Raw genomic sequence first — 57,671 nt, forward strand, 5'->3', positions numbered from 1 at the left:
AAAAGATCGGCGAGTTCGATACCGAACTGGTCGAAGATTTCTGGCAGGCACTAGCCGCTAACGCCTTGTGCAACTTCCACGTGAACATCCACTATGGTCGCAACAATCACCATATCAGCGAGGCGATCTTTAAGTGCGCCGCGCGAAGCCTACGCATGGCCGTGGAATTGGACCCGCGCAGTCCCGGCGTGCCGAGCACCAAGGGAACACTGAACTCGTAGGTTGCAGTTAGCTTCACTTTCTCGCCTCTTTCATCATCGGCGAATCCCACGTCGGAAGCGGCTTCACTTCATCTAGGGCCGCATCGTTGACCTGCACGCCCCACTCGGTGAAGTAAGGCCCCAAGTTATGATTGGTCGCACGGGACATACGGACGAGAAAATCGCTGGCTCGGTCGACATCTGACTTAGGATGCTCGTCAAGCGGCAGTTGACGGTACTCGCGATAAACCTGCTTAAACGGCTCCCAACCGAACTCGTGGGAAAGCATCGTGTAGAAAGCCAGGCGTTCGAAGAGCGCGCCGTTGACCGTCATCCAATTCCGCTCTTCGATAGGGCGGCTTAGGTAGCGTTGGGCGTTTTCGATTACCGCTTCGCGAGTGGCTCGTTGGTGAGGGCGTCCGTTAATTTTTTCGAGCGCATACGCTGCAAAGATATTCACAGTTACTTCACCCGTTCGTTGATAAGTCCATGCACGGTGCTGATGTAGATGTCCCAGTTCGTGGGCATGACCCCACTCCGGTTCACCGCGAACGATAGCTTCGGCCCAACCGTGCGGGGCGTTGATCGGATATCCAGCAAAGGCCGCGCCCCAATTCACATGGGCATCGATCAAAAAGCGATGCGGAAAGGGCTTTGTTTCTGGACGGCCAGAAAGCTCGCTCATGGCGTCAATCAACGCATCCCACTTTTCCATCGCCAGGTCCGGCGTGTCTAGACGACGGATAAACTTCGATGGCAACGTGAAGATCACCTTGTCACTGCCGATCTCTGCGTAAGGGGCCGGATAGCTGCGTACGGCGGCTCGCCACTCTTGCACGTTGGTTTCGCCATGCACGTAGCGAGGAGCTTGCACCACGTTAGCGAAACGCAACTTCACCAACCTCTTGGGCGGCGCGTCGTAGTGATCGACCAGGTCGTAGATGTCGCTATTCTTGGTCAGAAATGTCTTGGATTTCGGCGTGGGCAATTCGATGTACAGCAAACCACCAAAGGAACAAGCCACCTCAGTCGTTCGCTTCTTGAGCTCGTAGACACGATCGATCTTCGGAAAGCGATTCAGCTTCTTGTGTCGAGGAATGTCGATGGTTGTGCTATTGGCACCAATACGCAATTTCCACCCGGCATCGACATACTCTTCCGGAATCATGACATGAACGACTTCGCCCGGAGGCGCGTAGAGCCCGGTGCTTTGCCAACGATAAGCATTGGCATCGATCTCACAAAACTGCACCTCCGGCTTGATTGCCCGATGGATGGCTCCCGGAAAGTTATCGGCTGAAGGATGCTTCTTCAATTGATCCGGCGGCAGCACGCTTCCAGCCAGTTCCGCTTCGACGATCATTCGAAACGCGCTCATGGGATGATCGAGAACTCGAAACTGGTTCTCTTTCTCCGGACCGATTTCAACCGCCGGCACTTCCTTCAGCTTAGAGATGAGTTGCCGCATCGCACCTGAGGACCGAAATCCGGAGCGGGCCTCCTTAGCAACGGCCTTCTTCACCGAGACAAACTCGTCCTCGGTAAGCTTCTCGCCTTGGATAGCCTTTTCAATTTCCACCTCAGTCGCGGCGAAACTAAAGGAGACGAAAAAAAGGATGATCGGCAAACCCAACAGAACGCGTTTGCCTTTCAAACAAATACGACAGCAATCGTGTATCAACAAAATACTCGCCTTAATTTCCCGGGATATCTATTCCGCACAAAAGAAGCTATATGAGGGGCGTATATGATTATGGCTTGGCGGTTTGATTCTGACAAGCGAAACGAAGTAATCGCATGCATATCGCCCGACAAGTTCGTTGCACCAAAACATTGCACGCAATTCTCCCCCTCGGCTAGGATGACACGATACCCCTTTCGCTTCTGGTCGATTCTCGAGGAAGAGCAAGTCACATCCGGTGCCATCCCGCTGAGGCTGACAACATTCCCACACGCAATCAATCAGGCGGAATCTTCTAAAAGAAGATGGAAAGTCAAATGTCACCAACGCCCGTCTTTGCACGATGGTTCCCTTGTTACGCTTTGGCTGTTTGCCTGATCGGTCTATTGCCAAGCAGTGCTGCGCTGGCTCAGTTCGGCGGCCCTCCGCGCGCGGACGCGAATGCGTTGGATCCACCCCAGACCAGTTCGGCCGAGTACCAACAGATCGAGGCGTTGGAGAAACGGGTTCAGGCCGCGCGGTTGGGACTGCAGGTCGTTGACATGCCGCTGGATCAAGTTGCGAAGTTGTTTACGCAGAGGACGGGTATTCCGATGCGCATTGACGAGCGGGCTTTAGAAGATGTCGGGCATAGTATCGAAACGCCTGTCACATTCAATCTTCCTGAGATCGCTACGGAAACCCTCTTGTACTTGATGCTTAAAGAGTTGGATCTGGTCTACGTGATGGATACCGGCAGCATCGTCATTACGACGCCTGAGGAAGAAGAATCGAACCTGCGAACCAAGTTTTACGCAGTCGAAGACATCTTCAACGATCCCAATCCCAACTACGACATCTTGATCGAAATGCTCACCACATGCATCGAGCCAGAGTCGTGGGAAGAGCTTGGCGGCCCTGGAAGCATCGCACCACTGCGAAATGGTGTGATCATTTCTCAGACCTATCAAATCCATCGGCGAATCCAGGGACTGTTCGCGGCTTTACGACGTGTGCAGAAGTCTCCCCGCCAAAGCAATCTACCGGCGATGATTTCGATTGCTGCTTATGCTCAAGAGGCCGAGCAAATCGAGAAACGACTGCGTCTGGTCCGCACCTCCATCACGCTTACCGATGCCCCGCTCGAGCGTGCGACGGCGGCCATATCGGACTTTGGCCGTATTCCGATTCACATTGACAACCGAGGACTCGAAGACGTTGGCCTGTCGACCGATTCACGGGTGACCATGCAACTGAACGACGCCAGCTTAGATTACATGCTCGATGTTCTCGGCAAGCAGTTAGAACTAACAACAGTAACCATCGGTGAAGTGGTGATGGTCACCACACCGGAAGAAGCGGAGAGCGAACTGGGGACGCATGTTTACCCCGTGAAAGACATGGTGCGGTATCGTCTTGGGACAGAAACACCTTTAAGCAAACGTGCCGTTTCAGGACAGTTCGACCGTTTGATTGAGGGGATTACCACCACCGTCGAGCCGGAATCGTGGGAAGAGCTAGGTGGTCCAGGCTCACTCGCTCCCTTCCCTTACGCCGACTGCTTAGTTGTTTCGCAGATTGGTGACGTTCATCGTAAAGTGGCTGAACTGCTGGAGCAAATTCGTAAGGCTAAGCCGAAGGCAAGCATGACCACGCCACCCAGGGTCGTTCAGCCACGAATGTCAGCCCCTGCCACCCGCCACTCCGCCGCACCATCACGTGGCCCTGTCGAAAGCGACATTGTCGTGTCGTATACCCCAGCGAAGTCCCACGTCGGCGAGTTCTCGCGAGAAGACTTAGCCCGCATCGCCGAACGCTTGAAACAGGTCGTCGCCCCGCAAAGCTGGGATAATGAAGAGCACTTCGCCGATGCCACCCATCGCGGCGTGTTTGTCCGGCAAAGTCGCGAGGTGCAGCGCACGGTCGCCAATTACCTGGCAAAGCAAGGACTGAGTGCGCCGTCGCTGGAAGATGAAGACGCTTCGCCGCTCGAGACGCTCAAAACCAATCGCCAAGGCCCGCCAACGTTGGACTCCCAAGGTGGCGGGGGCGGCTTCTTCTAAGTGACGCAGTTTAGTAACGACGCGTCAGCAGGATGGCAATTTCGCTGTCGAACAGTTGATTCTCGCCATCCTTCAGCGGTGCCACGGCAGCGGCCGTCAGCAAGTAATTGTCGCCCAACTGAAACCGCAGACCCGCCGTCGCATTGACTACGTCGATACGATTGAATGGGTTGGTCACGACGTCGGAAGCCGCTGGGCCGGCGTTAGCCAAGTCGGTATCGTTGATGGTAGTCGAGTAGTGAATTTCACCGATGACTGCTGCTCGTCGGATGAAACTTGTTCCACAGCAATCTTCGTAGAACCAGTGCCCCACCGAGTAGTCGAGGTACAAGAAGTTTTGTTCCTGGTAGCGACCGAAATCAACGCGATTTCCACCACCATCATCGCTAAAGAACGTCGTTCCGTTCACATCGAAATCGAGCTGCATAATGGCCGTCGACCAGGTTCGCGACGAGTGTTGACGATAGTATGCAACGAAGGGGAGCAAGTGGACCGACTCGTTATCGATACTGGCGATCGTGCCGCCGCTGCCATCCATTAATTGGCCATCTTTGGCGGTCGGCAAGTTTAGCGTCAAACCGGCGGTCAAGGCCGACTGATCTCCGCACTGCAACAGGATACTCTTGAATACCAAGTTGATGTTGCCGAATTCGACACCCGTTTGATCGCCTGCTCCGCCCAACGTCTGAGATGAATCGAGACCACCTACGATAGGCAGACGGAATTCGATCGAGGACGAACCATTGAGGATGGTCTTTTCCAAACCGAGCGTGACGCGATCGACGTCGACCCCTTCGCGGTTGATGTTGCGAACCGGCAAGCTGAAGTGGTTGTAATTCACGAACCAGCGATCGACAGGTATCGGGCTCACATTCTCGGAAATCTTGTAGCGTCGATCCCCACCGCCAACAGCAATATTGAACCCTTCTTCCGGGAGCGTATTGCCATAACTGGCACCGGCAATGCGTGCTGTGCTGCCGAAGAAGTCACCAATGGTCGCGTCGCGAAAACCCACCCCTTCCGATGCGGAAGCAAACTGGGTCGAGGTGGCAAAAGTGCTCGCCGGCGACGGCATCGGCGGAAGATTGTCGGCCGGCTGCATCAAGTCGTCCGCCATGGGCATGTCGTCCATGGGTACCATCGGCGCCTGCGGATCGGCGTCGCTGGGCGCTTGATAGTAAGGGCTCGGCTGAGACGGCGAAGGACAACAAGGACTAACGCATTGGCAATTCTTCGGAGCGCAAGCGCAATCGGCTGCCAGACTCGATGAAGTCCAGTCTACGGGAGCCATTAGGGCAGCCAGCGCCACCATCCAAGAGCGGCAATCCATGAGTTCGTCCTTGATTCGATTCGGGCGATCGGGGTGTTCGCTACGTCGCTGCGCAAACGCAGCCGTTGTAGTCATTTCTCGGCATCCCCCACAGTGACTCTCCATGCTTGCACAGAGAGATTTGCGAGAGAAACTTGAATTTCCCGACTTCTTGATCATGCCAATCGGTAAACCTTATCCAGTGTTCTCAGTCGCAACGTTTCTGCTAGCAAGGATGTAACCGAACCCATCGCAAGTCACTGTTACCAGCGGTAACCCGCAACCCAAGATTAGCGAAATATTACCCGCTCGATCTGGCCTCTGCCCCTAATCCCAGGAGGTGGGGGTCGAGGCTGTTTAAAAGCTTCCTTTGCGTGGTCTTTTCTCGGCAGTAAATCCATACTTTCGCTGGATAATGCTACCGCAACAAGTTCTACTTTCGAGAAACAGTCTCCCTTAGTCACTGCCGTTTGCAGTTAACTTCCACGCTACGCAACCGAGAAAATCTCTTTCGCAAACTAGAGAATCTCGCCTGCTTCACCACCTGATATCAGGGCAACTTTTTTTACTTCTGATACACAAAAATGTCTTCACAGTCACACCCGAACTGGCTTCACTTTTCCTTCATGGGTCGCCGCTAGTCTTCCTTGCTTCGCGAGCCAATTCCGAGGAACGGACCTCGAGAAGCGCGGCTTGGCTTGCACAAGTTTCACGGTCGCGATTTGCCGTATTGCTTCTTACATCGAACGGCTTGCCTGCCAGCACGGACGTCCCACCGACTTGGCCTGGCAATCGCGAAAGTACAGGAATAGATGAAATCCATGTCTCACATCCCTAAACGGCGAACTTCCCCTCGAACCGGTTTCACGCTAGTCGAATTGCTGGTGGTGATCGCCATCATCGGCATCTTGATTGCCCTTTTGCTGCCTGCGGTACAACAAGCGCGCGAAGCCGCACGCCGCATGCAATGCACCAATAATCTTAAGCAACTCGGACTTGCATTTCACAACTTCCAAGACACCTTCGGGCACCTCCCTTTCGGTGGGGCTGACAAGACAAGTGCGACTGCGTTAGGTAGCGACTGCTGCTCGGCCGAGCAGTTGGACTACTTGAACTGGACTTACCACATTATGCCGTTCATGGAACAGCAAAACCTGCACGACTTGGGCGATCCCGACGATGTCGCAAATTCGTCGAACCTCATCGCGCGGAATCCGGTAGCCGGACTTTACTGCCCTTCACGTCGCGCCCCAACCGCGTACAGCGGATACTATCGAACCGACTACGCCGGCAACGGTGGTGAATGGCATGACGATGGAGTCACCAAAGGAACGAGCCCTGGCAGCAAGGGGGTTGTCGTCAACAACAAGCTGGGCACGAAGATGGTTGTCGAACGCATCCAAGACGGTTCGTCCAACACGATTATGGTCGGAGAAAAAGCTCTGCACCCCGATGCCCATGGCACCGAAGGCGGCGACAACGAGCGATACGTCAACGCCGGTTGGGATCAATGCGTGATCCGCTGGGGCGCGTTCTACGACAAAGACGACGCGGTTTCATATGGTCTACCTCCAATCCCAGACTTGAAATCGGTGCATCAGGATGATTCGGGAACTTGGGTTTTCGGTGACGACGATCTGAGCTACGACGGAGAGTTCGGTGCCTGGCACGCCTACTATGGCTCGTCGCACAATGGCGTTACCAACTTCTGCCTAGCCGATGGTTCGGTTCGCTCGGTTCCCTTTACGGTCGATCAAGAAGTCTTCCGTCGTGCGGCTCTGTCCAACGATCACGAAGTCTTTGAATGGCCGTAAGCGAAGTCGCCATTCAGTTCTGCTTACTCTTTCGCCTCCTCGCGAAGTATCGATGCCGCGAGGAGGACCTCCCCGTTCAATGATTGAAAGATGTGTTGTCCGATGAAACTGTTGAAGATCTCTTTGCTTTTGGTTGGCTCGTGGACGATGGTTGGTTGCGGATCAAACGCTCCGACCGAGATGGTGACCGAAGTTACGCCAGAAGAAGAAGCGGCTATGAAGGCTCATATTGAAGCGGTCGAAGCGGATGAAGCCGCTCAACGGCAGCCGGCGAAAAAATCTCGCTAGAACAACTCAAAAGAGGCCCGTCGACAGATTATCGCCGGGCTTCTTTTATGCGCGGCCAAGCAATTCATTGCTTACTGGTCGGCCGCGCCCCGGGAAACTCGCACAGAGGTATGCTGGTTGTTGGTTCGGCAATCACCTCGGCCAAGGTCGTGTCACGAAACGCCTCTTCCACCCCTGCCATCGCATTATCTAGACGGCGATGCAGTGGGCACAGGTTCTTACCGTGCGCCTTCAAGCCCAACGGACACGACGCGATCCGTACGATCGGGTCGACCGCGTTAACCACTTCCAGAATCGTCAACTCTTCCGGCGACTTGACCAGCGAGATCCCTCCGCCAACCCCCCGTTGCGACTTAACAACCCCTTCACGCACGAGCCCCTGCAGCACTTTCGATAGATAGGCCATGGGGACCTTGGTGCTATTAGCAATCTGTTCGGTCGTGGAACTTCCCGGAGCCGTGTAGGCAAGATGACAAACAGCTCGCAGCGCGTATTCAACGGTTTGTGAAAACATAGATATCCCACACGAGAAGCCAAACGAAACGTTGACATCGAATTATTCGAATCGTAGATTGCTAAAACAAACAGGACCAAGTCATCCTGAATTAAGTCCGCCTCTTCAGTTTAGCTTAAGATCGCCACATACTCGATTGGGTAAACGATGAAACACATCGACGAAGCTCGCTTGGAATCCGATTTAGCCTATCGTTTCAGCTATTTGCTCGAATTCGTGGGCTTTGGCGGAGACGATATTGAAGCCGTCCATGGGGCCGCAGGTGCACTTGCCCCTCTGGTTCCGTCGTTGGTCGACGCCGTCTACGACAAACTTCATGCCTACGATGCAACCTGGCGACACTTTGTTCCTCGCCAGCATGGCTACGCAGGCGAAGTCCCCACTTCAGTTGAAGAGCTTTCCATCGATCACGAACAGATCACGTTTCGCAAACAACACCTGGCCCGCTACTTGGAAACCTTGGTCACTAAGCCGTACGACGAAAAGATGCTGATGTATCTCGACATGGTCGGCAAAATGCACACTCCAGCCGCCGGCAGCAAAGACCTGGACGTGCCGCTGGTTCAGATGAATGCCCTGATGGGGTTTGTTGCCGACGCTTTAATCGCCACGATCACCGGCCTGGGGTTAGACCGGGAAACGGAAGTCAAGACGCTGCGTGCTTTCAATAAACTGCTCTGGCTGCAGAACGACCTGATCAGCAAACATTACGTGCCAGCTCGCGAAGCCGTGACCTAGAGTAGCTAATTCGCGCAGAAACAAGATCGTCCCTGCTATTGCCTGGGCACCAAATGCAAAGGGGTTACCGACACCAGTTCGGTAACCCCTTTTTTGTTTCTTGTGGTGGCCCACCGCCTATCAACCGGCCGTGGGCCAGGGCAATCGGGCGTTACTTCGCGTCCTTGGTAACACCGTCCCAGTCGTCAGTACGAAACGGGGTAACCGGCAGGCCCTGCTTATTCTGCAGGTTAGCCACGGGGTTGTCTCCCCAAGCGTAACGTACAGCAACCGGAGCTTTCACTTCGGGACTGGAAACACGAACATGAGTTCCATCAACGATCACGGCCTTGGCGTTGACGAACTTCTTATCTTCGCCGGCAATCGTGAAGCCCTGGAGTGCACGCGTGTCGAACGAATCGAGTTGGCTACCGTAGGTATCAAGTTCGAGCACGATATCGCTGCCGTCGACCTTCATCGACTTGTAGCGAGGGCTCTGGCTGACAATGTCGTAGCCATAATCATTGGCCAGGGCCAAGCGAGCCAGGCGTTTGGCCACGTCTTGCTTATTCTTAGGATGGATGTCTTCGGCTTCACCCAGGTCGATAATCACGGCCTGACCTGTTTGAGGAAGCTTATCGAGGGTCATCGTCTGCGCTTCACGCAACTCGGCCCATGCACTGTCGTCTGGCTGATCACGTTCTTCCCGGAAGTCGGCCAATTGAACCCAATAGAAAGGGAAGTCTTCTTGTCCCCACTTGTCGCGCCAGTTCTGAATCAACAGTGGAAACAAGTCGCGGTATTGATACGCACGACCGGCATTGGATTCACCTTGGTACCAGATAGCGCCCCGCACGCCGTAACCGATGATCGGGTTCAGCACCCCGTTATAAAGGTTTGCCGGACGATGCTGACGGGTCAGCGGGTTAAGCGGAGGTCGTGGTTGGCCGCCAGGCTGTGGCTTGCCATCCTTTTTGGCCTGGACAACTTTCTCTTTCCAAGCGTCCAGGTTCTTTTTGTATTGAGCGAGTGCATTCTCGTGGTCGTAGGTCTCTTCAGTCTTTTCCCAGCGAGCCAACAGTTCGTCGAACTTGCCACTGCTCTTAAGCAGGTCCCGCTCGACCCAAGCTTCCGCAGAAGAACCGCCCCAAGCGTTGTCGATCAATCCCACGGGGACATCCAACGTTTGATGGATTTGGCGACCAAAGAAATAGCCGACGGCCGAGAATTCGTTAACGGTTTCCGGCGTGCAAAGCTGCCACTTATCATCGAAGTCGTCTTGGGGCTCTTGCGTGCCGATCCGTGGAACAGTGATCAGGCGAATTTCCGGGTACTTTGCCGTCAGCTTTTCCATGTCAGCATCATTCGACGACAGCACATTCCACTGCATGTTCGATTGGCCGCTACATACCCAGACTTCGCCAACCAGCACGTCGGTGATGACCTTTTCGGCTTCGCCACTACGGACAGCCACTTCGTGCGGACCACCAGCGGGCAACGGCTTGAGTTCGGCCTTCCACTTACCAATATCGTTCGCGGTGATGGTCGTTTTCTGCTCACCTAGGGTGACGGTAACTTTCGCGCCTTTATCGGCGGTGCCCCAAATAAAGATGGGCTTATCACGCTGCAGCACCATGTGATCGGTAAACAAAGCAGGCATCGTCAGTTCCGCTTGCAAGGAACCAACCAAGAGCACAGCGAACAGCGTGGCAAGCGTGCCACTTTTCAACCAACGTAAATTCATGCGGGTATCTCCAGGTAGGAAATTAGAAACAGTCGTAGCGGCAAGACTGGTCACTATAGCACAGCCGGAATCGACAAACAGCCAGTTGTTGGCCGCCGACGAGTCCTTTAGGTTGATGTTCCCAGCCTATTAAATCGCTCGCCAAAATTCCCCAATGGTCGGTCACATGGACGATAATCCACAGGATCAAGACTATTACTTAATGTGGAAGACCAGCCGCCCCATTCGGCGACTGATCTATCCGCTTGAGGGCCTTATATCCGACGCGGCTTGGGGTGGGGTCTTGCTGATGATCTGCACCGTCATCGCACTGTACCTGGCCAACAGTCCTTGGGCGCATGATTATCACGAGATCCTGAACGCCCCGCTCGACATTGGGCTGGGCAATTCGCACTTGGTATTGGACGTGCATCATTTCATCAACGATGCACTCATGGCGATCTTCTTCTTCGTCGTAGGATTAGAAATCAAGCGTGAATTACTGGTCGGAGAACTCTCTAAGGTTCGCGAAGCCACGCTTCCGGCCGTTGCGGCGCTGGGCGGCATGATTGTTCCGGCGATATTCTTTCTGGCACTTAATTGGGGCGGAGAAGGCAAACATGGCTGGGGCATTCCCATGGCAACCGACATTGCTTTCAGCCTGGGCATCCTCTCGCTGCTGGGGAAACGGGTCCCTCTCTCGGCGAAAGTGTTTCTCACCGCGTTTGCCATTGTCGACGACATCGGCGCGTCGATGGTAATCGCCTTTTTCTATACCGAGTCGATCTCGTGGCCCATGCTCGGACTGGCTGGCATCTTTTTCGGACTGTTGGCCCTTTGTAATTACACCGGCGTACGTCGCTCGGCACCTTATATTTTTCTTTCGATCTTCCTGTGGTTCTGCTTCCTCAAGTCAGGCGTCCATCCGACGATCGCCGGCATATTGGCTGCCCTCACCATTCCTGCCCGACCACGACTTCAATCGGACGAGTTTCTTATCTCGACGCGGATGCTGCTCAATCGCATCGAAGAGAAACGCGAGGAAGAAGAAAACGTTCTGAAGAATAAAGAAAAGCACTCACTGATCACCGACGTCGAACTGGCTAGCCGCTTGACGCAAACGCCAATCAAGCGATTTGAAAACGCGCTACACCACTGGATCACCTTCTTCATCATGCCGGTCTTTGCATTGGCCAACGCCGGCATCGCGTTCGATGGCGACATCGCGAGCAAACTGACCCACAACGTCACCATCGGCGTGATGCTAGGGCTCTTGTTGGGCAAACAGGTCGGGGTGACCTTGTTCTGTTGGATCGCTGTGAAACTAGGTTGGGCCCAGCTTCCTCGAAGCGTTTCATGGGGAATGCTTTATGGATTAACTTGGCTCGGGGGGATTGGTTTCACGATGTCGCTTTTCATTACCAACCTAGCCTACGGACGCGAGGCAGAATTCCGCGACGACGCCAAACTAGGGATCCTGGTTGCCTCGGCCATCGCCGGCATCGGTGGATGCATCGTGGTCTCGCTTTTCCTCCCCAAGAACGAAGTCGAGGAGAGTCTCGACCTAGATACCGATTCGGACCTCTGAGATCGCCCAATAGCACCAATAGCAAAGGGATAGACATTGCTCAGAAACTCAACTATTCTGAATTCCGTTAGCATCCCCTTAGTACGTACAGCCCCCCCACAAGCTTAGCAAGGATATTTCCCTTATGAACCGACTTTGGATCACCCTCCCCTGCCTGACCCTGATGCTTTTCGCCGCCGGTACTGCACATGCCGAGAAGGATGAAAAGTTCGTCCCGCTATTCAACGGCGAGAACCTGGATGGCTGGGTGCAAAATGGCGGCAAGGCCGAGTACACCGTGGAAGACGGTGTGATCATTGGCACTTCCATCCCCAAGACCCCCAACAGCTTCCTCTGTACCGAAAAGAAGTACGGCGACTTCATTCTGGAAGTGGAATACCTGGTCGATCCGCTACTTAACTCCGGAATCCAGATCCGCAGTAACGTTTACGACGAGCCGAAGACCTATAAGACCGACGAAGGCAAAGAAGTTAAAGTAGCTGCCGGCCGCGTGCATGGTTATCAGGTTGAAATCGATCCTGCTCCGCGTGCTTGGAGCGGTGGCATCTACGACGAAGGCCGACGCGGTTGGTTGTTCAACCTGGAAGGCAAGCCAGAAGCCCAAAAGGCGTTCAAGCAGAACGAGTGGAACAAGTATCGCATCGAATGTCGCGGTGACTCGATCAAGACATGGATCAACGACGTTCCGGCTGCGGACCTGACCGATGACATGACCTCCGAAGGTTTCATTGCCCTGCAAGTGCACGGTGTGGGTGGCGACGAAAAGAAAGTCGGCAAACAGATCAAATGGCGCAATGTGAAGATCATGGAACTGGAAGACTAGTTTCGGTTTCTTCTCAGACGCAATGAATCATCAAGCCAGGCCGCGAACGACTTCGCGGCCTGGCTTTTTTTGTAGGTCAGCATTCAATTGCATCCATGAAAAACGTTAAGATGCCCACATCATTGTCCCCATCGCCGCACGTTTTCGCGTGAATCTATAATGGCGATGACCGATTGCCTCCTGCGAAGAAGAAACCGCGCCGCATGTTCCTGACCCAGCCGAATCAAACGCCGTACGACCTTCACTTCTCGCTATTGAATGTCCCGGTCCGCGTCCATCCGTTGTTTTGGTTGGTCGCACTGTTGATGGGATTCAACGGAGGCGATCCCAAAACGGTCCTGCTGTGGATTGTGGCCGTGTTTGTGTCGATCTTGGTTCACGAGATGGGACACGCGCTGGTCATTCGATGGTACGGCTGGTCCCCCAGTGTCGTGCTTTATTCGTTTGGCGGCCTGGCGATCTATACCCCGCATCTGCAATCGAATTACGGCCCTGGCCGCAGCAAACGCAATAAGTGGACACAAATCATTATCAGCCTGGCCGGTCCCGGGGCTGGCTTTCTTCTGGCCGGCATCCTCATCGCCGTCTGTTGGGGCACGGGACTTGCATCCATTCAAGTCCTGAGATTCGGCGAAACCATGATTCCTAGTGGATACATGATGATTCGTGGTCCTAACTTGACCAACGAGTACATCCTCCTGCTGATTAGCCAACTGCTGTACATCAACATCTTCTGGGGACTGGTCAATTTGCTGCCAATTTGGCCGCTCGATGGAGGCAAGATTTCACGCGAACTGTTTCAAATGGCTGACGGCGGAATGGCCATTCGTAATTCGTTAATCCTTTCCATCATTTGCGCGATCGGGATCGCCATCTTGGGCTTTCAGAACGAGCGACAATTCATCGCAATCTTTTTCGCCTTCATGGCGATTCAAAACTATCAGGAATTGAGCGGACCTAATCGAACCGGAGGCAACCCTTGGTAAGTGAAACGAACGACCAAGCCGAACGACATCGTTTGATCGTGTTAGGCGCAAGTAATGTAGCGAAGAGTTTAGACGTGCTGCTTCGCGTTGCGCCTCGCATGATTTCTAAACCCTTGGAAGTCTATGCGGCGATCGGTCGTGGACGCTCTTACGGCACCCAATCCCAATTTCTTTTTCGAAGACTTCCAGGAATTTTAGAAAGTGAACTTTGGCCTACTTTGGAAAGCAGGGCAAACTCTGCGAAGACAAGTTGCGTCATCACCGACATCGGTAACGACCTGCTCTACAGTCGCACCGTCGATCAAATTATTGCTTGGTTAGAGCAGTGCATAATTCGCTTGCGACTTACCGCAGGACCAATTGCGATTACAGGAATTCCGTTGGCCGGCATTCGAACTTTAGCGCCCTATAAGTTTCGCACGTTGCGGTCGCTGATGTTCCCTGGTTCGACGCTAGAGCTGACAACGGTGCAGCAGCGTGCTGAAGAATTAAACGTGCGTGTGCAAGCGCTAGCCCAAGACGACGACATCACGTTTATCCCGCAAAATCCCGAGTGGTATGGCTTTGACCCCATTCATTGGAAGCCGCGCAAACGCCCCGAAGTATGGCACACTATTCTTGCCTCGCTCGGTCATTCATCGTTCGATTACACGCGTGTGCGATCGACATTCATGCACGAGATAAAGCATTGGATGACACGCCCTCATCAGCGCACTCTCTTTGGTCTGAAGCAATCAAAACAACAGCCGGTAATTCAGCGCGGCGAGCAACTAACCGTTGCGTTGTACTAAGCGCGCGTCGCGCTGCGCTGCCGTGTTGATTGTGCTTGGCAAGCATTTGAAGCGCGCGTTGTTCTTCTCTGCGCGACCGCCATCTTTTCTCAAAGAACTTTCAAGATGTGCGTGTTGAGATGTGGAAAACGTGTTGCAAAAAAAACGAATATACGTACAACTTACCTCAGCTTCTTTTGTGAATGGCCTTATCAAAGGCACCGGGCTGCATCGGAAGCTGCACTGCCCACAGGGCGCCCGGCTAGATTTTTAAGTTTGTTGCAATGCAACGGAACGATGAAAGAGTTCGATCGGTTCGACTTGACTTCATCATCAAATGCAGTGCAACGTGATCTTACGGAGGACGTTTAAGTGGCCACAAAGAAGAAAACCGTGAAGAAGGCGGCACCTAAGAAAGCTGCAACCAAGAAGGCAGCTACGAAGAAAGCCGCGCCTAAAAAGGCTGCCAAGAAAACGGTCAAGAAGAAGACCGTCAAGAAGGCTGCTCCTAAGAAAGCTGCCAAGAAGACCGTCAAGAAGACCACGGTAAAAAAAGCTGCTCCTAAGAAAGCCGCTAAGAAGACCGTCAAGAAAGCGACCGTCAAAAAGACGACCGTAAAGAAAGCTGCCCCAAAGAAGGCCGCTAAGAAGAAGACCGTCAAGCGAAAGACTACCAAGAAGAAGGCCTAAGGCCCGCTTGGCAGAAAAGCAGGACCCAAGGCGTCCAACTTTTCCCTCAGCAAGATCACAACGAGACAGAGCCGTTTTCTGCATAGAAGACGGCTCTAGCTTTTTCTTGTGATGACTCTCTCGCCCCCTCTCCCATGAGAAGGAAGATGAGGCTGGAAGTCGTTGGCTACAAAACAGTTAGCGAAGGGATTGGCGGTTTTTCGGCGGCCGAATCGGCCAGCTGCTTTACCAGGTTATGCGCCAGTTTCTCGAATCGCGGTGCTGTGACTTCATTCTGCAGGACGTCGCTCGTCTTTCCTGCATCCCCTTGTTCGCGAATCGAGATGGTGATGGGAATGTCTCCCAAGAAAGGCACATCCAGCTCTTGAGCTTTCTTCTGGGCACCACCCCGCCCGAAGATGTCCCATTCCTTGCCAGTGTCGGGGCAAACGAAGCCGCTCATGTTCTCGACCATCCCCAGCACCGGGATCTTTACCTTGCGGAACATGGCCACAGCTTTGATCGCATCCAGTAGTGCGACTTCCTGCGGCGTACATACGACAACGCTGCCAGTCAGCGGTAGCAGTTGGCTAAGCGTCAATGCAATATCACCAGTGCCTGGTGGCATATCGATGATCAAGTAATCGAGCGGTCCCCAATCGGTATCGCGTAGGAACTGCGTTACCGCGCCGTGAAGCATCGGACCACGCCAGATCACCGCTTCGCCAGGCTCGACGATCAAGCCCATCGAGATGATCTTCAGGCCATCCACTTCTTTGGGCTGGATCCGCTTCTCAATCACCTCCGGACGACCACTCACGCCGAGCAAATGCGGAATACTAGGTCCATAGATGTCGGCATCCATCAAGCCAACCTTTGCGCCCGATTTTTGCAACGCATACGCCAGGCACGATGCGACAGTGCTTTTGCCTACGCCCCCTTTACCCGAACCAACCGCAATCACGCTGCGGGCCGTCAAGCCAATCTGGCCGAGCGGTTCGATCTTGCGTTGGTGTTCGCGCAGTTGAACGTTCACTTCCGTGAGCTCTGGCACCCCTTTAAGTACCTGCTGCCGGGCCAGCTCTTTTGTCTCTTCCCATAACGGAGCGCTGTGTGTGGTCAATTCCAGAATGAACGATACCTTGTTACCGTTCACGTCGACTTCCTTCACCTGATCAGTGCTGGTAATCGAACGACCGCTGAATGGGTCTTTGATACTTTCAAGGGCCTTGATGACTTGTTGGACATCAGCCATGGAGAACTCTCCTTCGAGCGGAAGCAAAGGGCAAGGCCTTCAGACCTTGCCGGAAGCGCGTTGTGTTGGGGGTAGTGGTAGTTGGGTTACCAGGGAAGCCAATCCAGCGAATCGTTCTGATCGGCTGGCCGATCTTCAGGCTCAGGCAAATGTTTCAGGAAACGCTCGATCGTGCGACCGATCGCCGGTAGCGACCTTGGCCCGATAAAAACGAAGCCGCTGCCCATCTCCCAGCAGGCACGATGCCATGCATCCATCCACTCATCTAAAAGTAGAAACACACGACATGCCGGCCATCGCTGTCGAATCTCGGCCACTTGGCGCAAGCGCGACGCGACCTGAGCCGCCGTCATCGAACTCCGCAAGACGATCATCAGCAGACGCTGACTGTCTTGCGAAAGTAACTTGGTGATCTCGGATGCGACCCGGACCTCAACCAAGCCAACCGTCGATGTCGGCGAAAGCCCCCGTAACCGGGGAGCCCAGCATGGTTGAGGTTCGTAAAGTACACAGCGGCCCGATAATTCCATGACAACCCTTATTCATCGTAAGAAGGGAGGCCTGAAGTGACAACCACGCGAAGTCCCGTCGCACCACTCATTCGAGCCCCCATTGCTCGATCCGGCGATGCAGCCGAGCCCGAGAAATACCGAGCATATTAGCGGCCTGGGTCTTATTCCCCTTTGCTGCTTTGAGCGTTCGCTCCAAAATTCCTCGCTCATAAGCTTCTAATGCAGCATCCAGACTGATCGACTCGGTCTCCTTCGCTGCCAGCTTCTTGTGCGGTCCTCGCGAGACAGCCACCGGAAAGTCCGTAACATCCAGCGTAAATCCGGTCGCCGTTTGATGCGCACCGGTCAGCATTTCATTCAACTGATCGATATTGCCCGGCCATTCCTGTTGCTGCAAACGATCGATGGCCTCGGCCGAAATCGATTGCAGCTGTCGATCGGAAGGGATATTAAGCTCTTCGACTACTGCCTGGGCAATGTATGGAATATCTTCCGGCCGATCGCACAGCGGTGGAAGCTCAATCTCTAGGGTCGAGATCCGAAAGGCCAGATCTTCGCGAAACTGCCCGCGTCGAGCTAGTTCCAGCAAAGACTCTTCCGCCGTCGAGAGAATCCGCAGTTCGACCCCAATTAGATCCAGCAGGTGCAACAGTTCTGTCTGGGCCCCTAAATCCAACTTCTCGGCATTCAACAGCACCAGCGACGCATGGCCGCCGTCCTCGTCGTCTTCGCAGCGGTTGGCAAACGCGCGGATCGTAGTCTGCATGATCTCAGCGTCCATCAATTCGCCCTCGATGGTAATCACGGGGCCAGCGTGACCTGGGCTCGAAGCATAGCATATCGTCCGGGCTACCTGCTCGCGTCCAGTCCCTTGCTCGCCAATGACCAGCACGGGGACGCGCGACTGTGAAGCCAAGTCGACCAGTCGCCGCACGCGGATCATGGCCGTGCTCACACCCACCAGGTGGCTCACCGAATAACGCCCGCGATATTCGTGGCGAAGCGATTGAAGCGTCGCATGAATCTCTTCCTGCGGCTGCAGCGGCCCCCAGTGCGGAAACTTATCAGGCGGGGCGAGCATCACCACCACATTGCGAACCAGCGCCATCGATGCGGTGTCCGGTGCATCGGTGATCGGGTAGAAGACACCCCGCCAACTGGTCTCGGTCGCATCCCCGCCGGAAGCCAACGTGATGTCTCGTGTGGCCACTTCCCCCAACCACACGTTGGAAGCAGGACAAAGGTCCGATACTTGTTGCATGGCCTTGGGAAGTTGCCCCAAACCGTGATATCGGGCCGTTTGCTCTAACAACTCGTCGCGCAAGATGCCGAGTGCTTTTTCGGCGGCCGTGTTCAAATAGCGAACCGTATTTCCTTCGCCAAACAAAACGACCGGCCACGCGGAAAGGTCGAACGCTTGAATCAGAAACGTCGTCGGTTTACGGGGAATCGAGGGCACCAGTTACCGTCCACAGGGCTGCAGGCAGCGAGACAAACAAGATTTCTCCAAACTTCGTATTATAAACCAGCACAACAAGCGGCGTGGACTGGTTGTGAGAAAAGCCGTCAAGGCAAACAATAAATAGTGTTCAGTGTGAAGTGTTCAGTTTTCGGTACAGACGTGTTACCCTTTCGTCTCTTACTGAAAACTGAAATCTGAACACCTCAAACTAAATCTGAAAGATTTTCAAAATGCCGATGGATGTGGTGCAGCTGACGCAGCGACTCGTTCAGGTTCCCAGCGTTAATCCGATGGGACACAAAGTCGATCAGCCAGAGATTCAGCTCGAGCACCGACTGGGCGACCTCTTAGAGACCATCTTCCAAGAGATCGGGGTCCAGTACGAACGCATCGAGGTTGCCCCGCAGCGCGACAACGTCATCGCCTGCCTGCCAGGGACTTCGGACAAAATTATTGTACTCGAAGCCCACCAAGACACCGTTCCCGTCGAAGGCATGACGGTCGATCCGTTTGGTGGCAAGCTGGTCGATAACCGACTTTACGGTCGCGGTTCGTGCGACGTAAAGGGAGGCATGGCAATGTGCCTGGCCGTTCTTTCGCGGTTGAAGGAAAACCACGGCGACAACCTGCCAACCGTCTTGGTGGCCTGTACCGTCAACGAAGAGTGCGGTTTTACAGGTGCCCGACACTTGGCCAGCACTTGGAAGAATGGCAACTCGAAATTAATCTCGAAACTACCAGACGCCGTCCTTGTCGCCGAACCAACGCTCATGAACGTCGTGGTGTCGCACAAAGGAGTGGTTCGCTGGCGGTGTCATGCGTTCGGTCAAGCCGCTCACAGCAGCAAGCCTTCGGTGGGCGACAACGCCATCTACCGCATGGCCCACGTGCTGAACATCATTCACGACTACGAACAAACGGTTCTCGCCCAAGCCACCGAGCAAGGTCCCCTCGGCCCGCCGACAATCAGCGTAGGCACGATAGAAGGGGGTGTTAGCGTCAACACGGTGCCTGATTGCTGTACGATCGAGATTGATCGCCGCGTCCTACCAGGCGAGTCGCAAGAGGCAGTTCGCCAAGAGGTGATCGACTACATTGCTGCGAAAATCGACGACCCCGAGAAAGTAAAGCACGACCCACCTTACATGAGTTCGCCAGGCTTGCCACTGGCCGAATCGAATGAAGCATTGGCTAGCCATATTGCCCACGTGGCGAAAGACTTCGGCGTGACCAGCCAATCGCTGCAGGTCGCCTACGGAACCGACTCGCCGGCGTACTTCGCCATTGGCGTCCCCTCGGTCGTCTTCGGCCCCGGCTCCCTTGCCCAGGCCCACACCAAGGACGAATTCATCGAAATCGAGCAGTTGTATCAAGCCACCGATATCCTGGAAGCCGTCTGCCGAAGCTTCGCTTAGTTGCCCCCGACAGGTGAATGGCAACCGCAACCGTAAAAGCCGGGCGCCAGGGCTGGCTAGTCCAGCCGTGCGAACCAAATACCCATGATCCATTGCGGAACACGGTTGCAGTGCTCCCGTTATCATCTCAACGAGCGTCAATACTGCTCGCACTAAATCCGGCCTGCATCGGGTAGAACGGCGCAATCTCGGTTCGTGGTGCGATGCGCTATCGCTGCTCGCACCCTACCGGCACTGCACCGACGGGAACTCCAATCGTGTATGCGCTTGATGCGAGCGTTCTGCGAATTTACGGCATGTAAGATACCACGCTCAAGCCTTCTTGAGCGGGCAGTCAACACATACCCATGCGCGCAGAAAAAAGCGAGAACCTGTGCGGGCAGGCTCTCGCTTTTCATCGTGATCACTCGTGCGAAGCGTTCAATCCAGGAGAGATGCAAGTCTCTGATCACTGAAAACGAAGCACTTCAAACTTCCCACGGACGCTTAAAACACATCCAGCAAGAATTGATGGCCAGAGTGGTACAGACGACCGTTGGGATACGGGTTCTGCCATTGTTCGTTGTAGACCGGGATTCGCATTTCGGTCGGATAGCGATAGTACAGGCTCTCGCGGCTGCGATAGTACTCAGCGCCCTGGAAGTTTTGGGGATAGTAGACGTAGGGATAGTGATAAAAACGTTCCCAGTCGTAACTGCCGTAGGTCCCGCCCCAAACGCGGCTGTAAGCTTGATCGCCAGCTTCAGCGCTGGAGAATGAAACCGACATCGAAGCGGCTATGATCAGACCAAACACGATGTGTCGAAACATCGATGATCCCCCTAATACTCAGTAGTGGTTCACTGGAAGTCGCGACCAATCATCCACGCTTCCCACGGACACATGCCGCACCTTAAGCATCGGCGCGTCAGGAAGCAGGAATTAAGTGAAAATCCCGCAGAACCGGTACGAGAGTCATATTGAGCCGAAATGCATTGCTACGACGGTCAGCTTGCTAGCGGACTCGCCTTCACAAAAATAGATTGGGAACACCGTACACCTGAACGTTTTTTGCCCAATGGAATGCGAAGCAGATTAGCCCAACCCAGTGCTTCCAATCGCGCAGTTGCTTCCATCTGAAATCCCACAGCACCGCGATCACCAAGAGCGTCACCGCCAGCACATCGACCGGCGGAGCCAGATCACTGCGAACGAAACGGCCGGTCTCCCCATCGTCCCACATCGCCTGGGCGATTCGCCAGAAAGCGGCCAGTGCGAACACTGCCGCATGGGCGCCCAACGCAACCTTCCATAGCCTGCCCCAATCACCCAACAGCATGCCGAACAGCAAAAGGAGTGCAGCACCTAGGTAAGAAAGCGTATAGACCAGTTCTTCATAGCGTGGCGCCCGTTTGAGTAAATCTGGCTCGACCAGCCAATGATCGACATACAGCCACAGGACCACCATTGCCAACCAATGCCCTGGGTGGGCATCCACCCATTCCGCATCGCGTGTCGCCTGGTAAATCGCCACCAGACCCGCCGTAATTGCGGCCGAGTCGATGACAATCGCCAGCAGCACTTCAGTACTAAAAGGAACGATCGTCCGAAAAACCAACAAACCCGCGACTGCCATCCACAGAAAGAGGTGGACAAGACTCAAGCGAGAGGTCCGACGATCATCTTTCAGGTCGATGTGCATCAGATGACTCTCGCACAGTCCAATCCAGTTAGGGCGCCGCAAACAAGGCGTTACAGAATGCTTCGGGATCGAACCGTGTCAGGTCTTCGGGCTTTTCGCCGACCCCGATGAACTTCACCGGCAACTCGAACTCTTTGCGGATCGGCACGACAACACCACCTTTGGCAGTCCCGTCGAGCTTGGTCAGAACGATGCCAGTGCACTGAGCGGCGTCCGAGAAGCCTTTGGCCTGGCTGATACCATTTTGACCGGCGGTCGCATCCAGCACCAATAAGACCTCGTGCGGGGCCGCTTCGATTTTTTTGCCGATGACGCGTCGCATTTTATCGAGTTGCGTCATTAGGTTCTTCTGCGTTTGTAGACGACCGGCCGTATCGATGATGACCACGTCCGCGTTTTGATTGATCCCTTCATCGACCGCACGAAACGCGACGCTGGCCGGGTCGCTGCCGGGCTCGCCACGCACGATCGTGGCCCCGAGCCGTTCGGCCCAAATCGACAGTTGTTCTGACGCCGCAGCCCGGAACGTATCCCCAGCACCTAATACTACGGAGTTACCTTGATCGATGAACCAGCGTGTTAACTTTGCAATCGAAGTGGTTTTACCAGCACCATTGACGCCAACCACCAAGATGACCGTCGGACCTTCAGCGGCCATTTTGATCGGCTCTTGGTCTTGCTGCATCAGCCCCGAGAGCTCGTCCTGGATGTTCTTTAGGATGTCTTCGGTATGGACGACACGGCCGCGGAAGTCGCGTGCAATGCGATCCTTGATCTGGTTGGCCGGTCCGGCCCCCATGTCGGTACGAATGAGGATAGCGAAGATATCGTCGAGCAACTCTTCGTCGACCAGGCTACCTTCCGCTTTAAAGAGGTCGCGGATGTCGGTGTTGAGCAGCCGCCGCGTCTTTTCGAGACCTTGCCCCAAGCGCCCAAAGAAACCTGCTTCCTTTTCCAGAGCGTCTTCCGGTGAGGTCGTTTCCGCGTCTTCTTTCTTTTTACCGAATCCGAACATGCCCATCGCTACGAATCAATCCTCTTCCCCTGGGTGGGGTGATAGTGCCCAATGTTCCACCGCCAATGTAGCGGAATCGCCGCCGATTGTCTGCCTCCACTGGCTAGGCAGGATCGATCCCTTCGGCCTGGATACTTTTCAGAATTCGGTCGAGCAGCCCGTTGACGAACTGCGGACTGTGCTTGCCGCCGAAGCGTTTGGCCAGTTCGACTGCTTCGTTAATGGCGACGCGGGCCGGCGTATCGGAGTAGATGATCTCGAATGCACCCAGCCGCAATAAGTTACGATCGGTGGCGGCCATCCGGCGGAGGCTCCAATTATCGGCGAAGCGTTCCAACTGCATGTCGATCTTCCCACGATGCTCGCGGGTACCGATCAGCAGATAACGACCAAATACAATCAGGTTTTCGTCGTTCTTCAAACGCGCACGCAGGAACTCGTCGGCCAGACGCGGGTCTGCATCGGGGTTGAGATCCTCTTGATAAAGGATTTGAAGAACTACTTCTCGCGCTCGACTACGTCTTGCCATGGGAACCTAAAGAATGCCTCGTCTCGAATACTTCTTGCCGGGACAGGGTGTCCGTGGGAATTTCACCGGCCAGATTTGTGAATTATAGCGAGCGTGACCAGTTCATGGTTTCGACTGAGGCAGATTTCGCAGAAGTCCCATCATTTCCAGGGCTGCTTCTGCCGCTTCGACACCCTTATTGCCAACAGCTCCCCCAGATCGGCTGATCGCTTGTTCGACTGTATTACAGGTCAGCAGGCCAAACGAAACGGGAATTTCACATTCCAAGGCCAAGTTGCCCAGCGTTTGGCTGACCTGGGTGTTGATGTGCACGTCGTGCGTCGTTTCCCCTCGGATGACACACCCTAAGCAGATAATGGCCGTGTACTTTCCACTGCGAGCCATCACCGCGGCAGCCAAGGGTATTTCCCAGGCACCAGGGACTTTGGCCACGTCGATGTCAGCCTCGCTGATCCCACGGCTCTCCAACGTTTGCAGCGAACCGGTCAGTAATTTGTCGGTGATCGAGGTGTTATAGGTCGAAACGACAATCGCTACGCGATCGTTGGTCGGAAGATAATCGGTTCCGGAGAAGATGTTTGGCATCGGTAGTTTTCAGTTTCAGTGTTCAGTTTTCAGCAAAAGAGAGAACTTGTGACATCCCTCAACCAGTGAAGCTTTTGAAGCGCGAAGAGCAGCAATGCTCTCCCCCACTGAAAACTGAAAACCCTTTTTCCAACTTCCTCTCGCGCCACTGCGAAAAGGAAGTCATCATTTTAATAGAGGTATGCAGCAAGCGTGTTACTGCACATTCATACTCATTAGAAATTCAGCGTTGGTCTTGTTCTTGCTCATGTGACCGAGCAGGAACTCCATCGCGTCAGGCGGGTTCATTTCGTTGACGACCCGGCGGAGGATGCAGACTCGACGGTATTCTTCGGGATCCATCAGCATCTCTTCGCGGCGTGTCCCGCTGGCGTTGATGTCGATGGCGGGCCAGATGCGACGATCGACCATGCGGCGATCGAGCACAATTTCCTGGTTACCAGTCCCTTTAAATTCCTCGAAGATCACGTCGTCCATCCGGCTGCCGGTGTCGACCAACGCCGTCGCAATGATCGTTAGCGAACCTCCCTCTTCGACCTTTCGGGCCGAACCGAGGAAACGCTTGGGACGTTGCAGTGCGTTGGCATCCAAACCACCGGAAAGCAGCTTACCCGAAGGAGGGCATTCGCTGTTCCAGGCCCGTGCCAGACGTGTAATCGAGTCGAGGAAGATGACCACGTCGGTGCCGAATTCGACCATCCGCTTGGCCTTCTCGATGACCATTTCGGCCACTTGAACGTGGCGCGACGGTGGTTCGTCGAAGGTCGAACTAATCACTTCGCAGTTGGGCGCTTTGACCTGCCGTTCCATATCGGTGACTTCTTCCGGCCGCTCGTCGATCAGCAGCATGATGCAGTAGGCATCCGGATAGTTCGCCAACACGGACTTGGCCATGTTTTGCATCATGATCGTCTTGCCGGCCCGGGGTGGGCTGACAATCAGACCGCGTTGACCGAAACCGATCGGCACAATCAAGTCGATGATACGGCCGCTGACTTCGTCCGGGGTCGTTTCCATACGGATTCGATCGTCCGGGTGCAGCGGTGTCAGGTCGTCGAAATAGACCTTCTGAGACGCGACATTGGGGTCCTGATAGTTGACCGCTTCGACACGCAAGAGCGCGAAGTAGCGTTCATTTTCCTTCGGTGGACGGATCTGCCCGGTGACGATGTTGCCGGTCTTCAAGCCAAATCGGCGGATCTGGCTGGGGGAGACGTAGATATCGTCGGGGCACGACAGATAGTGATAATCGGGGCTACGTAGAAATCCGAAGCCATCGGGTAGGATTTCCAGCGTTCCCTCGCCGTACATCAAGCCGGACATCTTCACGCGTTCTTTAAGGATGCGGAAGATCAGGTCTTGGCGGCGCGCACCGGCTACGTCTTCGAGGTTCTCCTTGCGGGCCTCTTCAATCAATTCCTGCATCGACATCTTCTGCAGTTCGGCGATATGCACTTCGTTGTGCTTGAGCTGCTCGAACTGTTCGTCGTCGTCGTCATCCCCTGGATCGCCACGGTGCTTTTTACGAGCAATTTGCTCGGCCAGGGACATCGGCTCAGGACCATCGTCGTAATTGTTGTTGCGTCGATTCGAGCCGCGAGACGAGCGGTGCCCGTCCGACGAGCGGTTCGAAGATGAATCGGAAGGTTGGGGCGAATTGGGCATGGAATGATTGGCTTGATCCGAAGTAGCTTCATTGGTTTCCGGCATAATTCCGGCACCAAATGCGTTCGCGTCCTTCGAAACCTGGGACGTTACATTGCTATTCGAATTCGAATTGTTGTTCGTATTGCGGTTTGTTGTTGTGTTTCTGTGTGCCATAGGAGAATGTTCTCCAAGAGGAGTTTCCTGGTCAGAGTTGAATCAAGGACTGTCCCTATAACCAACGGTTCAGACCGGTTACCTATCGAAGCGGTTCAAAAAAATAGGCATGCAGTGGGCATGCAGAGCGTCCTCGGTCGACGCAGGCTGTTCCAGGAATGAGGAGGAGACTCTTTCGTTGTAGCAAAACGCTGGAAAGTTCGCGAGGCGATATCCGCAGGAATCCTAGTCTTCGTAAATGGTTGGAAATTAAAGGAGTAACGATAATTCAGGCAGCTATCGACGCAGGCAATTTCTTGACCCCCACCTTTGCAGTAAGGTGGGTTTCATCGCCACTAAATTATTCAACGTGTACCAGCAGCCTAATGCGACGAAAAGGAAAATCTTTGGGGAAGTTAACGCGGATTCCCGCGAGGCCCTGGCGGGGAAGCGATTTGCTGATTCCAAAAGGATCGGATCGCTGCTTGAAGCTGGGATAAGTCGTCGTCGTTGGGGATCGCGATGTCAGCGAGTTGTCGTTTGACTTCTAATTTTTCCTGCGCCGCCTCCCGAATGTCAAACTCATTTTCTGACCAGTTTCGCGCAAGGGCCCTCTCCAAACGTTTCTCGCGCGAGGCATCCACATAAAGAACATAGTCACAATGGCCTATCCAACCGGCTTTAATCATAACCGGGGCATCGACCACAAAAGCAGGCGCCCCAGACACTTCCGCTTGCTTAAGAGCCGCTTCCAATAACGCGCCGATGCGAGGATGCGAGATCTTCTCTAGGTCGGCAAGGGCCTGCCGATGCGGGCCAGAGTCGCCAAAGACAAGCTCCGCGATTTTCGGCCTCAATACGTTCCCGTGAGCATCGAATACGGAGGAAGAAAACCTCGCTCGGATCTCTGCTTTCACCTCAGGCAGTTCCAGAACACGATGTCCGGCCTTGTCGGCGTCGAAAACCACAGCCCCCAATTGGCGCAATGCATCGGTTGCGGCGCTCTTGCCAGATGCGATACCACCTAGGATTCCGATTGTTTTCATGATGCGACTTGCCCACAAGCTTCCAAATCAGACGCAACGGCAATCATTACTAGCCAACTAGTTTTTTTGTTTCCGTGCCCAGCGATTGGTGGACACTTCCCCGTTAGCCGTCGATTGGCACCGGTTCGCATTCGGCCCAGTTTTGCCCAGACTCGACATCAATGACTAACGGAACGTCCAATTTGATTGCTTGGGTCATTTCCGGCAGCATCAACTTCACCAAAGATGGCACTTCTTCCGGGGGTGCCTCAAAAACCAATTCGTCATGAATCTGTAACAAGAGCTTCGACTGCAGATCGGAATCGGCGAGCACCTTGTGAACGCGAATCATTGCCAGCTTAATGATATCGGCTGCAGATCCTTGGATGACGGTGTTCACTGCGGTCCGCTCCGGCATCAGTAGCTGGCGGACCAAACGGTCACGCTTCTGTGGGGAACGCACGCCGTCGATTTTGCGTCGGCGACCGAGAATCGTTTTCACGAAACCATCCTTGTAGCACTGCTGCAGGGTGTTTTCCATGAAGTCATCGACGCCGGGGTACTTTCGGAAGTACGCATCAATAAACCCGAATGCTTCGTCCTTTTCGATATCCAGGCTCTTGGCTAGGCCAAACGCACTTTGTCCGTAGACAATCCCAAAGTTAATCGCCTTGGCACTGCGGCGTTCGCTGGAGGTCACTTCTTCGAGTGGAATGCCGTATACCTGCGACGCGACCTTGGCATGAATATCTTGATTGTTGTGATACGCGTCACGCAGAGCTTCGTCCTTGGAATAGTGTGCCAGTACGCGCAACTCGATCTGCGAATAGTCGGCACAAACCAGCACCCAACCGTCGCGACTGGCTTTGAAGGCCGAACGTATATCTTTCCCTTCCTTGGTTCGGATGGGAATGTTTTGCAGGTTCGGTTCGTTGGAACTCAACCGCCCGGTCGCGGCCACCACTTGATTGAACGACGTATGCACGAGATTCGTCTTCGGACAAATCATATTCGGCAGCGCGTCGATGTAGGTGTTCTTCAACTTGGCATACTGCCGGAAGTCGATGATCTTCTGTGGTAATGGGTCTTGCTTGGCTAACTGCTCAAGCACTTCGGCATCGGTCGACGCGCCTGTCTTCGTCTTTTTGATGACCGGCAGCTTGCGTTTCTCGAACAGAATTTCTGCCAACTGTTTGGGAGAAGCGATATTGAATGGTTGCTCGGCGATTTCATAGATCTCGGTTTCGAGCGCATCCAGGCGGTCGCCATAGGCATCGCTCAAGTTTTTCAGACGCTCGGTATCGACGCGGATGCCGTTGCTCTCCATCTCGACCAGGACATCGATCAGGGGAATTTCCACGTCGTCGAATAGGTCGTTCAGGCCTTCCTCGTCGAGACGTTCGCTTAAAATCTCGTACAGCCGCAGCGGAATGTCTGCGTCTTCACAGGCATAGTACGAGACCTTTTCGAGCGGAACCTGGCTCATCAAGATTTGCTTCTTGCCGGTCCCAATTAACTCGCTGATCTTAACCGTTTCGTGCTGTAAATAGCGACGCGCCAGTTCATCGAGGCCGTGCGACCGCGCGCCGGCTTCCAACAAGTAATGGGCAATCATCGTGTCGAAATCGACGCCAGCCAACTCGATCCCTACGCCACGAAAGATAATCTCGTCGTACTTCAGGTTCTGCCCCAGCTTCTTAATCTTCGGATCTTCGAGCACCGGTCGCAGAGCTTCGATCACTTCTTGCAGAGGTAAGCACGGGTCCTCTTCAGGTGTTTGGACGGGTATGTACCGCGCGGTCCCGGGCTGCCAGCAAACTGAGATACCAACTAGGTCGGCCCAGCGGGGGCTGGTATGGGTGGTCTCGGTATCGATCGAGATACGTTTTTGCTGGCTGAGTATTTCGACCAGTTCGGTTAGTTGATCGGTCGTTTCGATGGTTTGATAGTCGAGCGTGGTCGCTTCCAAAGCGCTGACGCCCCCCTGCCCTGCATCGCTGGTAGAGAGCGACTGCAATTGTTTGGACAAGGTCCGAAACCCGAACTCGTCACATAACGCTTCACATGCCTGCGCATCGACCGGCGTAACAACGTACTTGTCCCATTCCCAAGTGAGCGGGACATCATCGCGCAGGCGTACCAGTTCCCGGCTAACCATCGCCAGTTCGCGTCCGTTGGTGATATTTTCCTTCCGCTTCTTTCCCGAGATCTTATCGACGTTGTCGAGCACCTCGTCCAAGGTGCCAAACTGATTGAGTAGGTCCTTGGCGATCTTGGGGCCAATTAACGGAATGCCAGGCACGTTGTCGACCGAGTCGCCCACCATCGCCTGAAAGTCGACGACTTGATCGGGACGCACGCCCCAGTCTTCGAGCAATCCTTCCGCCGTGTAGAAAGAATCCTTACGCACATTGAACAGCCGCACGTTATCGGTAATCAGTTGCCGGCAATCCTTGTCGGTGGTGACCAGGGTGCAACGGCCTCCTTTTTCCTCCACCACTTTTGCGGCAGCGGCCAGGACATCGTCGGCCTCGAAGCCTTCGCAGGCGAGAACCGGGATTGTCATCGCCTCGAGCAGTCGCCGAATGCCGGCAATCTGTGAAGGTAACTCGACCGGCATTTCGTCGCGGTTGGCTTTGTACTGGTCGTATAACTCATTGCGAAAGGTCGGCCCCGAAAGGTCAAACGCACAGATCAGATAATCAGGCTTCTTCTTTTCCAACAGAAAGACCATGTCCCGGGCAAAACCATAGATGGCAGCCACCGGCTGACCCGCCGGACCGGTCATGGGCGGGATCGCATGGAAAACCTGGAAGATCAGCGAGTGCGAGTCGACAATCCACACCTCTTTGCCCTGCAAGTCGCTGGGATCGACTGGAACCGGCGGAGCAGACGGGGTTGGGGGATTATTTTCCGAAATTTCCTGCGTCTCGCTCGTGTCGAAACTTAGCGACGTTTGTCGCGTGCGTTTTTTCATCATGCCAACTGCGTAAAGGGGGAAGCCAGAAGCCGCTGCGAACTACGATCCTGCACGTAGATTATTGTGCAGCAACGAGTTACGAACAAGAAGCCACCCTCATATGCCCAATTCCTAAGGTTTTCGCAATTTCAACACAACTCCCTGAAGGAACGTTGCCTAAAAACCTCGCGATGCGACAGAACAACATTCCCATAACTCCTTTGTCATATAACGACTTACGCCAATTCCAAATCATTGACTTCTGCCTAGATTGCGTGTACACTTACAGTGCTGGCAAAGCTTTGACCAGCCAACCACTCATCCCAATCGCTATTCCGCCCCTAGGGTTCACAAATGCTTAACATGAGGCCCAGATAGGCCTTCTGTCGTCGCTTGTTGATGTAATCCCTACTATTGGTTGGATTGGCATTTGCCCTCGCTTTGACTAATTTAGGCAAACTAGGGAGACCGCAGGTCCATTACCCGTCTCCCTTTACTTGTCCCCTCAGGAGAGATTCGCTCATGGCAGCCCGTGACAATCAAGGTCTTCAAATCGCCGTGATCCTTATGGTCATGATGGTGGTCGGTTTGGGTATCACGACCGGCGTGTTCTACAACGCCAACTTGAAAGCGCAAACGGACGCACAGGATGCGAACGCACGAGCCCAGGCCGAATCATCCAAGGCCCGTGACTATCTGTTGGAACGCAACCGTCTGAAGGTCATGATCGGTCACACCGAAGAAGCGACCATGGACGAAATCGAAACGCAGTTCACCAACGACGTGGCCGCTTTTGTAGCCGACGAAAATGGGACTCCAGCTGCGGCTCAAGCCTTGAACTATCGTAAGATCCCCGTCGAACTTCGCAATAAGTACGCTACGCTCGAGCAGCAGCTCGCATCGTCGCGTGCTCAGATCAACGCCCTTCAGGCCGAACGTGATTCGATTCGCACGACTGCCGATTCTGCCGTGGCGAAAGCGAAGTCCGAGAAGGACACCGCCGACGCTAACCTGCGTAAACTAACAGCCGATTACGAGTCGGCCCGTCAATCGCTGCAAGACGACCAGAAGAAAGTCCTCGCTTCCAAACAGGCCATCGAAGGTCAGGTCGCTCAGGTGACCGCGAAGTTCACCCAGGAAAAGAAAGTTCTCGATAAAGATATCAAGGACATGCGGACTCTGATCGATGGCCTCAACAAAGTGAACGAGAACCTGCAGCCACAGATCACCGACCGTCCTGACGGCAAGGTTGTTTGGTCGAACCAACGCGAACAAACCGTTTGGATCAACCTTGGCTCGCAAGATTTGCTGCGTCCGCAAATGACCTTCAGCGTCTATCCAGTCGGCCAAGAGAACCTGGCTGGTGTCGCAGTGAAAGGGACGATCGAAGTCAGCAAGATCCACGACGGTCATCAGGCCGAAGCTCGGATCACTAGCTATGACGTGGCCAATCCAATCATGCCTGGAGACACCATCTTCACCCCGACCTGGACCCCAGGCCATCCTGAGAAATTTGCCGTGGTCGGGTACATCGACATTGATGGCGACGACAAAGACGATACCGACGACCTACGTCAGATTATCGAAACGTCCGGTGGCGTGGTCGCTGCCTATGTCGACGAAACCGGCAGCATCAAAGGTACGATCACTCCGGACATTCGTTACTTGATCCTGGGTAAACGCCCAACCGACAAGACCGCCGAAGGAACCTTGGCCTCGTACTCGCAATTGAGCGAAGCTGCCCGATCCAACGGTATCCAGGCGATTCGCGTCGACCAGTTCATTGACTGGGCCGGCTACACTGGTGCCGAAGAACTCGTTCGCTTGAATGCCGCCTCTAAGCTGGAAGAGCTGGAAGCCCAAGCCGAGAAGGTCAAAGCGGGCTTCCAAAAGCGACGTCCTAGCGGCGAGAGCGCCTTCTAAGACGGTTGTCTTTTCAAGTCAGATCATCACAAATCAAAAAGAGCCGAGATTGCTATCTCGGCTCTTTTTATGTTCCAGTATAAACGGCTCTTAGTGTTTACTATTTGAGTAACTAAGGAGAGCGTCTGATGATCGTCACCACCGGCAACGATGTCGAAGGACAGCGCATCGTCGAGTACCTGGGTCTGGTCCGAGGGATCGTCGTTCGCTCGACAAGCATCGCCCGCGGTTTCATCGGCGGCATCCGGGCCATAGGCGGCGGTAACATCCCAGAGTATGCCGCCGTGTGCGAGGAAGCCCGGCAACATGCGTACGATCTCATGCTCGAGCATGCGCAGCAAGTCGGGGCCGATGCCATTATTGGCGTGCGTTACGATGCGACCGAATTCATGCCCGGCTCAACGGAAGTCTTAGCTTACGGTACGGCGGTTAAGCTTCAGCCGAACGCCGAATGACGTGCAAACTCGCAGTGGATTGCTGATCCCCAGTTCGCACAGCTGGACGAGCCAAGTGAACGGGACGGAAGACTAGACGATGGAAGCTTCCTGGTGCACGCTGCTATCGGAAGCGTTGGCCTGTTTCCACAGATGATAGCCGAAGAATGCTTCTCCCAGCTTGGCCAGTTCGCCGTGCAGGTCGTGATACTTTTCCAACTTCGTAGCCGACACGAGAATACTCGGATCGCAAAACATACTGGCCGGCTGTGTCAGTTGCAGCTCGCGACTAATCTTTTTAAGTAGCGACGAGTCTTTACTGCTGAGCTCGTGCTTCTTGCACAGATCAGAGAACAGCCGCTGTGGGTTGTCGACATTCCAGGCCTCCTCGCTTTCCTGCCAGCGAGTCAAAGCCCAGACTAACGAAGCAATTACCAGAACGACCAACGCCAAGACGATAAAGTGTGGAAGATTAAAGTGAGCATTCTCGGCGCGGAAGTGTTCTCCCATTGCCCGAAAGTCCACCGATGGCTGGTCTGCCAGAAAAACGAATTGTTCAAGTAATGCCATCGGTCTTCGCTCCTAAGTGGTGACCTTGACGCTGGCGACCGACGCCTCGATCGGTGGCACGGCCACTTTCGTTCCAGCGATGCGGCGGAGGCTTGCCTCGGCATTCTCACGAACGCGAACATTCCGATCGAGCATGGCCCCGCGAAGTGCCGTCACCGAGGTCGACGAAGGACAACGGGCAAGAAGCTTAGCCGCTTCCGCACGCAGAAAATGATCTTCGTGCTGCAAGGCCTTGATCAGATCGGTCTCCATGTCGAGATGATTTTCCATCACTTCGATAATCTTCAGCGCACGCAGTCGTCGGTAGCTGGCATCGTCGACCATCTCTTCCGCCAGCAGACGCTGCGTGTTGACATCGATGCCGCGAACCAGACGCCCGGTGTTCTTTTGCGCGTCTAAGCTCATCTTGTCGAACGCGGCCAAGAAGCGGGGGAAATTGAATTCGGCCAGCGACCTGCGAACGGTGTCTTGAACGACCAACTGCGGGCTATCAAGATGCTGTAGAAGCAGCTTAATCGCGCCAGGAATTCCTCGCGGCCGTAACTGGCGCAGGGCTTCGGCACGCACGCCAGCGTTGGGATCGCTGACGGCATCCAGGATTAGCTCATTGGTGTGTGGATCGACATAGCTGGCCAGCTCTTCGAGTGCAGCTAAGCGTCCGCTGGAATGCCCAGAATCGGCGACCAGCAGCAGCAGCTTATACAACCGATCCGAACCAATCGATGTCGACATGGCCATGTGCACGGCAGCTGCTTGCTGAAGTCCGTTTAGTTTCTCGAGCACCGGGCGATGCTCTTCAGCCCAGGCCACTTTGGTCAGCTTAGCCAGATTGCGCCGGACGGTATCGTTCATGTTTCCTTGGATCCGCGCCGTCAATTCCGACATGAACGCGGGATCGTGCCGCAGTCCCACGATGCTGAGCACTGGGGCACTAGGGTGCATGTCCGTTAGTGAACTGAGCACCAGATCGATAATTTCCGGGCGAGAGCTATGCTTCAGGAAGCGAATAATGGCGGAGTGTGCTGGGTGTTTGGTATTATTCCAGGCCTCTCGCAGCAGTTGGTTTTCGCGGGTCACCAGGACCAGGAACGCTTCCAGGATGGCCAGCGACTCGTGCTGTTGGAAGTGGCTGATGCAGTCCCCCAGAGAATCGATCGCACGACTGCGAACCGATTCGACTCCTATTTTGTTATCGCCGGTGCGGAGGTCCTTGCGGAGACTGGCCGCCAAATGCACGAGTGTATTGCCTGCCGAATCTCGGTAGGAATGGCCCGAATCTCGAACAATCAGCGTCAGAGCCGGAAGCAGCTCGTATTCAGGAACCTGATTAAGAACCTCAAGCCCCAACGCAAATTGCTCGTGGTCGTTCGATTGAATCAGTTCACGCAGGGCGATCTCTAGCGAGATGCCAGACAGTTCGATCCAGCTGCGTTGGACCGGGGTAAATTTTCGCCAGCGCTGCACGAGGGCCCGCTGCGCGACCGCATGGCGCTGACGGAGCAAAGCAGACAGGGCACCCTCGCGAACTTCGGAATAGGGGGAATCGAGCGCATCTACCAACACCGGGACCGCCGCATGGTTGTCTGTGTTGGCAAATAGCTGAAAGGTTTTTTCGATTCCGGAGGGCACGATTCGATTCTCTCTGTACGTCTGATGGGTTCCGGGCATTGGCGGCCGGAGCTTGGATCGACTACAGGAAAATCTAGTTTTCCCCTCAGATATGGGCTGTGAGAAACCGTATGAAATCGAATCCGCCCAAATCTTGGGGCGATGCAATCGTTACAGATAGAACGAGACGCAGCCTTTTTAGGGGGGATTGATGAAGAAAAACGACCTCATCAAACCCCCAATCGGCGGCAGTCTACGAATAAACCCGTAACCATCAATTTCGACGTTAGATATTGAACTGGCGAAGCACCAGATCGCACACATCGGTATCGGCCAAAGGTGTCTCGGGGTAGACGCCTTTCTGGTTCGAGAGCAGGATACCTCGCTGGGCTTCCGTTTTGGGAGGGGCCCCGTGCGAGCCCTTCACCAACGTCGCATCCAGCGGGATCGACTTGGTGGCCATATCGACGTGCATCTCGACCGGGTCGTACCCAGGCTTACGATGGATATCGACCGTCCGAGCAAACTTCGGAGCGAGGGCATCGTCGAGCCAATAGTAATAAGCTTGCCAGCTGTTGTCCGTCGAAACGAGAATGACGTCCCCACTTCGCTCGTGGTTAAGGAAGTACTTCTCGCGATCGTCGCCGGCTAGGACTTCGGCAATGCCTTCCTGCCCATCAAACAGCTTAACGACCTTATCGATGGTGGCCTGATCGCGATCTTTCGCGTAGATATGCGACAGTTGATGATCGGTCACGGCAAACGCTTCGCTCCCGCGATAGTTGATCGTTTCCCCATCCTCGTCGCTGTTCACTTGCATCAAGCCAGCTTCTCGCAGCACGCGATTCGGATAGGTGACATGATCGACCGGAACAATCGTGTATTCGCTGGCTACTAGAATCAGCACATCTTCACCGTAGGCTTCTTTCAACCCGGCAAATAGCTCTCCGAGGACGAAGTCCAATTCCGCGACAGATTTCTGAGCTGGCTCGCTGTCAGGGCCAAGTTTTTGGGCCTGGTAGTCGAGATGCGGCAGGTAGATGTAAAAGAAGTTGGGCTTGTGCTTCTTCGCGGTCAGAGCGGCCGTATCGGCAATCCACTTGGTGGAAGGAATCGATGCGAGCGGTCCCCAGAAGTACTTGAGCGGAAAGTGATTGTACTGTTCGAGTAATTCGCCGTAATACTCGGTCGGCCGCGTGTAACACCACAACGATTCGCTTCCGTCTGGGTTGTGCACCGGGGCCGGCATGCAGACATAGTCGGCATTGCAACGTTTGCTGAGCATGGGGAACCACACAGCCGACGTAAGCGATGGATCGTGCTGCTTCAAGGTGTCCCAAATCTGCGGACGATCGATGGCTTCGTTGCCCATGGTCCACAGTTCGACCTCCCCCTTTTCACGGTCGTACCAGCCGTTGGCGACCACCCCATGATCGACCGGCAGCATCCCAGTCATGATGTTCGTTTCTACGCACAAGGTCACTGCGGGAAAGCTAGGCACGAGCGTTGCTTTGTCCCCAGATTCGGTCAACGCCGTAAGATTCGGCATGTGGGCAACGTCGGAGGCTCGCAATCCGGGGATGGAAAGAAGAACAACGTTGTCGGCCATGGGGATACTCGCTGAAGAAAGGGCAGGATCGAAATCAATTCACAATCAAATCACTCTAACCCGAGATTCCACGCGAGAAAACCAGGGCTAACCACTTGCCCAACATGGGAAGGGTTTCGCATCAGGGTGGGAGGTCTCACGGGTCTGGGGATGTCCTACGGGTTCCGACTGAGCTAGATCAGCGGCTTTAAGAAATCGTAAGCGTTCTTTGCCATGTTGGGGCCGTCGTGGCTGTGACGGCTGAGTTCCACGTTTACGGTACCTTGGTAGTCGATTTCCTTAAGGGCTTGGAAAATCGGTGGGAAGTCGATCTCGCCTTCCCCAAAGGGTAGGTGCTCGTGGACACCGGCGCGCATGTCTTCCAGGTGGATGTTGACGACGCGGTCGCCGTAGCGGCGGAGGTAATCGGCGATGGGCGTTTCGCCTTGGCAATGCAAGTGGCCGATGTCCAGTGTCAACTGAAAGTTAGGAGCATCGATCCGCTGCTGCAGCTGGTCGAACTTCTCCATCGTGTCGATTAACATGCCAGGCTCCGGCTCGAAGCCGATCGTTACGTTGCGTTCGGCGGCATAGTCGAGCACTGGCTCTAACGAGGCAACCAGCCGATCCATAGCAACTTCGGCAGAAACATCATCCAGCAGACGGCCTGACCAAACCGAGACGCAATCGCTTTTGAGCGTTTGAGCCGTATCGATGCAGTGCCGCATGAACTCGTAACGAAGGTCGCGGCCTTTGGCTTCGGGGCTGATGAAGGTCGGCTCGTGTTTGTGACGCGGATCGAGCAGAAAGCGGGCCCCTGTTTCGATCACCGATCGCATTTTCGCTTCTTCCAGCGTTTTGGCGAGAAGATCGACCTGACGCGTGGCGAGATAGGTGTTGCCAAACGGCGTGAGGGTCAAATGGTCGATCGTCAGGGCAATCGCCCGGTAGCCGATCTCTGCCAGGATTTCCACGGCATCGAACGGGTCGTGATGCGCGAGTCCATTCGTGTTGTATCCTAGGATCATTCCTGACTAACCCTTCGACCTTGCAATGCCGATGACTGGTTTGTTTATCCACGCGAACCAAAGTTGGCCAACCTCGATCGCGTTGCCCCATCACGATACCGAAACCATTACGTCGAATACATCCAGCGGCGAAGCCCCATCATCGGAAACAGTAGGGCAACGATCACCACCGACCAAATCGTTCCGCATACCGCTAGGGTAATCGCTGCGTCGTAAAAAATCAGCGACAAGATCGCTTGTTTAATCGTTAATTGCACGTTTCGCGGCTCGGGGTAACAGACCGCGATTACCACTCTTCGCGCAAGGGCCAAGCTCAATAATAGCAGAATCCCCCACAGCCCAAATGATTTGGCCGAAACGATCGCAACAATCGACGGTTGAAACCAGGGCAATATTCCTAGCATGCTGATGCCTGCCAGCATTAAAAAAGCCCCCAAGCCGAGCATGGCCCGGCTGCTCACGACCGCTTCGGTTCGCGCGAACCAGGTCACGCCGACGATGTACACGCCGATACCGCCGGCAAAGAGCATTTGTCCCGTATCGTAGCCCAAGAACTGCCAGCTTTCGCCAGAGGGAAGCTCTTGCGACAGGCTCATCCCCAACAAAATGTTGAAAAAACGACAGGCCCCCATCAGCCACGGTGCTAAGGGCGTTCGCTTGAGAACGGCGTCGTAGGCCACCACGCAAACGGCAAGACAGGCCGCCACGGCACCGCCTCGCCAGGGAATCGCGGCATAGTCGACGTAAACATAGCCGCCCAGAAGTGCTACCAGGCAGCCGACAACCAGCATCGAAAAGCCGGCCAGCATAGCCGTTTGCGCGGAAATCGCCCCGGAAGGAATCGGGCGATCGGGGCGTTCTTGGGCATCGACCTCGCGGTCGTAGTAGTCGTTAAGAATCATCCCTGCGCTGTAGATCAGGCTGGAAGCCAGCACCAAGCACACGAAGATGACCGGAGCGTTTAGGTTGGCGACGCCTTGGTTGGCAAATGCCGAGACGATAAAGAAGCCTGCGAAAATATCCGCCCAGGCCGTAAACAGGTTCGGTAGCCGGCACAGCTTGCCAAATGCTAGCCAGGCAGGGTCAACCGGTTTCTCGGGGGTTGTCGAATCGTCCAAGGGGCGTCTCGTGAAAGTTTTGCATGCGCGAGGGATTAGGACTTTGATCTTACTTTTTTACACGGGAAACGTCGAGGATACTCGATTCACTCGTGCTGAAAACGGAACACTTCCTCCTGAAAACTAACAACAAAAAAACCCCCGCGTCGGGCGACTGACGCGGGGGTGCTTTGAAAAGGAGGGGATTGCAAGTGAAAAACCTAGGCACTTTTCGTTTCAGGCATTTGGAATAGTGGTTCTCGACCTTCAACGATCTCTCGTGTGATCGAGTAGTTCGAGCCGGGTTCTTGTTCCGGCAGGTCAAACATGATGTCGAGCATGACCGACTCGATGATCGAACGAAGACCACGGGCACCGGTTCCCTTGGCCAGGGCACGCTGGGCGATCGCTTCGATCGCTTCGTCAGTGAACTCGAGTTCGGCGTTTTCCATCTCGAAGAGGGTCTGGTACTGCTTGACCAGGGCGTTCTTCGGTTCGGTGATCACCTTCTTCAAGCCGTCGAGGTCGAGTGGTTCCAGCGAGGCGACCATCGGCAAACGACCGACGAGTTCAGGAATCAGGCCGTACTCGAGGATGTCGTCGCTGGTCACGTTTCGCATCAGTTCGGCTGCATCAGCGTCCGACTTGAACCCCGAAGATTGACCGAAGCCAATGCTCTTGCGCCCCATGCGGCGACGGACGATGTCGTCGATACCGACAAACGTACCACCACAGATGAACAGGATGTTACTCGTGTCGATCTGAATGTACTGCTGCTCGGGATGCTTACGACCACCTTGTGGCGGAACATTGGCGACGGTGCCTTCGAGCATCTTCAGCAAGGCCTGCTGGACCCCTTCACCAGAGACGTCACGGGTGATCGAGACGTTGTTAGACGTCTTGCCGATCTTGTCGATTTCGTCGATGTACAGGATGCCTCGCTGGGCGGCTTCTACATCGAAATCAGCGGCGTGCAATAGTTTGAGCAGCAAGTTCTCGACGTCTTCACCGACGTAGCCTGCTTCGGTTAGCGTGGTAGCATCACCAATGGCGAAAGGAACGTTAAGGATGCGAGCCAACGTACGAGCCATTAGCGTCTTACCGCTACCGGTCGGACCGGCGAGCAGGATGTTCGACTTTTCGATCTCGACATCGGAACCTTCGTGACCGACGACCAATCGCTTGTAGTGATTGTGAACGGCGACCGACAACACCTTCTTCGCACCATCCTGACCAATGACGTATTCGTCGAGGTTGGCCATGATTTCGCGAGGGCTGGGAATCTTGTTGAACAGCTTGTTGCCAGATCCGCGACGGCGATTCTCTTTCTCGAGAATCTCTTTGCACAAGTCGATGCACTCGCCGCAAATGTAGACGTTGTTGTAAACGTCGCCAGGTCCCTCAACGAGCGGGCCTACTTCGCGGTAGTTTCGACGACAGAACGAACAAAATGCATTCTTCTTGTTGGTGCTATTGTGGCGAGTTCCACCAACGTCATTTCCTGCGGGCATGAATTCACTCCTTTTCGGCTTCGCTTGGAACAGCAACTGGCAGGGGCGTTTGGACCTTGAGGCAATCTCTTGATGCTTATGCCGGCCAGGGCTGTTGTTATTTCCACGTGCTGCTCGACTGGCCATGGCTTATCGAAGCCGTAGGCCTGGGGGCATCCTTGTCCGCAAAGAGTTCGAGCCGTATCCTTCAGCCGCAGTTATCGCTCTTCAAAAATAGCGACGTTCTACGCTGATACCGCTTCGCATGGGCGAAGAGAGAATCACTTCCGTGACCCTCATTGGTTGGCCTCCCAGGCACCACACCTCGCATTACGAAACGATGTTTTGGTTTGTGCGATGTTGTTTCGCAAAAACCAGACAAATTATCCCTAATCCGACTTGCTGGCATCTTCGGTAAAAACGATCTCCGCTTCTTCCGAAACTGTTGCAGGTTCTTGGATTCGGGCTGACATGTCCGTTGTTATTTTTCGGAATTCCTCGTCCGATAGCTCACCCTGTGAATGCATTTCGCGGAACTTTGATAGCATCGATGCAGGGTTGTGTTGGTCCTCGTCCGAGTATTCGCGCCATTTTCTCAGAAGGTGGAACGTTAGTGCCAGTCCTAGGATACATACCGCTAATAGGAATACTGCGAATGCTAACTGCAGGTATTGATTTTCCATCTCGACCCAGGAAGTACTAACTCGTCATCGTCTACCCATGCCGCAAGCATACCGATAGCGTGGGTAGTCCTTCAAACCCCTATTATTTCCATAAACGGCAACCTCGTCCAATCATTCGCCCGGATTGCACCACCCCGATCGGCAAATTGACAAGGTCATCCGCCGCCAGATAGGCTATGACTTCTCGTATCTTCTTACTTGAAGAACATTTAGGGCGATCTGATCATGGCACGCGAAGCAACCATTCAAAAAATCTCGACCACAGGAATTGTCGCCGTCATCCGCGCGGACAATGGGGAAATCCTGGCAGATGTCACCCAGGCCCTGGTCGACGGAGGGGTAACGGCCATCGAAGTCACCTTTACCGTGCCCAAGGCCCACAAGGTCCTGGAATACGTTGCCGATCGTTTCGGAGACAAAATCCAACTCGGTGCCGGAACCGTACTCGATGCCGAAACAGCCCGCATCGCGATTCTCGCCGGGGCGGACTTCATTGTCTCGCCGATCGTCGACCTGCCGACCATTGAAATCAGCCATCGTTACGACAAAGCGATGATGGCCGGAGCACTAACCCCGACCGAAGTGGTAAAAGCCTGGCAAGCCGGATCCGATGTAGTGAAGATCTTCCCCTCGGACCTGACCGGACCAAGCTATCTGAAATCGCTGAAGGGCCCCCTGCCCCAAGTTCGCATGATGCCGACCGGCGGCGTCAACTTAGAGACGGCCGAGTCGTTTCTTAAAGCCGGCGCCTGTGCTTTGGGGGTTGGTGGGTCGTTGGTCGAAAAGTCTGCGATTGAATCAGGCAACATGGACCGCATTCACGACCTAGCCAAACAATATGTCGAGATCGTCCAGCGATTCCGGGCACAATAGTTGTTCCCTGGAATAGGGACCGATACGATGCATTGAGACGAACTCGACGTTTTCTCATCCCCTTATTCCGCAGCGCTCATGCCCATCTCGTTTGCTTGCCCTCATTGCGGGACCCAAATGGAGGTCCTCGACCGCTTTGCCGGCCAAACCGGGCCATGCGCCGTGTGCGCTAAGACAATCACTATTCCCGGTAGCGTCAGCCCAGCTGCCGACCAAAACCACGCACGCGGGAACACCAAACGCTCGTCCGACGATAACAGCGGCGTGGCCTTGGGTACGCTGATCGGAATTCTAGGAGGCTCGGTCGCTTGCTTCTCGGTGATCTTCCTGACCCTGGTGTTGATCTTTCAGGTGGCCATACCGGCTGCGAACCAGATGCGAACGGACAGTTTAAACCGGGCTTCACTGAACAGGATCGAACGCATCACCCAGGCCCTTAATGCTTATCATGATCTGCACGGATCGTACCCGCCTGCCTATTTCACCGACGATAAGGGAAAGCCAAGTCACTCGTGGCGGGTCATGATATTGCCGCAACTGGATCGCAACGATCTCTACGAGCAGTACAATTTCGATGAGCCGTGGACGTCGCCGGCAAACATCACTGTGACGACTCAGATGCCAGACGTCTATCGCAGCGAAACAGACAATTCGGCCCAAGCCATCTCTACCAACTTCGCCGCCGTGGTGGGTAAGCGGACGATGTTTCCGCATGCAAAGTCGACGACCCGGTCTCAGGCAATCGACGACCCGAGCACCGTGTTATTGATTGTCGAACTTCATGGACTCGGTTTCGACTGGACCGATCCGACCGAGAACTACGACCTCGATAGCCCGCAAGGAACGATGATTATCGACAACAATCGGCAATCTTCGACGTCGAACGGTTCGATGCTGACGGGCAACATGGGCGTGATGAACGAGGATACGTACCACGCCGACGAAGCGACTTCGGTCACCCTTCTGCAAAGCATGGCGACGCGAAGTGGTAGCGAAGATATTGGCTACGAGATGGACATGCTCGACCAGCCGTGAGCGTTACGAATTAAGCGATTGGTACGAACCGTACGACCGGCATAGTTTGCCAGCCTTTGCTGACGCGTATCATACGAGCGACCCTATCAAGCGGACGACTCAACGACCGATAGAATGTCTTGTCGTGTCCTCTATCGCAAAAGGGTCGTTCATGTTTGCCAAATCACGCTTGCTCGCTGCCACCACTGGCGCACTCGCATCGATGCTGGCACTCAGTGGAGCCATGCTATCAGTTCAGGCCCAACGGCCAGCAGAGGCGACCACTGCAGACGGCGGCCCCATGCTGACTCGACAGATGGAGTTTGGCATTCCTTACCAGGTGGATGCTCCCGGCTCGACGCCCGAAGTCCAGTTGATGGTCTCAAACGACCGAGGCGCTAATTGGGTTGGCTATCATCGTCAGTCGGCCCAGCAAAACCGGTTCGTCTTTCAAGCCCAATCCGATGGCGAATATTGGTTTGCAATCCGCACGTTCGATGCCAGCGGACGACCAACCGAAAACAACGGTTATTTCAAACCCGAGTTGAAAGTCGCCATCGACACGCAAACCCCAGACGTTTCGCTTAAGGCGCACGCACTGGAAAGTGGTGAGGTGATCGCACAGTGGTCGATTAACGACCCCGCGATTGACGTTGAACAGATCCAGCTAAGCTATCAATCGTCACTACAGTCTCCTTTCCAGTCCGTTCAGGTCGATGCTTCCAATGCCTATCAAGCCGATGGTGTCATTGCTGGCGAAACACGGTTCTTTCCGATTGCGACGGATCGGGTCATGCAGATCCGACTCGATGCCTACGACAAAGCAGGCAACGTAGGCTTCGCTCAACAGTCGGTTTCGGTGCCGCTGGTTGCCCAAAAGCCAAGCTGGAACGGTGTTCCCAGACCAGCCCCAGGCAAGGCCGGCCCCGCCCCAGACTCATTGGCCGGCGGTAACATCCCGGTCGACCCGTTCCGACAACGCCGGATCGAGATGCCTGAGCCGCCCAAGCAAGCAGTACCCTGGCCGACCGATAATGCCGTGCCGCGACTACAAAACCATGCCAGCAACCCCAGCACGCCATCTAGTGCAGGCCCTCAGCAAAGTCAGCCGTTGGCCGGAATCGGAGTTCCGCCGGTGCCGCAGGGCATGGACGATCGGTTCAAGCCTGCCAGTATGAAGATGGAACCGCCGGTGGCTTCCTCTAGTCAGCCAGAACGCCCAACCGTCAGAGCAAACTCAACGGTCGGCCTTCCACCAGGGGTGACAGCCCAAGCGATCAACCACAAAGGCTTCGCGCTCAATTACGGAGTCGACACAGTCGGCCCCTCCGGCATCGGCCAGATCGAACTGTGGGTGACCCGCGATGCTGGCGAAACGTGGGAACCCGGTGGAACCGATCCCGATCGTCAAAGCCCGTTCGATGTGGAAGTTCAATCGGAAGGGACCTATGGGTTCCGCATCGTGGTTGAAGGAGGCAACGGCCTGACCGGTCGACGCCCGCAACCCGGCGACCTGGCCGACATTTGGGTGCGTGTCGACCTGTCGCAACCGATCGCGACGATCACCAACGTGGTGTACGGAGAAGGTCCTCACGTGGGGCATCTGGATATCAGTTGGAATGCGACCGACAACGATCTGGCCGATCGACCTGTTTCGCTGTACTACGCGTCGTCGGCCGATGGCCCTTGGAAGCCGATTGCGGAAGAGATTGCCAACTCAGGGCAGTACATCTGGAAGATCACCCCGGAAGTGCCGGCCGATATCTTCCTGAAAGCAACGGCCCGGGACCGATCTGGCAACGTGGGCGAATTCGTGCTGAAGCGAGCCATCGCCAACGACGGCCTCGTTCCTCGAGCTCAAATTCGCTCGCTACGGCCGATATCCGAGCAGAACGATCAAGCGGCGATGCCCTTTACGATTCGTTAGTCGCTGGTAGTCAAATGCTCCTGCACCGGGTAACTTGGTGACATGGCAAATACGGTTCATGCGTTTGATTTTCTTGACACGGACGCGACGTCGATTCCCTCGGTTTGCGTCGTCTTTGGCCGTGATGCCTTCCTGCGCGGGTTAGTCGCCGAAAAGATCCGCCGAGCGGTCCTGGGGGACGTGAACGATGTCCCGTACGGCAAGCTGGCCGGCAACACCGTGACCTGGGTTGATGTAGTGGACGAAGTTTCGACGATGAGCTTGTTCGGAAATTCCGGACGACGGCTGGCGATCGTGGAAGATGCCGACCCTTTCGTTTCTCGCTACCGCGACGAACTAGAGAGCTTTCTAGAAAAGTCGCGTCCCGGCGGAGTCCTCGTTCTGCAAGTCGAGAAGTGGGCCGCTAACACGCGACTGTATAAAAAGTGCAACGAGGTTGGTCTTCAGGTTCAATGCAATCCGCCGGAGAAGAAAGCCGGCAAGAAGACCTCGCTCGACATGGACGCGCTGAGCAAGTGGTTCGTCCGACGGGCAAAAGATGAACACGACGCCAAACTCAACGCAGGCGCGGCTCATCTGCTGGTCGAACTACTAGGGACGGAACTGGGGCTTATCGATCAGGAGGTCGCCCGACTCTCGCTCTTCGTCGAACCGCACGAGGCCATCAACGAGGATCTTGTTCGCGAACAAGTTCATGGGGGTCAGCTTCAAGAGATCTGGCACCTGGTCGATGCGGCGGTCGAAGGAAAGACAGCCGAAGCGTTGAACCAGCTCGACCGACTCTTTCAAGCAGGCGACAAGCCACAGAAGCTGTACGGGCAAATTGCCTGGAGCTTGCGACGTTTTGCCGCCGCGACACGAATCTATCAGCGAGGACGCCGCCGCGGCGACGCTGTCAGCTTGCGCGATGCATTGAAAGAAGCTGGCTTTCCTAACTGGCCCAAAGCGTTGGAAGAAGCCCAACGCCGCCTCTTAGCACTCGGTCAAATCCGTGGAGGACGGCTCTATCGACAGCTGCTCGAACTGGATATGTCCCTCAAAGGAAGTCACTCGCAAGAAGCCCGCGGGCGGTTGGCCTTGGAGAAGCTGATTGTGTCGTTCTCGAAAGCGATGGACCCACCGCGAACTGCTCCTCAACGTTAACCTTCAAGCTCTTGTTTCTTCTCGAAGGGGCTCCAATTCCCAGGGTGAAGATTGGGAAGTTGGTAACCGCTTTGCTCCTCACTCCTATGGGTAAAGGGGATCAGAATTGCTGTGGGGACCGGAAGCATTGGTTCCAGGAAGCGGCGAGTACACGAAGCTGCAGCATGCGGACCAGCTTGGCAGCTAGCACTTGCTTGATAATCCGACTCGGTATCTCTTGCTTCAATCTTGACGATTTCCTACTATCCGCCGACCGTTTCTTGGAAGAAGGCTCGCGCCTATGCGCGCCATCAACGGAAGCCCGAGCGAATGATGTCGAAGATTATCCTCCTTAGCGTTGCCACCCTGACCGTCCTACTGACCGGCTGCATGAGCGGCTGGAATCGCGGTATGAGTGATCCCAGTTCGATCAACTCGTATCTCAATCAGAAAGCGGTTCAAGAGAAACCGGTGGCAAAACACTCCAGCGCGCCCGAAGGCAAGAAGCCTGAGCAGCACGAGTTAGCCAAGTCCGAAAGCAGTGATGTCGCGCTTGGCAAAAAGCTGGCGGCTCGCCTGGCGGAAGTAAAGAACCAATCCGCGGAATCCGCACCACTAGGCGAGAAGTACGCGGCCCGTCTGGAAGCGTTAACCTTGCCAGCCGACGACAAACAGCAAATTCTGAGCGAGTTCGCTTCGGCCAGCGACGCTCAGTGGGAAGAACTGCTTTCCAAGTTGGAGCCAGTCTTCGGACCTAAGCAGCAAGCGGTCGTCAAAAAGGAAGCAGCCAGCGAATCCGACCTGGTCGATCAATACGCCTCAAAGCTCGTACAGCGACACCTGAACATGCCCGCAGACAGCGTCCCGGCGGAACAGCCCACGCGTTTGCCATCGACCAACATGCATCAAGATACGTCCCATCTGGCCCAGGCCGACCCCGCTGGCTACCCCCGGACGATCGATCTCGACCGAGGCAAGACAACGCCGGCAGCTCGTGCGACAGCTCCTCCCGAGGAAAAGATACGTCGCGACACCGGTGTTCAGCTGGCCGCCTATGTGCCGGAGTTGGATGCCCACGCGAAAGGTCTCACTCCAGAAGACGTACAGGCCGCCGCCATTGCCGATATGAAGCGGGATCCGATGAACATGCCTGACAAAACGGCCGGCCCCAAGCCGAAGGTGGATCAGCCGCAGGAAGAAGAAACCGTCAGCCAACTGACCCAAGTCGAATACCGAGCGATGAAGATCCTCTGGCAGCGCAGTCAACTTTCGTTGGAAGCATTGCACAAAGAGTACAAAGCTCAGTTCGCTCCTGAGCAAACGCGGACTTCGCCGGACCCAAGCATCCTAAGCCTCGACGAACTTCACGCGATTCTCTTCGACCTGAAAGGACGCGGTTGGATCTCAGATACCCGGCGAGGCAATACAGTCGTCTTTTGGGCGGCTCGCAATCAAGAGGAAACCGACACTGGCAGTTGGGAAAAGCTAATGGACGACACGATCCAAAAGCTCGAACGAATTGCCACCGACACGCGGGCCTCGGAAGAAGAACGCACGATCGCTCAGCTTCGCCTGCGGATGCTGTATCTAGTTGCGAATCGTAAGGCCGACGCCATGGAAAAGGTCGATAGCTTGACGCCGGAAGAGCAAGAGGTTTGGAGCAACACGCTTTTTGGCTTAGCCGACTACATGAAAGTCGAAGAGATTCCCGTCGAACGCCGTCATACGCTGGCCCTGGGCTCTTTCCGCCGGGCCATGTCACATCTGGAAGCGGCCAGCCCGCTGGAACTGCGTAACCTGGAATTCATTCAAAGCGTCGACAGTTTTGGCCAATTCAAGCCATTCCCTTCGCATGATTTTCAACCCAAGCAGGAAGTCCTGTTGTACGTCGAGGTCGAGAACTTCTCGAGCCGCGACAACGGCGGCAAGTTTGAAACGGCTTTGCAGAGCAACTACGAGATCTACGACCAGGCAGGCCGTCGGATCGATGCTCGCCAGTTCCCAGAAGTGAAGGACAGTTGCCGCGTTCGTCGTCGCGATTTTTACGTCCCCTACCGACTCTATATGCCTGAGAATATCCCCTCTGGCACCTATCGACTAGAATTGACGGTCCGCGATTCGACCGCCGATAAGTTTGGCCAGACCTCGATCGAGTTCCGCATCAAGTAGGAAGACGCCCATGCTCAGGTGCGACGTTGCTGTAATTGGTACCGGCGGCGTCGGCAGCGCGGCAGTCGCACACTTAGCTCAAGCAGGCGCATCGGTCATCGGGCTCGATCGCTACTCGCCGCCCCACATCCATGGCAGTTCGCACGGCCAGACGCGTGTCATTCGCATGGCCTACTTCGAGCACCCGGACTATGTACCGCTGCTTCATCAGGCCTATCGCGGTTGGAGCGACCTGCAGCAAGCGACCGGTCGTTCGTTGTACTTCCCCACCGGCGTGCTACAAATTGGGCCGGAAGCAGGCGAAGTCATTGCCGGTACACTGCGGAGTGCTCAAGAGCATCACCTCGCGATCCAGCGAATTGCGTACGACGAAATCACCGATGTGTTTCCCGGGGTGGTCGCGCCGGAAGACTGCGTCGGCATCTTGGAACGCGACGCCGGTTACCTGCTGGTGAGCGAGTGCATCCAGGCCTATCTCGAACAGGCCAAGCGGCACGGGGCCAATATCAAGACCGACTCGCCGGTTCAGTCTTGGACACGCATAGGGCAAACGTTTGAGCTGCGTACCGCGTCTGAAGTCATTCACGCCGGGCAGTTAATCATTTGCGGCGGGGCGTGGGCCTCTCAGCTTCTCGCTGACCTGAAGGTGCCGATGACCATTTTGCGGAAGCATCTTTATTGGTACGCGAATGATGCCTCAGCCTACACGAGCCAGGCCCAATTTCCGGTTTTTCTTATCGAAACACCGACGGGCATCTACTATGGATTTCCCCAGATCGAGCACGGGGTGAAGCTCTCGCGACACGATGGGGGCGAACCGATCGCGTCGGCCGCTCAGCAGAACCAAAACGAGGACCCAGCCGATCGCCGCGCGCTCGAAGCGTTCGCGGCGGGTCACCTCCCCCTGCTCTCCAAAAACTTGCTGCACCGCGAGGCATGTATGTATACCGTCACGCCGGATCAGCATTTTCTTGTGGGGACGCATCCCGAGCACGACGGTCTGCACTTTGCCGCTGGCCTTTCCGGGCACGGTTTCAAGTTCGCTTCGGCCCTGGGCGAGATCCTATGCGACCTGGCGATGACCGGCCAGACGTCGTCGCCGATCGAGTTTCTTTCGCCACGGCGATTCTCTTAAATCGCGTCCCTGATACTTAACAACAACCTAGAGTTGGTTACGCGTTTCGCTGCGCCACTGCGCACGCGTCGGACAATCGACATAACCGCTGCAATCCGCCTTTGAGAAGTCGCCATGAGTCAGCTTCAGTTACCCCCTCAAGCTCAGCAATACGCCAGTCTCCTTCGACAGCAGTGGAAACTGTGGGTGCCGGTAGCGTTCGGCTGTTTTCTATTGGCGGCAACCTATTCCTTGGTGAAGCCAGACCAGTGGCAAGCAACGCAGTCGGTTTTACTGCGTGACGAAGCGGCCGGACAGCTTAGCGGCCAGGGGCGTTTCGACAGCATCGACACGATGAAAGCTGCTCAGGAAATGGTGGTGGAAGTGGCTCGCAATCAAGCGGTTCTAGAAGCCACCCTCAAGCAAGTTGGGCCGCAACTAGGCAGCCGCGTCAAAGGTGAGTGGCCGACACTGACCGATATTGAATCGTTGCGAAAAAACGTGGCCGTCAGCCCACCCAACGGTGCCGAGTTCGGCACTACGGAAGTGTTGCATCTTTCGGTTGATGCCGACCATCGCGAGCGTGCGATTGTGTTGGTTTCAACCCTTTGCCAACAAATGGACATCGCTCTGAAGAATATCCGCAATCGACGCGCCGACAGCGTGATCGCCGAACTGAATAACGCCGAGCTACTTGCCCAACAAGAACTGGCCAGGGCAACCGAAGTTTTGAAAGCTCAGGAAACGAAAGTAGGCAGCGACCTGGGCGAACTGCGAAGCTTGAACGATGCCAGTTCCGGCGACGGAAATCTCCGCAACGCCTGGAATCAGATCAAGCAGCAGATTCGTGACGGCGAGGCTGAACTGGTCAAGCTGGACGAACAGCTCAACATTTTGGAAGCGGCGCAAAACGACCCCGATCACTTGATCGCGACCCCCAACCAATTGCTTGAGAGCCAGCCTTCGCTACGTCGCTTGAAAGATGGCTTGGTCGACGCTCAACTCCGGACATCGCAGCTGATGGGTAAGATGAGCAAATCGCACCCGCAAGTTCTCTCGGCGATTGCCGCGGAAGAAGAAGTCCGCCGCAAGCTACGAGAGGAATTAGAAATCTCAGTCCGTGGGGTGCAAGCCGACGTGCAATTACAGCGTTCGCGGCTGAAATCGATCAACAATCAAGAGACCGACGTTCGCGAACGACTCGACTCGCTGGCTTCCATTCGTGCGGGCTACGCCAACCTGGTAGCCGACGTCGATAAATGCACCGTCGTATTGCGGACCGCACACGAACAACTGGCAGATGCCAAGGCCAACAAAAGAGCTTCCGAAACTTCCAGCTTGATCACCCGTATCGACCAGCCCACCACCGGCGAATATCCGATGGGCCCCAGCAAAACGGTCATTGCCGGAGGCGGTTTGCTCGGTGGACTGATGCTGGGGATAGGAGTCGTTGTGCTGCTATCACCGATGCCAGGCAGCCAAGGCCGCCGCTGGACCGATCATCTGTTTGGACGTCGCTCGACCGACACTTCCACCGCACCTACTGCTGGCGATCGCCGATCAGTTGCCCGTACCTCTGAGCCGCCAGCCAATCCGGCCGCAGCCAACTCAGATGCCACCGGCCGAGGGCGTCGTGCGACCGACCAAGCCTCACCGGCAACCTACCCGGAAGTCGATCGCCGTGGAGGTTTCGACCGTCGCGGGACGGCCGCGCCACGAGAACGGCGCGGCCAGTAGAGGGCTAACCTAGTTTCTATTTCGCTTGGAAGTCGGTCGGCTTCAAGCCTTTTTTGAAGCTATTGAAACCATAGAAGCTCGGATCGTAGTCGCCGATGATGCTGACATCGAGATTCGGTGTGATCTTGTCTTCCAGACCCAGCAGATCGAACACCGCGTTCACCACAATTCGGCGACCGTCCTCATTAAGGTAGTCGATTGCACTGCCGAACGTGCTACACACAGACGTCCCTTCTTTGCCTCCTTCAAGTTGATACGGCATCGTCCAGACGATGGGCATCATGGGATCGTTCTTCTTGCCTGCAACAGGCTTATCTTCCGGCTTCATTCCTTCCAGTACCGCTCCATAGACCAGCACGGTCGCGTCTTCCGGTAGATTGCGAACCCCATACACGTCGGTGGGTCCCCAGACATCGTCGACACCACAGAGGATGGGGTTATTCTTCTGTTGCTCGTTGATCACTCCACGGGTGCTTTCTCCCTTGTGCTTGCCGTGGTGATTCACCCACGTTTCGCCTAGCACCTTTTTACCAAAGCCACCTTGGGCATTGAAACTGTACGAGTTGTACTTGGCATCTTTGGGAATGTTGAACGCGTGGGTCGACGTACGAATACCGATGATCGGCTTGCCTGCTTTCAGGTATTCGTCAATGACCTGCATGTCTTCATCCGGCAGATTGCGGAAGCGGGTCATGATGATGCATAGGTCAGCCGACTTCAGTTTTTCGATGCCGGGAATGTTCTTTTGATTGTTCGGATCGACTGTACCATCTTCCGGATTGATCGAAAACAAAACGGTACATTCAAAGCCGTGATGCTGTGAAAGAATGTCGGCGAGCATCGGAAGCGCTTCTTCCGAGCGATACTCTTCGTCTCCACTGATGAGCACGATGTGCTTCCCTTCGCCAGGGCCTTCGCCACCATCGTAAGTAAGCATCGTTTCGTCGGCATACATCATAGAGAACGGTGTCAACATCAGGGCAATCAACGCGAGCCCGAAGCGATTGAATTTCATGGATAAGTCCTAATGGGGTAAATCGAAAGGTGGGAAGTCTTGAACCAGTTCGGTTATAATCGAAATCGAGCCACATTTCACCGCTTGCACGCGATCAATTCCCACGAATTTATCACGGCGCCGCTGCGTCTGCCCTCCCTCCTTGCTTCATTCGAAGGTTTCGCCATGTCTCGATTTCAGTCGCTCGCGTTGGGTCTGCTATTATTGCTGGGACTTGCGGGTATTCTTTGCGCCGAGAAGCCCAAGGTCCTCGATCCGCGTCTTAAGCTGGAACTGATTGCCGAGCAGCCTGAGATCGTCACTCCGATTGGCATCACCTTCGACCAGCACGGCGACCTGCTAGTGATTGAGTCGCACACGCATCATCGGCAGCCGGACTACCAAGGCCCTCCGAAAGACCGCATTCGCCGCTTTGCCGATACCAACGGCGACGGTAAGCTCGACACGTGGAGCACGTTCTACGAAGGAACCGAGTCCACGATGAGCATACTTTCCGCACAGGATGGTTCGCTCTATGTCGCCACACGGATGGAAGTTTTTCGGCTGCGCGATACCAACGACGACCAGGTCGCTGACAAGCGGGAAGAGATTGCTCATCTAGAGACAGCCGGGCGATATCCACACAACGGGCTGGCCGGGCTGACCATCGGTCCCGACGGCTTGCTTTACTTCGGGCTGGGTGAAAACCTGGGCGAGCCGTACACGCTGGTCGGCAGCGACGGCACTAAGCTTTCCGGGGGCGGCGAAGGAGGTACTATCTATCACTGCAACCTCGACGGTAGCGATCTGCAGTTGATGGCGACCGGCGTGTGGAACCCGTTCGGGATGGTCTTCGATCCGGCCGGGCGTTTGTACATGGTCGACAACGATCCCGATAGCCGTCCTCCGTGCCGCCTGCTGCATATCGTTCCTGGCGGCGACTATGGCTATCAATTTCGTTACGGACGAACGGGCGTTCATCCGCTGCAGGCCTGGAATGGCGAACTGCCGGGCACACTGCCGATGGTGGCTGCTACTGGTGAGGCTCCCAGCGCCGTGGCGTGGTACCACGGCCAGTTGTGGGGCACCAGCTGGGGAGATCATCGCATCGAAACGTTTCGCCTGGGCACCAATGGCGCGAGCGTGCAGGCAACATTTCAGACCGTCGTACAGGGGGACCATAACTTTCGCCCGGTCGATTTTGCGATCGCCCCGGATGGTTCGCTTTACTTCACCGATTGGGTCGACCGTAGCTATCCCGTGCATGGCAAAGGACGTATCTGGCGGCTGACCTGGAAAGACGAACCCAAGTCAAGCCAGGCGTTACCACTTTCCGCTGCTGAGAAGGAAGCAAGCGAACTTCGGAAGTCCCCTACCCTGTCGGCGTTTGAGTACGACGATCCTTTCCTACATCAGGCGGCCGTTTATGGCTATGCCCAGCAGAACATCGACATGCCGCGAGAGCTGTGGCAAGAGTTGCCGACCGGTGCTCAGCGGCTGGGAATCCTCGAAGCGTATCGCTGGTCTTACGATACCAAGCAGACGGATGCTCCCTTGCATCTACTTCGTGCAGCCTTGCACGATCGTGACGATCGCGTTCGCATTTATGCGATGCGGTGGATCGCCGACCTGCAGGACAAAGATTTTCTACCGCAGCTTAAAGAACGCCTTCAATCGCATACGCCCAGCGTCCGCGAATTTCCCGTGCTGCTCAGTACGATCTCGTGGCTAGAGTCTGGCAGCGTTGGTGGGCGGAACGAAATTCTCGAACAGCAGACGCTGGCCAATATCATTCGTGACGAGAACCAATCGACCGCACTGCGAACGCTGGCTCTTAAATTAATCGATCCACGTAGTAAGCAGCTAACCGACGATACGCTGAAGGCGTTAACCCTGTCCGTCGATACCAACCTGGCCCGTCAGGCGATTCAAGTACTATACCTTCGCGGCGGTGATTTCGGAGAGAAGGTAGCAACCGACATCGCTTTGGATACGGCCCGCGATCCGCAGCTTCGTGCGATGGCGATCGTCGGGCTGTCCGACCATGCGGACGTTCATCAAACAGCGCTTAAAAAACTTGCGGCCGATGACAACGCCATCGTTGGGCGAGAAGCCAAACGGACGCTACGCAGCGAAACGATCGCTGATCCGACATCACCGGAGAAGTTAGACCAGTGGTTGACCTCAATCGAAGGTGAAGCAGACGTCGAGGCAGGCCGCCGCACGTTCCTTTCCTCCAAGGGTGGATACTGTATCCGCTGCCACCGGTACGACGGAAGTGGCGCGGACGTGGGCCCGGACCTCACCTACATTGGCCAGCGAATGACGCGTAAACGCCTGCTGGAATCGATCCTTCAGCCCAGCCGAGAAATCGCGCCCATGTATATCCCTAAAGTTTTGCTGACGGACGATGGGCGACTGCACGTCGGTTACCCAATTACCGATCCTCAGGTGAACGAACAACGACTGTTCGTCGACACAGCCGGCAAACGTTTCGACCTCGACCCCGAGGCCATCGAAGAGGAACGCGACTCGGACAAGTCGATCATGCCGGAAGGTTTTCAACAAGTTCTAACGCCAGAAGAAATGCGCGACCTGATCGGCTTTCTGATGGTAACAAGCAACCCGAAGTAACGTCTGGCATTCCTAGTCCCCTCGCCCCTCAGGGGAGAGGGGACAGAATATTGTTGAGTAAGGAGCGTTTGTTTCGGATTCGATGAGCTTAGTAGGCGTTCTTACGGCCAAGCACGACGAAAACGGTCTCGAATAGAATTCGCAGATCCAGCCAGATACTCCAAGTGCGGATGTACTCGTGGTCGCACTGGACTCGACCTTCCATCTTTTCGACGGTGTCGGTTTCACCACGCCAGCCACGAACCTGGGCCAGGCCGGTGATGCCGGGCTTCACTTTGTGACGCAGCATATAGTGATGGATCAACTTGCGGTATTGTTCGTTGTGTGCCGAAGCATGCGGCCGCGGCCCCACAAGGGACATCGTCCCGGTTAGTACATTAAACAGCTGCGGCAGTTCGTCAATTGACGACTTACGCAGAAAGCCGCCGATCGATGTCAGTCGGCTATCGTTCTTTTGGGCCTGCTTCACACTGGGTCCATCTTCGCACACCGTCATGCTGCGGAACTTCCAGACTAAAATCTCTTGCCCGTCCAGGCCGTAGCGTCGCTGCCGAAAAAAGACGGGGCCTTGGGAAGTCAGCTTCACCGCCAGGGCCACCAGCATCATCGGTATGGCCAGTAGCAACAAGGCCAGCGAAGCCAAGAGGATGTCGCTGACCCGCTTCAAAATCCCGTCGACACCCAGCAGTGGGTTCTCGTAAACGCTGACCACCGGTAGGCCGCGAATATCAGACCAGCGCGAGTGCAAAATCTCGAACACGAAAAAGTCGGGCACGATATAAACCGAAGCGGTCGTGTCTCCTAAATGATTCAGCACGTTACGAATACGTGATTCAGCTCGCATCGGGAAGGTGATGTATACCCGATGCACGTCACCGCATTTGGCGGCTTCGACCAGGTCGTTCAGGTTACCGATGCACGTTCCCAGGCTCTCAGGGATTTGCGGCAAGCGATCGCTGGGACGGTCGTCGTAAAACCCGGCGACTCGCATCCCCAGGTCAGGCGTATCTTTAATGTTCTGAGCAAGTTGAATGCTGAGTTCGTTCACGCCGACGATCGCTACGCCGTGTTGGTTCATTCCATTGGCAAGCATCCAACGAAGAACCGTGCGGATAATCATACGGGAAATGGTGAGCAGCAGCGGCGAGATCAAAAACCACGACACGAGCGTGTAGCGATTGAAAGGGTGATCGTAGCGGAAGATGGTGGCGATTAGGACCAATAGACCCAGCGATAGGGCCCAGGTCATTGCCCCGCACCAGATTTCTCGTTCAGTGGAAACTCCTCGCCAGTTGCGATAAACGCCGGTGAACTCGGCCACGACGTAATAGATTGCCAGTGCGGCAGCCACGGCCAACTGATGGTCACCCACGGGAGTTCCACCAGACCCCATGACAGCTAAGATCATCCCCATGATGATCGCGACAGCGTCCGCCACGCGGTAGAGCCCGTCGAGGATGGTCGATTTATGCTGGATTTGCCGAAGTGGATTACTCATCGCGATTGCCTGACTTCAAGGCGCATGCGCCCCCTGGGTTTCGAATTCAGGCAAATATAGGTCAGCCCCCTCAGCCGGGGAAAGAAAGAGAAACGGCGGCGTAAGATCTGACCAGGCCGCGGTACCGAAGTTGACGATTGCAACGAGTGGACGGGCAACAACCAATTCCTGCCCCCTCGGCCCTGTGGGGACAGGGTGAGGGGCAAACCGGGTACCCGCTTCCCAACCCTGACCCTAGCCCTCTCCCTTGGGAAGGGAGTGGGAACCGAAAGTGGCGTACTTGAATAGAGAGGACTAGTAGCCCTACAGATCGATCGCTTCGTTCAAGTTGATTTCGATCTCCGGGGCGGCCGGATCTTGCTTGTCGCCAGGCGGTGCGTCAGGCTCTTGGGCACGCCTGAGAAGTCGCCGGAATAGACCTTCGAGCGGGGCATCGCCGTCGTCGGCCGAGTTTCGGTCAGGTGGATTGGCTTCGCGACGCTCACGCAGTTGGTCGAGCATGCCCCCTTCGCGGTTGGCGTTTTCCATGAGCGATCCGGCCATATCGAGAATACCAGACACATCTATTTCGCCATCTTCACCCTCCAGATCAAGCTGGATGTCGTCGTTTTTAAGAAAGTCACGCAGCGTCGACTCGGCGGTTGCCATTAGCGACTGACCTAGCCGTTGTTTGTCGATGATCGGTTTCTCCAGCGTACCGACAATAGGAATCTCAATCGTCTTACCGCGAAGCGCTGACAGGAGCGGAAGCGGAAGCTCGCCGTCGCTGAATTCTTCTGTGGGATTCAGCGGAACAGGCACCTCTGCGATCAGATTGAGCGACTTATCGAGCCCCACGAACCCGCGAGTTCGCACGCGCAGATTGCCGACTCCGAAATCGAGTCCTTCGTGATAAACCTGCTTGTCGGCCAGTTCAAAATTGATTGTGCAATCGGAAAACACATCGACCGACGGCCCAAGCCCGATGAACTCGGTAATCTTCTGCACCAACGGCGTTCCGGTCAGTTGGGCTTTGTGAATGACTACCTGGCCTTTGCCCACCGAGCTTTGTCGATCGGCCAGGGGAACGCGAATATCCTTTAGCGAAAGCGAGATTTCTCCCTCGATCTTCGTCACTCCGTTCACGACCGGTGCGACGAACTTGAGCATGTCGTCGCACATCTCTTCGGTCATTTGCTGACGATCCATCAGCGTGGCGTGAGGAATGAGAATCGATGGCCCCTGCTCGTCCGTACGGCCAGGACGCAACTGGGCGAGGAAGCCGATCTTCTCAAATCCCCACGGTTTGGCCGCTCCTGGTTTGGTGACCTGCACGGTGGCATCGATCAACTGCACGTCGATGGTTCGCTGCAATGCTGCTTGAACTTTCTCTTGGTCCAGAGATGGGGCCTCGCCTGGTCCGTCATTGACCAGATCGGCCTTTTCGCTGGGCAGTTCGACCAGGATCACCGGTCGCTCGATCGTTAAATTCCCCAGTTGCCGCGGCTTGGTGATCAACTGAAAGAGCGTGACATCGTTCGCAATTCGTGGGACGTCGATGTTGTATTTGCCCATGTTTTGCTGAACGTGAAGATCTTTAATCTCCGTCGGATGAAACCAACCCACCGAGACCGTCTCAACCGATACGGCGACTTCCTTTCCATTGAACAGATGGTGCAGTAGAAAGTTGCGCACCGGGCCGTAGCTAATGACCACCGGGGCTACCAAAACAAGAACAATCAGCAGTGCGATCGCACCGCCGGCAAGTGCGATCAGCTTACCCCAATGCTTTTGCAGAAATTTCATGGCGTAGCATCCGGAAGAGAAAGCCCAGCCCGCCGATGACGCGCGGCCCCTCACCCGAGCAACGAGTGAGGGGACTGGCGATAGGTTGACTTACAGGGCCGAATTCAACGCGGCCAAAGCAGCGTCGTAGTTAGGTTCTTCGGTTACTTCATTGCAAGTTTCAGCATAGACGACCTTGCCGTCCTTATCGAGAACAAACGTGCCGCGGGCCAGCAACTTCAACTCGTCGATCAGCATACCCCAGTTGTTGCCGAAGCTACGATCTTGGTAGTCGCTGTACTGCTTGATGTTTTCGATACCTTCGGCACCGCAGAAACGATTTTGAGCGAACGGCAGGTCCAGGCTGATCGTCAAAGCGTTGATTTTATCGCCCAGTTCGCCCAACTTTTCGTTGAACTTCTTGGTCTGCGTTTGGCAAACGCCGGTGTCCAGCGAAGGGACGACGCTCATGATGGTTGGCTTGCCCTGGACGTCGGCAACGGTGATGGCCGTCAAACCTTCAGGGCCGAAAGCATGCAGCTTGAAGTCAGGAGCGGCCTGACCGACTTGCACTTCTTCGCCGACCAGGGTCATGGGGTTGCCTTTGAACGTGATCGCAGCGGGGCGGCTCATGGAACTTCCTCTTCAAATGAATGTTGCCGTTGGCAAATGTGGTTCGCAAACAAAGACGCATTGTGACGCGCCGCCGGGGGTGTTTGAAGAGGGCGTAGAACGAACATGCCGTGAATAAAAGCAGAATGCCAACGGGGCGGCGAGTTTTCAGTTTGAAGTGTTCAGTTTTCAGGAAGAAATCTGAGCAAGTCGGTTCGAAATGAAAAATGCCACCTGACTTTCGCCTGGTGGCATCTCACTCTATAGCAATGGATCGTTGACGACTCACCTTGGTCCAAAAAGGGTGGACCGATTAACGCCAATCGACTTCCAGTTGATTTTCGACTTCATGAACGCCATCCAAACGGCGAACGGTCTCTTGAGCCATCTGCTTATGAAAGTAGCTGCCCACGCGTCCCTTGAGCACGAC

The 57,671-nt window shown here is 55.2% G+C and carries 46 protein-coding genes and 1 pseudogene (2 of these 47 running past the window's edge); 21 read left to right on the forward strand and 26 right to left on the reverse strand.

Annotation, left to right across the window (positions count from 1 at the left end):
• A protein-coding gene (hisB, locus tag HOV93_RS20145) for an imidazoleglycerol-phosphate dehydratase HisB (protein WP_207398340.1) crosses the window boundary here: on the forward strand, positions 1–221 show its final stretch. It extends 373 nt beyond the left edge of the window; 221 of the gene's 594 nt are visible here — the last part of the coding sequence; the start codon falls outside the window, past its left edge; the stop codon is at positions 219–221.
• Positions 222–234: 13 nt separating this feature from the next.
• Here hisB and HOV93_RS20150 read toward each other — a convergent pair whose 3' ends face one another.
• A complete protein-coding gene (locus tag HOV93_RS20150) occupies positions 235–1,884 on the reverse strand; it encodes a M60 family metallopeptidase (protein ID WP_207398341.1) in 1,650 nt (549 codons plus the stop codon).
• A gap of 314 nt (positions 1,885–2,198) precedes the next feature.
• Here HOV93_RS20150 and HOV93_RS20155 point away from each other — a divergent pair, with 314 nt between their 5' ends.
• A complete protein-coding gene (locus HOV93_RS20155) occupies positions 2,199–3,923 on the forward strand; it encodes a hypothetical protein (RefSeq protein WP_207398342.1) in 1,725 nt (574 codons plus the stop codon).
• Between the two features lie 10 nt (positions 3,924–3,933).
• On the opposite strand, the gene HOV93_RS20160 is transcribed toward HOV93_RS20155, so the two are convergent.
• Positions 3,934–5,328, reverse strand: coding sequence for a hypothetical protein (locus HOV93_RS20160; RefSeq protein WP_207398343.1), 1,395 nt, complete (start codon positions 5,326–5,328; stop codon positions 3,934–3,936).
• A 725-nt stretch (positions 5,329–6,053) separates the two neighbouring features.
• On the opposite strand from HOV93_RS20160, the gene HOV93_RS20165 reads away from it, so the two are divergent.
• Both HOV93_RS20165 and HOV93_RS20170 read left to right on the forward strand, forming a co-directional pair.
• On the forward strand, positions 6,054–7,046 hold the full coding sequence (locus tag HOV93_RS20165; protein ID WP_235990713.1) for a DUF1559 domain-containing protein: 993 nt from the start codon (positions 6,054–6,056) through the stop codon (positions 7,044–7,046).
• Positions 7,047–7,148: 102 nt separating this feature from the next.
• Positions 7,149–7,334: a hypothetical protein gene (locus tag HOV93_RS20170; protein WP_207398345.1), complete on the forward strand. Its 186-nt coding sequence runs from the start codon at positions 7,149–7,151 to the stop codon at positions 7,332–7,334.
• A 64-nt stretch (positions 7,335–7,398) separates the two neighbouring features.
• Here HOV93_RS20170 and HOV93_RS20175 read toward each other — a convergent pair whose 3' ends face one another.
• Positions 7,399–7,848: an RrF2 family transcriptional regulator gene (locus HOV93_RS20175; protein WP_207398346.1), complete on the reverse strand. Its 450-nt coding sequence runs from the start codon at positions 7,846–7,848 to the stop codon at positions 7,399–7,401.
• A 147-nt stretch (positions 7,849–7,995) separates the two neighbouring features.
• Between HOV93_RS20175 and HOV93_RS20180 the strand changes: the two genes are divergently transcribed.
• On the forward strand, positions 7,996–8,586 hold the full coding sequence (locus HOV93_RS20180) for a protoglobin family protein (protein WP_207398347.1): 591 nt from the start codon (positions 7,996–7,998) through the stop codon (positions 8,584–8,586).
• A 151-nt stretch (positions 8,587–8,737) separates the two neighbouring features.
• On the opposite strand, the gene HOV93_RS20185 is transcribed toward HOV93_RS20180, so the two are convergent.
• Entirely contained in the window at positions 8,738–10,309 is a 1,572-nt protein-coding gene (locus tag HOV93_RS20185) for a sialate O-acetylesterase (protein ID WP_207398348.1), read from the reverse strand.
• 166 nt (positions 10,310–10,475) lie between these two features.
• On the opposite strand from HOV93_RS20185, the gene nhaA reads away from it, so the two are divergent.
• The 5 genes from nhaA (at position 10,476) to HOV93_RS20210 (ending at position 15,145) form a co-directional block, all read left to right on the forward strand.
• Complete coding sequence (gene nhaA, locus HOV93_RS20190) at positions 10,476–11,876, forward strand: Na+/H+ antiporter NhaA (protein ID WP_207398349.1); 1,401 nt, start codon at positions 10,476–10,478, stop codon at positions 11,874–11,876.
• A gap of 124 nt (positions 11,877–12,000) precedes the next feature.
• Entirely contained in the window at positions 12,001–12,699 is a 699-nt protein-coding gene (locus HOV93_RS20195) for a 3-keto-disaccharide hydrolase (protein ID WP_235990715.1), read from the forward strand.
• A 203-nt stretch (positions 12,700–12,902) separates the two neighbouring features.
• Entirely contained in the window at positions 12,903–13,685 is a 783-nt protein-coding gene (locus tag HOV93_RS20200; RefSeq protein ID WP_207398350.1) for a site-2 protease family protein, read from the forward strand.
• 98 nt (positions 13,686–13,783) lie between these two features.
• The gene (locus HOV93_RS20205; protein WP_207398351.1) at positions 13,784–14,476 is read left to right on the forward strand and encodes an SGNH/GDSL hydrolase family protein; all 693 of its coding nucleotides are present in this window, start codon (positions 13,784–13,786) and stop codon (positions 14,474–14,476) included.
• A 351-nt stretch (positions 14,477–14,827) separates the two neighbouring features.
• Complete coding sequence (locus HOV93_RS20210) at positions 14,828–15,145, forward strand: hypothetical protein (protein WP_207398352.1); 318 nt, start codon at positions 14,828–14,830, stop codon at positions 15,143–15,145.
• Between the two features lie 166 nt (positions 15,146–15,311).
• Here HOV93_RS20210 and HOV93_RS20215 read toward each other — a convergent pair whose 3' ends face one another.
• The 3 genes from HOV93_RS20215 to HOV93_RS25965 all read right to left on the reverse strand — a co-directional run bounded on the left by HOV93_RS20215 (position 15,312) and on the right by HOV93_RS25965 (position 18,350).
• The gene (locus HOV93_RS20215) at positions 15,312–16,379 is read right to left on the reverse strand and encodes an Mrp/NBP35 family ATP-binding protein (RefSeq protein ID WP_207398353.1); all 1,068 of its coding nucleotides are present in this window, start codon (positions 16,377–16,379) and stop codon (positions 15,312–15,314) included.
• 86 nt (positions 16,380–16,465) lie between these two features.
• Positions 16,466–16,909, reverse strand: coding sequence for a hypothetical protein (locus HOV93_RS20220; protein WP_207398354.1), 444 nt, complete (start codon positions 16,907–16,909; stop codon positions 16,466–16,468).
• Positions 16,910–16,976: 67 nt separating this feature from the next.
• Positions 16,977–18,350, reverse strand: coding sequence for a sigma 54-interacting transcriptional regulator (locus tag HOV93_RS25965; RefSeq protein WP_207398355.1), 1,374 nt, complete (start codon positions 18,348–18,350; stop codon positions 16,977–16,979).
• Between the two features lie 233 nt (positions 18,351–18,583).
• Here HOV93_RS25965 and HOV93_RS20230 point away from each other — a divergent pair, with 233 nt between their 5' ends.
• Positions 18,584–19,768 (forward strand): M20 family metallopeptidase, encoded by a 1,185-nt coding sequence (locus tag HOV93_RS20230; protein ID WP_207398356.1) that lies wholly within the window; start codon positions 18,584–18,586, stop codon positions 19,766–19,768.
• A gap of 486 nt (positions 19,769–20,254) precedes the next feature.
• On the opposite strand, the gene HOV93_RS20235 is transcribed toward HOV93_RS20230, so the two are convergent.
• The 8 genes and pseudogenes from HOV93_RS20235 to polA all read right to left on the reverse strand — a co-directional run.
• On the reverse strand, positions 20,255–20,536 hold the full coding sequence (locus tag HOV93_RS20235; RefSeq protein ID WP_390814349.1) for a calmodulin-binding protein: 282 nt from the start codon (positions 20,534–20,536) through the stop codon (positions 20,255–20,257).
• Between the two features lie 241 nt (positions 20,537–20,777).
• Positions 20,778–21,449, reverse strand: coding sequence for a hypothetical protein (locus HOV93_RS20240; RefSeq protein ID WP_207398358.1), 672 nt, complete (start codon positions 21,447–21,449; stop codon positions 20,778–20,780).
• 28 nt (positions 21,450–21,477) lie between these two features.
• Positions 21,478–22,470, reverse strand: coding sequence for a signal recognition particle-docking protein FtsY (gene ftsY, locus HOV93_RS20245; RefSeq protein WP_235990717.1), 993 nt, complete (start codon positions 22,468–22,470; stop codon positions 21,478–21,480).
• Positions 22,471–22,567: 97 nt separating this feature from the next.
• Positions 22,568–22,993 (reverse strand): transcription antitermination factor NusB, encoded by a 426-nt coding sequence (nusB, locus tag HOV93_RS20250; protein ID WP_207398359.1) that lies wholly within the window; start codon positions 22,991–22,993, stop codon positions 22,568–22,570.
• Positions 22,994–23,095: 102 nt separating this feature from the next.
• Positions 23,096–23,578: a 6,7-dimethyl-8-ribityllumazine synthase gene (gene ribH / locus HOV93_RS20255; protein WP_207398360.1), complete on the reverse strand. Its 483-nt coding sequence runs from the start codon at positions 23,576–23,578 to the stop codon at positions 23,096–23,098.
• Between the two features lie 195 nt (positions 23,579–23,773).
• Positions 23,774–25,288 (reverse strand): transcription termination factor Rho, encoded by a 1,515-nt coding sequence (rho, locus tag HOV93_RS20260; protein WP_261358641.1) that lies wholly within the window; start codon positions 25,286–25,288, stop codon positions 23,774–23,776.
• A 506-nt stretch (positions 25,289–25,794) separates the two neighbouring features.
• Positions 25,795–26,424: a dephospho-CoA kinase gene (gene coaE / locus HOV93_RS20265; RefSeq protein WP_207398362.1), complete on the reverse strand. Its 630-nt coding sequence runs from the start codon at positions 26,422–26,424 to the stop codon at positions 25,795–25,797.
• Positions 26,425–26,611: 187 nt separating this feature from the next.
• A pseudogene (gene polA, locus HOV93_RS20270) lies at positions 26,612–29,383 on the reverse strand (DNA polymerase I); the annotation flags it as partial.
• A gap of 501 nt (positions 29,384–29,884) precedes the next feature.
• On the opposite strand from polA, the gene HOV93_RS20275 reads away from it, so the two are divergent.
• Together HOV93_RS20275 and HOV93_RS20280 are read left to right on the forward strand one after the other, a co-directional pair.
• The gene (locus HOV93_RS20275) at positions 29,885–31,285 is read left to right on the forward strand and encodes a hypothetical protein (protein ID WP_207398363.1); all 1,401 of its coding nucleotides are present in this window, start codon (positions 29,885–29,887) and stop codon (positions 31,283–31,285) included.
• Positions 31,286–31,413: 128 nt separating this feature from the next.
• On the forward strand, positions 31,414–31,740 hold the full coding sequence (locus tag HOV93_RS20280; RefSeq protein WP_207398364.1) for a YbjQ family protein: 327 nt from the start codon (positions 31,414–31,416) through the stop codon (positions 31,738–31,740).
• A 72-nt stretch (positions 31,741–31,812) separates the two neighbouring features.
• On the opposite strand, the gene HOV93_RS20285 is transcribed toward HOV93_RS20280, so the two are convergent.
• The 6 genes from HOV93_RS20285 to clpX form a co-directional block, all read right to left on the reverse strand.
• Positions 31,813–32,289, reverse strand: a complete 477-nt coding sequence (locus HOV93_RS20285) for a hypothetical protein (protein WP_207398365.1) — start codon at positions 32,287–32,289, stop codon at positions 31,813–31,815.
• A 12-nt stretch (positions 32,290–32,301) separates the two neighbouring features.
• The gene (locus HOV93_RS20290; protein WP_207398366.1) at positions 32,302–33,918 is read right to left on the reverse strand and encodes a HEAT repeat domain-containing protein; all 1,617 of its coding nucleotides are present in this window, start codon (positions 33,916–33,918) and stop codon (positions 32,302–32,304) included.
• Positions 33,919–34,183: 265 nt separating this feature from the next.
• Positions 34,184–35,506 (reverse strand): alkaline phosphatase family protein, encoded by a 1,323-nt coding sequence (locus tag HOV93_RS20295; RefSeq protein WP_207398367.1) that lies wholly within the window; start codon positions 35,504–35,506, stop codon positions 34,184–34,186.
• Between the two features lie 173 nt (positions 35,507–35,679).
• On the reverse strand, positions 35,680–36,513 hold the full coding sequence (locus tag HOV93_RS20300) for a sugar phosphate isomerase/epimerase family protein (RefSeq protein WP_207398368.1): 834 nt from the start codon (positions 36,511–36,513) through the stop codon (positions 35,680–35,682).
• Between the two features lie 107 nt (positions 36,514–36,620).
• Complete coding sequence (locus tag HOV93_RS20305; RefSeq protein WP_207398369.1) at positions 36,621–37,631, reverse strand: UbiA family prenyltransferase; 1,011 nt, start codon at positions 37,629–37,631, stop codon at positions 36,621–36,623.
• 200 nt (positions 37,632–37,831) lie between these two features.
• Positions 37,832–39,121, reverse strand: coding sequence for an ATP-dependent Clp protease ATP-binding subunit ClpX (gene clpX, locus HOV93_RS20310; protein WP_207398370.1), 1,290 nt, complete (start codon positions 39,119–39,121; stop codon positions 37,832–37,834).
• 887 nt (positions 39,122–40,008) lie between these two features.
• Here clpX and HOV93_RS20315 point away from each other — a divergent pair.
• The 7 genes from HOV93_RS20315 to HOV93_RS20345 all read left to right on the forward strand — a co-directional run bounded on the left by HOV93_RS20315 (position 40,009) and on the right by HOV93_RS20345 (position 49,739).
• A complete protein-coding gene (locus tag HOV93_RS20315; RefSeq protein ID WP_207398371.1) occupies positions 40,009–40,656 on the forward strand; it encodes a bifunctional 4-hydroxy-2-oxoglutarate aldolase/2-dehydro-3-deoxy-phosphogluconate aldolase in 648 nt (215 codons plus the stop codon).
• Between the two features lie 78 nt (positions 40,657–40,734).
• Positions 40,735–41,691: a DUF1559 family PulG-like putative transporter gene (locus HOV93_RS20320; RefSeq protein WP_207398372.1), complete on the forward strand. Its 957-nt coding sequence runs from the start codon at positions 40,735–40,737 to the stop codon at positions 41,689–41,691.
• A 124-nt stretch (positions 41,692–41,815) separates the two neighbouring features.
• Positions 41,816–43,597 carry a hypothetical protein gene (locus tag HOV93_RS20325; protein WP_207398373.1) on the forward strand — a complete coding sequence of 594 codons (1,782 nt, stop codon included), beginning with the start codon at positions 41,816–41,818 and terminating at the stop codon, positions 43,595–43,597.
• Positions 43,598–43,639: 42 nt separating this feature from the next.
• Positions 43,640–44,740: a DNA polymerase III subunit delta gene (gene holA, locus HOV93_RS20330; RefSeq protein WP_207398374.1), complete on the forward strand. Its 1,101-nt coding sequence runs from the start codon at positions 43,640–43,642 to the stop codon at positions 44,738–44,740.
• 309 nt (positions 44,741–45,049) lie between these two features.
• A complete protein-coding gene (locus HOV93_RS20335; protein ID WP_207398375.1) occupies positions 45,050–46,888 on the forward strand; it encodes a hypothetical protein in 1,839 nt (612 codons plus the stop codon).
• Positions 46,889–46,898: 10 nt separating this feature from the next.
• Positions 46,899–48,023: an N-methyl-L-tryptophan oxidase gene (gene solA, locus HOV93_RS20340; RefSeq protein ID WP_207398376.1), complete on the forward strand. Its 1,125-nt coding sequence runs from the start codon at positions 46,899–46,901 to the stop codon at positions 48,021–48,023.
• A gap of 114 nt (positions 48,024–48,137) precedes the next feature.
• Positions 48,138–49,739: a Wzz/FepE/Etk N-terminal domain-containing protein gene (locus HOV93_RS20345; protein ID WP_207398377.1), complete on the forward strand. Its 1,602-nt coding sequence runs from the start codon at positions 48,138–48,140 to the stop codon at positions 49,737–49,739.
• Between the two features lie 16 nt (positions 49,740–49,755).
• On the opposite strand, the gene HOV93_RS20350 is transcribed toward HOV93_RS20345, so the two are convergent.
• Positions 49,756–50,754 (reverse strand): ThuA domain-containing protein, encoded by a 999-nt coding sequence (locus tag HOV93_RS20350; protein WP_207398378.1) that lies wholly within the window; start codon positions 50,752–50,754, stop codon positions 49,756–49,758.
• Positions 50,755–50,919: 165 nt separating this feature from the next.
• Between HOV93_RS20350 and HOV93_RS20355 the strand changes: the two genes are divergently transcribed.
• Positions 50,920–53,367 carry a PVC-type heme-binding CxxCH protein gene (locus HOV93_RS20355; protein WP_207398379.1) on the forward strand — a complete coding sequence of 816 codons (2,448 nt, stop codon included), beginning with the start codon at positions 50,920–50,922 and terminating at the stop codon, positions 53,365–53,367.
• Positions 53,368–53,455: 88 nt separating this feature from the next.
• On the opposite strand, the gene HOV93_RS20360 is transcribed toward HOV93_RS20355, so the two are convergent.
• From HOV93_RS20360 to HOV93_RS20375, 4 genes are all read right to left on the reverse strand, one after another.
• The gene (locus HOV93_RS20360; protein ID WP_207398380.1) at positions 53,456–54,865 is read right to left on the reverse strand and encodes an undecaprenyl-phosphate glucose phosphotransferase; all 1,410 of its coding nucleotides are present in this window, start codon (positions 54,863–54,865) and stop codon (positions 53,456–53,458) included.
• A gap of 303 nt (positions 54,866–55,168) precedes the next feature.
• Positions 55,169–56,650, reverse strand: coding sequence for a hypothetical protein (locus HOV93_RS20365; protein ID WP_207398381.1), 1,482 nt, complete (start codon positions 56,648–56,650; stop codon positions 55,169–55,171).
• A 90-nt stretch (positions 56,651–56,740) separates the two neighbouring features.
• The gene (gene tpx, locus HOV93_RS20370; RefSeq protein WP_207398382.1) at positions 56,741–57,262 is read right to left on the reverse strand and encodes a thiol peroxidase; all 522 of its coding nucleotides are present in this window, start codon (positions 57,260–57,262) and stop codon (positions 56,741–56,743) included.
• Positions 57,263–57,554: 292 nt separating this feature from the next.
• Positions 57,555–57,671, reverse strand: partial view of a BON domain-containing protein gene (locus HOV93_RS20375; RefSeq protein ID WP_235990722.1) — the 3' portion only. It continues 102 nt past the right edge of the window; 117 of the gene's 219 nt are visible here — the last part of the coding sequence; its start codon lies beyond the right edge, outside the window; the stop codon is at positions 57,555–57,557.

Origin of the sequence: Bremerella alba (assembly GCF_013618625.1) — a bacterium.
Lineage (GTDB): Bacteria > Planctomycetota > Planctomycetia > Pirellulales > Pirellulaceae > Bremerella > Bremerella alba.

What these genes read in the sequence shown, in the direction of transcription:
- nhaA (WP_207398349.1), top strand. Translation starts at nt 10,476, where the DNA reads ATGGACGATAATCCACAGGATCAAGACTATTACTTAATGTGGAAGACC.
- HOV93_RS20280 (WP_207398364.1), top strand. Translation starts at nt 31,414, where the DNA reads ATGATCGTCACCACCGGCAACGATGTCGAAGGACAGCGCATCGTCGAG.
- HOV93_RS20170 (WP_207398345.1), top strand. Translation starts at nt 7,149, where the DNA reads ATGAAACTGTTGAAGATCTCTTTGCTTTTGGTTGGCTCGTGGACGATG.
- HOV93_RS20205 (WP_207398351.1), top strand. Translation starts at nt 13,784, where the DNA reads ATGATTTCTAAACCCTTGGAAGTCTATGCGGCGATCGGTCGTGGACGC.
- HOV93_RS20175 (WP_207398346.1), bottom strand. Translation starts at nt 7,848, where the DNA reads ATGTTTTCACAAACCGTTGAATACGCGCTGCGAGCTGTTTGTCATCTT.
- HOV93_RS20220 (WP_207398354.1), bottom strand. Translation starts at nt 16,909, where the DNA reads ATGGAATTATCGGGCCGCTGTGTACTTTACGAACCTCAACCATGCTGG.
- HOV93_RS20165 (WP_235990713.1), top strand. Translation starts at nt 6,054, where the DNA reads ATGTCTCACATCCCTAAACGGCGAACTTCCCCTCGAACCGGTTTCACG.
- HOV93_RS20295 (WP_207398367.1), bottom strand. Translation starts at nt 35,506, where the DNA reads ATGGCCGACAACGTTGTTCTTCTTTCCATCCCCGGATTGCGAGCCTCC.
- HOV93_RS20195 (WP_235990715.1), top strand. Translation starts at nt 12,001, where the DNA reads ATGAACCGACTTTGGATCACCCTCCCCTGCCTGACCCTGATGCTTTTC.
- HOV93_RS20160 (WP_207398343.1), bottom strand. Translation starts at nt 5,328, where the DNA reads ATGACTACAACGGCTGCGTTTGCGCAGCGACGTAGCGAACACCCCGAT.
- HOV93_RS20200 (WP_207398350.1), top strand. Translation starts at nt 12,903, where the DNA reads ATGTTCCTGACCCAGCCGAATCAAACGCCGTACGACCTTCACTTCTCG.
- HOV93_RS20240 (WP_207398358.1), bottom strand. Translation starts at nt 21,449, where the DNA reads ATGCACATCGACCTGAAAGATGATCGTCGGACCTCTCGCTTGAGTCTT.
- HOV93_RS20300 (WP_207398368.1), bottom strand. Translation starts at nt 36,513, where the DNA reads ATGATCCTAGGATACAACACGAATGGACTCGCGCATCACGACCCGTTC.
- HOV93_RS20355 (WP_207398379.1), top strand. Translation starts at nt 50,920, where the DNA reads ATGTCTCGATTTCAGTCGCTCGCGTTGGGTCTGCTATTATTGCTGGGA.
- solA (WP_207398376.1), top strand. Translation starts at nt 46,899, where the DNA reads ATGCTCAGGTGCGACGTTGCTGTAATTGGTACCGGCGGCGTCGGCAGC.
- HOV93_RS20180 (WP_207398347.1), top strand. Translation starts at nt 7,996, where the DNA reads ATGAAACACATCGACGAAGCTCGCTTGGAATCCGATTTAGCCTATCGT.
- HOV93_RS20315 (WP_207398371.1), top strand. Translation starts at nt 40,009, where the DNA reads ATGGCACGCGAAGCAACCATTCAAAAAATCTCGACCACAGGAATTGTC.
- ribH (WP_207398360.1), bottom strand. Translation starts at nt 23,578, where the DNA reads ATGCCAAACATCTTCTCCGGAACCGATTATCTTCCGACCAACGATCGC.
- HOV93_RS20360 (WP_207398380.1), bottom strand. Translation starts at nt 54,865, where the DNA reads ATGAGTAATCCACTTCGGCAAATCCAGCATAAATCGACCATCCTCGAC.
- ftsY (WP_235990717.1), bottom strand. Translation starts at nt 22,470, where the DNA reads ATGGGCATGTTCGGATTCGGTAAAAAGAAAGAAGACGCGGAAACGACC.
- HOV93_RS20275 (WP_207398363.1), top strand. Translation starts at nt 29,885, where the DNA reads ATGGCAGCCCGTGACAATCAAGGTCTTCAAATCGCCGTGATCCTTATG.
- HOV93_RS20365 (WP_207398381.1), bottom strand. Translation starts at nt 56,650, where the DNA reads ATGAAATTTCTGCAAAAGCATTGGGGTAAGCTGATCGCACTTGCCGGC.
- HOV93_RS20235 (WP_390814349.1), bottom strand. Translation starts at nt 20,536, where the DNA reads ATGTCGGTTTCATTCTCCAGCGCTGAAGCTGGCGATCAAGCTTACAGC.
- HOV93_RS20320 (WP_207398372.1), top strand. Translation starts at nt 40,735, where the DNA reads ATGCCCATCTCGTTTGCTTGCCCTCATTGCGGGACCCAAATGGAGGTC.
- HOV93_RS20335 (WP_207398375.1), top strand. Translation starts at nt 45,050, where the DNA reads ATGATGTCGAAGATTATCCTCCTTAGCGTTGCCACCCTGACCGTCCTA.
- clpX (WP_207398370.1), bottom strand. Translation starts at nt 39,121, where the DNA reads ATGCCCGCAGGAAATGACGTTGGTGGAACTCGCCACAATAGCACCAAC.
- HOV93_RS20285 (WP_207398365.1), bottom strand. Translation starts at nt 32,289, where the DNA reads ATGGCATTACTTGAACAATTCGTTTTTCTGGCAGACCAGCCATCGGTG.
- coaE (WP_207398362.1), bottom strand. Translation starts at nt 26,424, where the DNA reads ATGAAAACAATCGGAATCCTAGGTGGTATCGCATCTGGCAAGAGCGCC.
- rho (WP_261358641.1), bottom strand. Translation starts at nt 25,288, where the DNA reads ATGCCGGAAACCAATGAAGCTACTTCGGATCAAGCCAATCATTCCATG.
- HOV93_RS20155 (WP_207398342.1), top strand. Translation starts at nt 2,199, where the DNA reads ATGTCACCAACGCCCGTCTTTGCACGATGGTTCCCTTGTTACGCTTTG.
- tpx (WP_207398382.1), bottom strand. Translation starts at nt 57,262, where the DNA reads ATGAGCCGCCCCGCTGCGATCACGTTCAAAGGCAACCCCATGACCCTG.
- HOV93_RS20230 (WP_207398356.1), top strand. Translation starts at nt 18,584, where the DNA reads ATGCCGATGGATGTGGTGCAGCTGACGCAGCGACTCGTTCAGGTTCCC.
- nusB (WP_207398359.1), bottom strand. Translation starts at nt 22,993, where the DNA reads ATGGCAAGACGTAGTCGAGCGCGAGAAGTAGTTCTTCAAATCCTTTAT.
- holA (WP_207398374.1), top strand. Translation starts at nt 43,640, where the DNA reads ATGGCAAATACGGTTCATGCGTTTGATTTTCTTGACACGGACGCGACG.
- HOV93_RS20185 (WP_207398348.1), bottom strand. Translation starts at nt 10,309, where the DNA reads ATGAATTTACGTTGGTTGAAAAGTGGCACGCTTGCCACGCTGTTCGCT.
- HOV93_RS20215 (WP_207398353.1), bottom strand. Translation starts at nt 16,379, where the DNA reads ATGGCTGATGTCCAACAAGTCATCAAGGCCCTTGAAAGTATCAAAGAC.
- HOV93_RS20345 (WP_207398377.1), top strand. Translation starts at nt 48,138, where the DNA reads ATGAGTCAGCTTCAGTTACCCCCTCAAGCTCAGCAATACGCCAGTCTC.
- HOV93_RS20350 (WP_207398378.1), bottom strand. Translation starts at nt 50,754, where the DNA reads ATGAAATTCAATCGCTTCGGGCTCGCGTTGATTGCCCTGATGTTGACA.